Annotated in this window: 41 protein-coding genes and 1 pseudogene (2 of these 42 cut by a window edge); 30 read left to right on the top strand and 12 right to left on the bottom strand. The window is 47.2% G+C overall.

Annotated features, from left to right (window positions below):
- Both ABD014_RS08495 and ABD014_RS08500 read left to right on the top strand, forming a co-directional pair.
- A protein-coding gene (locus tag ABD014_RS08495) for a sensor histidine kinase (RefSeq protein ID WP_343859902.1) crosses the window boundary here: on the top strand, positions 1–1,089 show its 3' portion. It extends 249 nt beyond the left edge of the window; 1,089 of the gene's 1,338 nt are visible here — the last part of the coding sequence; its start codon lies beyond the left edge, outside the window; it ends in the stop codon at positions 1,087–1,089.
- Positions 1,090–1,288: 199 nt separating this feature from the next.
- Positions 1,289–2,026 carry an ATP-binding protein gene (locus ABD014_RS08500; protein ID WP_343859904.1) on the top strand — a complete coding sequence of 246 codons (738 nt, stop codon included), beginning with the start codon at positions 1,289–1,291 and terminating at the stop codon, positions 2,024–2,026.
- Positions 2,027–2,154: 128 nt separating this feature from the next.
- Here ABD014_RS08500 and ABD014_RS08505 read toward each other — a convergent pair whose 3' ends face one another.
- Positions 2,155–2,928 carry a GTP pyrophosphokinase gene (locus ABD014_RS08505; RefSeq protein ID WP_343859906.1) on the bottom strand — a complete coding sequence of 258 codons (774 nt, stop codon included), beginning with the start codon at positions 2,926–2,928 and terminating at the stop codon, positions 2,155–2,157.
- Positions 2,929–3,121: 193 nt separating this feature from the next.
- Here ABD014_RS08505 and ABD014_RS08510 point away from each other — a divergent pair, with 193 nt between their 5' ends.
- Together ABD014_RS08510 and ABD014_RS08515 are read left to right on the top strand one after the other, a co-directional pair.
- Positions 3,122–4,816: a M3 family oligoendopeptidase gene (locus ABD014_RS08510; RefSeq protein WP_343859907.1), complete on the top strand. Its 1,695-nt coding sequence runs from the start codon at positions 3,122–3,124 to the stop codon at positions 4,814–4,816.
- 174 nt (positions 4,817–4,990) lie between these two features.
- Positions 4,991–5,827, top strand: a pseudogene (locus tag ABD014_RS08515) (RNA-guided endonuclease TnpB family protein).
- 118 nt (positions 5,828–5,945) lie between these two features.
- On the opposite strand, the gene ABD014_RS08520 reads toward ABD014_RS08515, so the two are convergent.
- Positions 5,946–6,590 carry a DUF1232 domain-containing protein gene (locus ABD014_RS08520; protein ID WP_343859909.1) on the bottom strand — a complete coding sequence of 215 codons (645 nt, stop codon included), beginning with the start codon at positions 6,588–6,590 and terminating at the stop codon, positions 5,946–5,948.
- 461 nt (positions 6,591–7,051) lie between these two features.
- On the opposite strand from ABD014_RS08520, the gene ABD014_RS08525 reads away from it, so the two are divergent.
- The 6 genes from ABD014_RS08525 (at position 7,052) to ABD014_RS08550 (ending at position 15,630) form a co-directional block, all read left to right on the top strand.
- A complete protein-coding gene (locus ABD014_RS08525; RefSeq protein WP_343860662.1) occupies positions 7,052–7,717 on the top strand; it encodes a helix-turn-helix transcriptional regulator in 666 nt (221 codons plus the stop codon).
- An 815-nt stretch (positions 7,718–8,532) separates the two neighbouring features.
- Complete coding sequence (locus tag ABD014_RS08530; protein WP_343859911.1) at positions 8,533–9,543, top strand: LacI family DNA-binding transcriptional regulator; 1,011 nt, start codon at positions 8,533–8,535, stop codon at positions 9,541–9,543.
- 313 nt (positions 9,544–9,856) lie between these two features.
- Entirely contained in the window at positions 9,857–11,980 is a 2,124-nt protein-coding gene (locus ABD014_RS08535; protein ID WP_379337563.1) for a glycoside hydrolase family 3 N-terminal domain-containing protein, read from the top strand.
- Positions 11,981–12,131: 151 nt separating this feature from the next.
- On the top strand, positions 12,132–13,205 hold the full coding sequence (locus ABD014_RS08540) for a helix-turn-helix domain-containing protein (RefSeq protein ID WP_343859915.1): 1,074 nt from the start codon (positions 12,132–12,134) through the stop codon (positions 13,203–13,205).
- A 5-nt stretch (positions 13,206–13,210) separates the two neighbouring features.
- Positions 13,211–14,464: an FAD-dependent oxidoreductase gene (locus tag ABD014_RS08545; protein WP_343859917.1), complete on the top strand. Its 1,254-nt coding sequence runs from the start codon at positions 13,211–13,213 to the stop codon at positions 14,462–14,464.
- A gap of 251 nt (positions 14,465–14,715) precedes the next feature.
- Positions 14,716–15,630 carry a DUF5692 family protein gene (locus ABD014_RS08550; RefSeq protein ID WP_343859918.1) on the top strand — a complete coding sequence of 305 codons (915 nt, stop codon included), beginning with the start codon at positions 14,716–14,718 and terminating at the stop codon, positions 15,628–15,630.
- A gap of 79 nt (positions 15,631–15,709) precedes the next feature.
- On the opposite strand, the gene ABD014_RS08555 is transcribed toward ABD014_RS08550, so the two are convergent.
- From ABD014_RS08555 to ABD014_RS08570, 4 genes are all read right to left on the bottom strand, one after another.
- The gene (locus tag ABD014_RS08555; protein WP_343859919.1) at positions 15,710–16,849 is read right to left on the bottom strand and encodes a toxic anion resistance protein; all 1,140 of its coding nucleotides are present in this window, start codon (positions 16,847–16,849) and stop codon (positions 15,710–15,712) included.
- A gap of 24 nt (positions 16,850–16,873) precedes the next feature.
- Complete coding sequence (locus ABD014_RS08560) at positions 16,874–18,562, bottom strand: vWA domain-containing protein (protein WP_343859920.1); 1,689 nt, start codon at positions 18,560–18,562, stop codon at positions 16,874–16,876.
- 13 nt (positions 18,563–18,575) lie between these two features.
- Positions 18,576–19,319 carry a hypothetical protein gene (locus ABD014_RS08565; RefSeq protein WP_343859922.1) on the bottom strand — a complete coding sequence of 248 codons (744 nt, stop codon included), beginning with the start codon at positions 19,317–19,319 and terminating at the stop codon, positions 18,576–18,578.
- 301 nt (positions 19,320–19,620) lie between these two features.
- Complete coding sequence (locus ABD014_RS08570; RefSeq protein WP_343859924.1) at positions 19,621–20,877, bottom strand: chitinase; 1,257 nt, start codon at positions 20,875–20,877, stop codon at positions 19,621–19,623.
- A gap of 410 nt (positions 20,878–21,287) precedes the next feature.
- On the opposite strand from ABD014_RS08570, the gene deoR reads away from it, so the two are divergent.
- The 10 genes from deoR to ABD014_RS08620 all read left to right on the top strand — a co-directional run bounded on the left by deoR (position 21,288) and on the right by ABD014_RS08620 (position 31,563).
- Positions 21,288–22,223: a DNA-binding transcriptional repressor DeoR gene (gene deoR, locus ABD014_RS08575; protein WP_343859926.1), complete on the top strand. Its 936-nt coding sequence runs from the start codon at positions 21,288–21,290 to the stop codon at positions 22,221–22,223.
- A gap of 234 nt (positions 22,224–22,457) precedes the next feature.
- Positions 22,458–23,123, top strand: coding sequence for a deoxyribose-phosphate aldolase (gene deoC / locus ABD014_RS08580; RefSeq protein ID WP_343859928.1), 666 nt, complete (start codon positions 22,458–22,460; stop codon positions 23,121–23,123).
- 69 nt (positions 23,124–23,192) lie between these two features.
- Positions 23,193–23,594, top strand: coding sequence for a cytidine deaminase (locus ABD014_RS08585; RefSeq protein ID WP_343859930.1), 402 nt, complete (start codon positions 23,193–23,195; stop codon positions 23,592–23,594).
- An 85-nt stretch (positions 23,595–23,679) separates the two neighbouring features.
- A complete protein-coding gene (locus tag ABD014_RS08590; RefSeq protein ID WP_343859932.1) occupies positions 23,680–24,858 on the top strand; it encodes a NupC/NupG family nucleoside CNT transporter in 1,179 nt (392 codons plus the stop codon).
- Positions 24,859–25,104: 246 nt separating this feature from the next.
- On the top strand, positions 25,105–26,286 hold the full coding sequence (deoB, locus tag ABD014_RS08595; protein WP_343859934.1) for a phosphopentomutase: 1,182 nt from the start codon (positions 25,105–25,107) through the stop codon (positions 26,284–26,286).
- Positions 26,287–26,308: 22 nt separating this feature from the next.
- The gene (gene deoD, locus ABD014_RS08600; RefSeq protein WP_343859936.1) at positions 26,309–27,016 is read left to right on the top strand and encodes a purine-nucleoside phosphorylase; all 708 of its coding nucleotides are present in this window, start codon (positions 26,309–26,311) and stop codon (positions 27,014–27,016) included.
- Between the two features lie 155 nt (positions 27,017–27,171).
- Positions 27,172–28,473 carry a pyrimidine-nucleoside phosphorylase gene (locus ABD014_RS08605; protein ID WP_343859938.1) on the top strand — a complete coding sequence of 434 codons (1,302 nt, stop codon included), beginning with the start codon at positions 27,172–27,174 and terminating at the stop codon, positions 28,471–28,473.
- Between the two features lie 504 nt (positions 28,474–28,977).
- A complete protein-coding gene (locus tag ABD014_RS08610) occupies positions 28,978–29,289 on the top strand; it encodes a DUF1806 family protein (RefSeq protein WP_126996010.1) in 312 nt (103 codons plus the stop codon).
- Positions 29,286–30,002 (top strand): PIG-L family deacetylase, encoded by a 717-nt coding sequence (locus tag ABD014_RS08615; RefSeq protein WP_343859942.1) that lies wholly within the window; start codon positions 29,286–29,288, stop codon positions 30,000–30,002. The genes ABD014_RS08610 and ABD014_RS08615 overlap by 4 nt, the downstream gene beginning before the upstream one ends.
- A gap of 166 nt (positions 30,003–30,168) precedes the next feature.
- Positions 30,169–31,563 carry an MATE family efflux transporter gene (locus ABD014_RS08620; protein ID WP_343859944.1) on the top strand — a complete coding sequence of 465 codons (1,395 nt, stop codon included), beginning with the start codon at positions 30,169–30,171 and terminating at the stop codon, positions 31,561–31,563.
- A 25-nt stretch (positions 31,564–31,588) separates the two neighbouring features.
- On the opposite strand, the gene ABD014_RS08625 is transcribed toward ABD014_RS08620, so the two are convergent.
- Positions 31,589–32,152 (bottom strand): MerR family transcriptional regulator, encoded by a 564-nt coding sequence (locus ABD014_RS08625; protein WP_343859946.1) that lies wholly within the window; start codon positions 32,150–32,152, stop codon positions 31,589–31,591.
- A 194-nt stretch (positions 32,153–32,346) separates the two neighbouring features.
- Here ABD014_RS08625 and ABD014_RS08630 point away from each other — a divergent pair, with 194 nt between their 5' ends.
- Positions 32,347–33,801: an alpha/beta hydrolase family protein gene (locus ABD014_RS08630; RefSeq protein WP_343859948.1), complete on the top strand. Its 1,455-nt coding sequence runs from the start codon at positions 32,347–32,349 to the stop codon at positions 33,799–33,801.
- Positions 33,802–33,830: 29 nt separating this feature from the next.
- Here ABD014_RS08630 and ABD014_RS08635 read toward each other — a convergent pair whose 3' ends face one another.
- A complete protein-coding gene (locus tag ABD014_RS08635; RefSeq protein WP_379337452.1) occupies positions 33,831–34,775 on the bottom strand; it encodes a MerR family transcriptional regulator in 945 nt (314 codons plus the stop codon).
- Between the two features lie 126 nt (positions 34,776–34,901).
- On the opposite strand from ABD014_RS08635, the gene ABD014_RS08640 reads away from it, so the two are divergent.
- Genes ABD014_RS08640 through ABD014_RS08650 form a run of 3 tightly spaced genes read left to right on the top strand, consistent with a single transcriptional unit; the run spans position 34,902 to position 39,028 of the window.
- Positions 34,902–37,166 carry a hypothetical protein gene (locus ABD014_RS08640; RefSeq protein WP_343859952.1) on the top strand — a complete coding sequence of 755 codons (2,265 nt, stop codon included), beginning with the start codon at positions 34,902–34,904 and terminating at the stop codon, positions 37,164–37,166.
- A 28-nt stretch (positions 37,167–37,194) separates the two neighbouring features.
- Positions 37,195–38,202, top strand: coding sequence for an SMI1/KNR4 family protein (locus tag ABD014_RS08645; RefSeq protein WP_343859954.1), 1,008 nt, complete (start codon positions 37,195–37,197; stop codon positions 38,200–38,202).
- 19 nt (positions 38,203–38,221) lie between these two features.
- On the top strand, positions 38,222–39,028 hold the full coding sequence (locus ABD014_RS08650) for a nucleotidyltransferase domain-containing protein (RefSeq protein WP_343859956.1): 807 nt from the start codon (positions 38,222–38,224) through the stop codon (positions 39,026–39,028).
- 194 nt (positions 39,029–39,222) lie between these two features.
- Here ABD014_RS08650 and ABD014_RS08655 read toward each other — a convergent pair whose 3' ends face one another.
- Together ABD014_RS08655 and ABD014_RS08660 are read right to left on the bottom strand one after the other, a co-directional pair.
- Positions 39,223–39,930 carry a hypothetical protein gene (locus ABD014_RS08655; RefSeq protein WP_343859958.1) on the bottom strand — a complete coding sequence of 236 codons (708 nt, stop codon included), beginning with the start codon at positions 39,928–39,930 and terminating at the stop codon, positions 39,223–39,225.
- Between the two features lie 167 nt (positions 39,931–40,097).
- The gene (locus ABD014_RS08660; protein ID WP_343859960.1) at positions 40,098–41,039 is read right to left on the bottom strand and encodes a helix-turn-helix transcriptional regulator; all 942 of its coding nucleotides are present in this window, start codon (positions 41,037–41,039) and stop codon (positions 40,098–40,100) included.
- A 117-nt stretch (positions 41,040–41,156) separates the two neighbouring features.
- Here ABD014_RS08660 and ABD014_RS08665 point away from each other — a divergent pair, with 117 nt between their 5' ends.
- The 4 genes from ABD014_RS08665 (at position 41,157) to ABD014_RS08680 (ending at position 50,232) form a co-directional block, all read left to right on the top strand.
- Complete coding sequence (locus ABD014_RS08665) at positions 41,157–43,418, top strand: ATP-binding cassette domain-containing protein (protein WP_379337561.1); 2,262 nt, start codon at positions 41,157–41,159, stop codon at positions 43,416–43,418.
- An 83-nt stretch (positions 43,419–43,501) separates the two neighbouring features.
- On the top strand, positions 43,502–43,849 hold the full coding sequence (locus ABD014_RS08670) for a hypothetical protein (RefSeq protein WP_343859964.1): 348 nt from the start codon (positions 43,502–43,504) through the stop codon (positions 43,847–43,849).
- Between the two features lie 331 nt (positions 43,850–44,180).
- On the top strand, positions 44,181–45,080 hold the full coding sequence (locus ABD014_RS08675; RefSeq protein ID WP_343859965.1) for a stalk domain-containing protein: 900 nt from the start codon (positions 44,181–44,183) through the stop codon (positions 45,078–45,080).
- A 280-nt stretch (positions 45,081–45,360) separates the two neighbouring features.
- Positions 45,361–50,232: a S8 family serine peptidase gene (locus ABD014_RS08680; RefSeq protein WP_343859967.1), complete on the top strand. Its 4,872-nt coding sequence runs from the start codon at positions 45,361–45,363 to the stop codon at positions 50,230–50,232.
- Positions 50,233–50,292: 60 nt separating this feature from the next.
- Here ABD014_RS08680 and ABD014_RS08685 read toward each other — a convergent pair whose 3' ends face one another.
- Together ABD014_RS08685 and ABD014_RS08690 are read right to left on the bottom strand one after the other, a co-directional pair.
- Positions 50,293–51,507 (bottom strand): amidohydrolase, encoded by a 1,215-nt coding sequence (locus tag ABD014_RS08685; RefSeq protein ID WP_343859969.1) that lies wholly within the window; start codon positions 51,505–51,507, stop codon positions 50,293–50,295.
- Positions 51,508–51,559: 52 nt separating this feature from the next.
- Positions 51,560–52,783, bottom strand: a complete 1,224-nt coding sequence (locus ABD014_RS08690) for an amidohydrolase family protein (RefSeq protein ID WP_343859971.1) — start codon at positions 52,781–52,783, stop codon at positions 51,560–51,562.
- 132 nt (positions 52,784–52,915) lie between these two features.
- Between ABD014_RS08690 and ABD014_RS08695 the strand changes: the two genes are divergently transcribed.
- Together ABD014_RS08695 and ABD014_RS08700 are read left to right on the top strand one after the other, a co-directional pair.
- Positions 52,916–53,797, top strand: coding sequence for a LysR family transcriptional regulator (locus ABD014_RS08695; protein WP_343859973.1), 882 nt, complete (start codon positions 52,916–52,918; stop codon positions 53,795–53,797).
- Positions 53,798–54,042: 245 nt separating this feature from the next.
- Positions 54,043–57,671, top strand: partial view of a discoidin domain-containing protein gene (locus ABD014_RS08700; RefSeq protein ID WP_343859975.1) — the 5' portion only. The gene runs 352 nt beyond the window's last position; 3,629 of the gene's 3,981 nt are visible here — the first part of the coding sequence; it begins with the start codon at positions 54,043–54,045; its stop codon lies off the right edge, out of view.

The following is a 57,671-nucleotide window of genomic DNA, read 5'->3' on the forward strand; positions in this document are numbered from 1 at the left end:
TTCTTCATGGCCAGTCTATATTTGTTCTTGATGGATACCAGCAGAGGCATCCTTGTTTCCATCTACGTCATTTTATACGGAGACAGCATTTATAATATTATGCGGCCGGCTATTTCCTACCATACTCTATTAGGGTTGTCGGTACTTACTTCTGCACTTTTATATCTCCTGTTAGGAAGAAGGATTACCCCCGCTTCCAAAATGAAGCAACTGGTCAATAACCAGGAGCAGCTTAAATTTGTCGTGATTTATCTGTTTATACTTCTGACCTATATCAGATTCATTAATACCGGCCATTTTATGGAGATCAGGCTATCCTGGTTTTCCGTACTATATGGCTTATCCTGTATCATAGGCAAGCTTGGCCTCTATTTCGTTTTGCATCATACGATCAGAGTCTCATCCTTGCTCGAATATGAATGGTACTCAAGGCAACTACAGGAACAGCTTGAACGGCAAATCCAGCATTATCACGCATACCAGAATTTCATTGAGGGATTTCGCTCCTTCAAGCATGATTATAAAAGTCTTGTGGGATCGGTGAAGCTGCTGCTGCAAAATCAGGAAACGGAGAAGGCCATCAAACTAATTGATGAAATTCAGGATACAATGCAAAAGAATATTTTGGAATATAAAATGTATTCCGATCATGTGCTGCTTGACGCCATGCTGCAGGATGCGGCTAACTTCTGCGAGCAGAATCATATCAGCTTCTCCGCCCTGCTGCCGATGCCGGAACGTATTGGGCTTAAGGATATGGATGCTGTCCGAGTGTTCTCCAATCTGTTCAAGAATGCCATCGAAGCCTGCAGCAAGCTTCCAGACTGTTCAAAGCGGTTTGTCAAAATTACGGGTCATACTAGTCCAGATTGGGTCTATGTTGAGGTGATCAATTCATTTCATGGAGAAATTAAGACGATGCACGGTAAATTGCGTACGACTAAACCCGATAAAGACTCCCATGGCGTAGGCCTGAGAAATGTAACTGAAATTATAGAGGGGCTGGGCGGGATGGTACTCATCGATATTGACCAGAAAAAGAATATATTCACTGTTAGACTTCATATTCCACGAATGGCGGAAGATTAGTTCATCGAATTAGCGGTTTCCCCCAATTTTCCTTCCTATAGCCCTCCCTTAATTACCTGATCCAATTCGGAACAAATTTATACGTATTCAGGACAACTTATAATATGGAAGTAAAGGGAAGATGGTACATTTTTTTATATAGTTCAGGATAGCTCTAATTTTTGAAAACAGATTTTCTAAAGGGAGGGGACAGCTTCTGTTGAACGGACCTTTGGAGTATGTATCTGATTACCAAGAGTTGAAGTCTGCTTATCCAAAAGGCAAACCGGTCCTGCATAACAATCTTCCGGCAGTAATTATGCATGAGGTACGAAATTCCCTGACGGTTACTCGAGGTTTCATCCAGCTTCTTCAGCCTCAGTTCGTGAAGGTAGGCAAAGATGAATATGCTCGTGTCATTTTGATGGAGCTTGATAAGGCCTGTGAGATGCTGCAGGATTTCATGGCTTATTCCAAGCCGAGGTCACCGGAGAGAACAATCGTGGATGTGTCTGAATTATTTAAGGAACTGCAGCTTTTAGCCAAGAGTCAAGCGCTTGCAAAGGGCTGTAGGATAGAGTTTATGGAAGAAGTCGAAGACAGCATGGAGATTTCTATTGATCTGAAACAGATCAAGCAGGTACTGCTGAATATGATCAAAAACGCCACAGAAGCCATAGACGAGCTTCATCAGGAGCGCTCCGGACTCATTCGGATCAGCGCAGAGCGAAATGGACATTTTGTCAAGCTTATTATTTGTGATAATGGCAGTGGAATCTCGGCGGGAGCTCTTGCCCGGCTCTTCGAACCTTACTTCACGACAAAGGAGAGGGGGACAGGCCTCGGGTTAGCGGTCAGCCGACAGATCATCAATGATCATGGAGGGACCATCAAGGTTAGTAGTACTAAAGGGAAGGGAACGATTTTTGATATTAGTCTTCCTTTGGTAATAAACTGACAATAAAATACAGCGCGTGCTGGTATGTGCCAGTACGCGCTGTTTAAGTTTGAGCCAGAAAGCAACAAATAAAAGGTAAAAGAAGCGCAGAATATTTTCAAATCCCGCAGGCTGCTGCGGTATTATTGTTACAAGTTAGAAGGCGGCTCTGAATCCTCATCTTCCCGTCCTGCCTCCAGCGCCAGCTTCAGGAGATGATCAGGAATCTTGAACTTCTCGTTATTTATAAATAACTCATTAAGAACATTCGTCTCTGAATGATGGGATAGCTTGATTTCATTGATCTCACGGTGAAGCCGCTCCATTTTCTGATCAAGCTCAAAGGCGGTATCGGCGGCTAGCTTCAAGTCTTTCAACAGCTCTTCGGGTACTGTCTCATTGCATTTGTAGAAGATTTTATGCTCCAGGCTTGCCCAGAAATCCATGGCGATCGTGCGGATCTGGATCTCAACGCAGACCGGCTCTACGCGGTCGGACATAAATACAGGAACCTCTACAAGCAGATGCAGGCTCTTATAACCGTTCGGTTTCGGATTTTTAATGTAATCCTTGACGGATATGGTTGTCAGGTCTTGCTGGCTCTGCAGCATTTCGCTGATCCGGTAAATGTCAGATATGAAAGAACAGGTAATGCGAATACCGGCAATATCTTTAATGGTATGCTTGATATCCTCCAACGAGCCGATTCCACCCTTGCGGTACAGCTTCTTCATAATGCTCTCCGGGGACTTCAATCTGGATTTGGTGTGTTCGATTGGATTATAGTCATGTAGCAGCTGGAATTCTTCCTGCAAAATATCAATCTTCGTCTCCACTTCCTGCAGAGCAAACTTATACATCATAAGAAATCGAGTTATCTTCTGTTGCATAAACTTCATTTGTTCTATTGGATTATCTATCATGTCTGTCGTCCTTTTCGTATATAATGATAGCCTAGCTATATCACTCAGCTATATATATTATAACTTAGTCCCAAACCTAATTTCCAGAAACGTACCAGAACGGTTGGATCGCGTGAAGGAAATAATGGGATACCGTGGAATATAACTAGGGATATAGCATGATTCTTATAATGAAAGAAGGTAGAGTCGGATTATGAAATTCAGCGAATATACTTATCAGCGTCCAATCGTCAAAGAGTTCGAAGTGAAGTTCAAGGTGCTCCTGGATGGATTCACTTCTGCGGGAAGTTATGAGGAGCAGGATGCGGCGATGACGGCGATCAACAAGCTTCGCAGTGAGTATGATACGATGCATACTATCGCCAGTATTCGCCATTCGATTGATACGAATGATGAATTCTATAAGGCGGAGAATGATTATTATGACGAGGTTGATCCCATCGTCCTAGAATTTATTAACGACTATTACCGTGCGCTTGTGGGATCGAAATTCAGAGCTGAACTGGAGAAGAAATGGGGCAAGCAGCTATTCCAGCTAGCCGATCTGTCGCTTAAAACATTCAGCCCCGAGATTATTGAGGATCTGCAGCAAGAGAATAAGCTTCAGACGGAGTATACACAATTGATTGCTTCGGCGAAAATATCGTTCGAAGGTGAGGAACGTACCCTCGCCCAATTGATTCCCTTCATGCAGTCTACAGATCGCGATCTGCGCAAGCAAGCTGAGGAAGCGCGCGCTGGCTTTTTGGCCGAGAACGAGGATCAGCTCGATCGTATCTATGATGATATGGTGAAGGTGCGGACACGAATTGCTAAGAAGCTGGGCTATAACAATTTCGTTGAGCTGGCTTATGCAAGAATGAGCCGGACAGATTATAATGCCGAGATGGTCGCTAATTTCCGTGATCAAGTACAGAAATATATCGTACCTGTCGTTACGAAGCTGAAGGAGCGGCAGCGGAACCGTATTGAAGTGGATCATTTGCTCTATTACGACGAGAATATCAGCTTCAAGTCGGGAAATGCGACGCCGAAGGGCGATCCAGACTGGATCGTGAAGGGCGGCGAGAAGATGTATGCCGAGCTGTCTCCCGAGACGGACGAATTTTTCAGTTTCATGCAAAATAATGGACTGATGGATCTGGTCAGCAAGAAAGGCAAGCAAAGCGGCGGCTATTGTACGTATATTAGCGAGTACGGGGCACCGTTTATCTTCTCCAACTTCAACGGAACGTCGGGGGATATCGACGTATTGACCCATGAAGCGGGTCATGCCTTCCAGGTGTATAAGAGCAGACATCTGCAGGTACCGGAGTACAGCTTCCCGACATATGAGGCCTGTGAGATTCATTCTATGAGTATGGAATTCTTCACTTGGCCGTGGATGAACCTCTTCTTCGAGGAGGAAGCAGATAAGTACCGCTTCGATCATCTTGCCAGCGGGTTAATCTTCATTCCGTATGGTGTGTCGGTCGATGAATTCCAGCACTTTGTGTATGAGAATCCGGACGCTACGCCAGCGGAACGTAAGCAAGCATGGCGGAGTATCGAGCGCAAGTATTTGCCGCACCGTGATTATGCGGACAATGATTATTTCGAGCGCGGCGGCTTCTGGCAGAAGCAGGGTCATATATATACGACCCCATTCTACTATATTGACTATACCCTGGCGCAGATTTGCGCTTTTCAGTTCTGGAAGAAAATGCACGAGAACCGCGAGAAAGCATGGGAGGATTATTTGCGCCTCTGCCGTCAAGGCGGCAGCTTGTCCTTCACTGAATTGGTGAAGGTAGCCGATCTAATCTCTCCGTTCGAGGATGGTTGCGTGACTTCGGTCATTGGCAGCATCGAGAGCTGGCTGGATCAAGTGGACGATATGGTGTTGTAGGTTGGCTAGGTAGACATAAGCCCCTAGGATAAACAATGATCAGTCATTGCTTATCTTAGGGGCTATAGATTTAACTTCCCTCGGCGAAAGTTACAATATTTCCTTCGTCGAATGGAATCACGATATTAACCATGTGCATATAGAAAATCAAGGTGTAAAGTGAGGTGATTCGATATGGCAAACAAAGCATATAAGTTCCGTCTGTATCCCACGCAAGAACAAGAGCAACTCCTTGCCAAAACCTTCGGTTGTGTTCGTTTTGTCTACAACAAAATGTTAGCTGAACGAAAGGAAACGTATGAACAATTCAAGAGTGACAAAGAAGCGCTAAAGAAACAAAGGTTTCCTACTCCTGCTAAGTACAAGAAGGAGTTTGCATGGCTCAAAGAAATCGATAGTCTCGCATTGGCGAACGCCCAACTGAATTTGCAGAAGGCATATAAAAACTTCTTCTCGGGTCGTGCTGAATTTCCGAAGTCGATAGTGAAGAAGGTGAGACAGCCAATTACCCTCGATTCTATCGCCAAGCCTTGGAGAAATTAGCGAAGAAACAGCGTATTTTATCACGTAGAAAGAAAGGCTCTAGTCGTTGGCACAAACAACGTCTGAAAGTAGTCGAAGCTGCATGAAAAAATTGCGAACCAACGAAAGGACTTTCTACATAAGGAATCGCACAAATTAGTGAAACAGTATGACTGCGTGGTGATCGAAGACCTCAACATGAAAGGAATGTCACAAACATTCCATTTCGGGAAAAGCGTTGCTGATGATGCCTGGGGCATGTTCACGACATTTCTCCAATACAAGTCAGAAGAGCAAGGGAAAAAGCTTATCAAAATAGACAAATGGTTTCCATCATCCAAAACTTGCTCATGTTGTGGTCAAGTAAAAGAGTCTTTATCCCTTTCTGAGCGTAAATTCCACTGTGATTGTGGTTATGTGGCAGACAGAGATTGGAACGCTTCTATCAACATCAAACGTGAAGGATTACGCTTATTAGCGGTGGTATAGCCAAAAGAACTCTTGGAACGAGAGGGATAGCTCGGTCAGTTTTCGTTGGCTACTAAAAGCAACGATAAGTCGAGAAGCTCCTACTTCAAAAACCGTTAGGTTTTAAGTGGTGGGTAGTTCACGAAGCAGAATCATCAATTTGGGACAGCCGTTCCATCACGAGCTGAACTGCAATCGCATCATCAACGTAGCCAATCGGGAATAAATAATCGGGTATGATATCGACGGCAGAGATGAAATACAATAATCCGCTGCCGAGTACAGCCTGTTCCTCAGGATTTATATCCTCGTGACAATACTGCTCGAACATCCGATTCAGCTTCTCGATGAAGGGTCCGGTACCGTTCACCTGCTCTACCTTGGAATGAAAGTCATCGCGTATTAGTTGCTTGCCTTCAGCCGTCCGGGCATATTGCTCGTATTTCACTAATTCCTGCTGGACGCGTTCTGTTGTAAACTGTGGGTCGAAGTTTGAGGAGGAGGTAAGAACATCTTGAATCGTATTAATGGAGTGATGAAGATCGGTGAGTCGTTCCCTTTCCAATTCACTGCCATCTAGCATGGCTGCTTCGACGAGCATTGCCAGCGGCACATGCAGATGCTCAGCAAATAATTTCAGGTGGTTCGGCTTGGCGGACTGTTTGCCATTTACTATACGAGATATTGTCGCCGTATCAATCCCCGTCAATACACTCAGCTTCCGCATCGAAAGTGAGCGCTTTTGCAGCAACGATTTGAGTAGTGATCCAAAATTCGAATCCATAATGAACGCTCCTCCTCTCTGATCATCATCTACCTGCTTAGATCAATATATGAAGAAGGTATGACCTTGTTCATATTTGTACCTCTTAAATATGTAAACTGTTGCTGATTTCTCAACATTTTGTTAGGCTGCCATGCATCGAGCCTAACGCAGTTCATGTGTGTTATTGGCTGTCTTTATTTATTTATATTGCTGAGTTTCAACAATAGCACTAATTGCATGCTTCAGAAGGTTTGTACCTCTTGTCACAAAACAATTGCAGAGATAGTACAACAGGTAAAGGTACAACTCCCAATATGAAGCATGTCATGGGTATGGATGACGTGAAGCTCATAGCCCAATGCCCAATGCCCTGATATGCTTGTGGGATAAGGGATGCAACCACTGGTTGACATAATGTCAGCTTGACTTGGTAGTCGGCGTCCAGTTGATTTTATATGATGGCGTTGAGGTGATGGATGATGGATTTTGCAGATAAACTGCAAAGCTATAGGAAGCAGAGAGGAATGTCGCAGGAAAATTTAGCAGAGGCGATTGGGGTATCCAGACAGGCCGTGTCCAAATGGGAATCGGGTCAATCGTACCCAGAGATGGAGAAAATGATTGCTCTAAGCGAACTGTTTCAGGTAAGCATTGACCATCTGGTGAAGGGAGTGTCTGTAGATAGCGGTATTCAGGGAACTAGTGCTACCCCTCATCATAAATCTGTTCTGGAAGAGGATCCATCTTCTAGTATGCTCTTTGTAAGAAGATATTCGTATCATTATGAATACAAGAGCAAGACAACTCTGTTCGGGGTACCGCTAGTTCATATTAATTACGGCCGAGGAGAAATTCATGTCGCTAAAGGGATCATTGCCATAGGGAATATCGCCATTGGTGTCCTGTCGTTGGGACTTATCGCATTGGGTGGCATAAGTATCGGAGCATTGTCAGCGGGTCTCATTTCATTGGCGGTGCTGTCTTTCGGGTTGCTGCTGGCTATAGGGGGAGGGGCGATCGGGACAATTGCAATAGGCGGATTGGCTATCGGAATCTTTGCCATTGGGGGCGTGGCCTTGGGAATGTTCTCACTCGGTGGCGCTGCGATCGCTTCCCGGGTTGCCATTGGTGGATATGCTAGTTAGTTTGGATGTTCAGGTAGTGGGATCATAAATTGAAAATTGAAATGTCTCCCTTTGGTAAGCCATGCTCATTTTGTTGAACCTAGAGGCTGCGCAACAATCGAGGATTCGTGGATCAATCGGCAAAATGCTGGTCTAGGGTATGCTGAAGCTGCTGCCAACAATCTCTAACGAAACTGGGTATCGCTATTGATGCCAAATAGGAACGTATAACCACTATTTTTCTCAAATAACGATCCGTAGTTTCGTTAGAGATCGAAAGGGCCTTTACGGCGGTATAAAATATTTTAAATCAATCTGGGAATCGCCCTCCGCAAGCTGTCGGGACTAAGATGGAATTAGCTTGATACGGAGGGAGTGATCGGCATGAAACGCCGGGCTAATTTTTCTGTTGTATATGTTAAGGTGTACTTCTATTATTATTAAGCTAAATAAGCCATGGACAGCAAGTTGTCTATGGCTTTTTATGCGTGTGTGAGGGGCTATTATCTGTCTATTTTTACGTTATTTAAAAAGGAGCTAAAGCTTGAGACGCCGTGGGGAACATAATATGCCTCGGTATTCATACGGGTGCCCGGGACCCAGATCGGCAATACAGACTATAATGATTCGATAATTTACCGCTATGGGCAAGCGCTGGGCAGGTCCGGATGCCCGGCGCCTGCTTCGGAGGATTGCCGGTCATCCTTTTTTATTTTTGCTCTACAATTTATCATTGAAGGATATATGAACCTAGAGATGAAATAATTATAATGGAGTTTATAGAAAACCGAACTCTATGAACACGCATTTATAATGAAAGGGATGGATTGAATAGAATGGCTACAATTAAGGATGTGGCGAAATTAGCGGGGGTTGCATTGTCAACCGCTTCTTATGCGCTAAGTGGGGATCACAGAGTTAGCGCGAATACCCGGGAGAAAGTACTTGAAGCGGCAAGGCAGCTGAATTATCACAAGAATGGTTTTGCCATGGATTTAAAGCGTAGCCGCACGAATACAATTGCTCTGATTCTAGCAGACTTGTCGGGTCCTTTCTACTCGGAGCTGATCCGTAGTGTTCAGGAGGTAGCCTTATCCAACGGCTATGATCTGATCGCTTGCAGCTCAATGGGAGAAAGAGACTCAACGGCAGTTCGTTTTTTACGTGAGAAGAGGGTTGATGGAGCCGTCGTGCTGGCTTATAACATGACTGATGAAGTATTGCATGCTTCCGCTGGACCCAACTTCCCAATTATTGCAATGGACCGGGTTATTTCAGGTGAAGGTTTGGTCAGCATTATTGTGGATGGAGAGTCAGGTGGCTATGAGGCTACTCGCTACTTAATCAATAAGGGGCACCGCAAGGTTGCTTATATAAGCGGCCCGTCGAATTCCTTCGCGAATTCACTTCGGTACCAGGGGTTCCTGCGAGCTATGAAGGAGGCCGGGCTTGAGGAGCAGGCCAAGTGGCGGCTTAGCGGGGGATTCATTCGGGATGGCGGATATAAGGCAACGAAGATGATGTTGATGCAGGGTGAGCTGCCAACAGCCATATTCTATGGAAATGATGAGATGGCGATTGGCGGACTCAAGGCTTTCGAAGAAGGCGGAATAAGGGTACCGGAGGACATATCTATTATTGGATTTGACGATATCGAATTGACGGAATTTATTCAGCCGCCGCTTACAACAATACGTCAGCCAATGTATGAGTCCGGTTCATTAGCGGGACATTTGCTGTTCCAAATGTTGAACGGTGAGAGCGTTAATGAGTCCTATAAACTAAATGTTCAAATCATCGAACGTCAATCTGTCTCTGCACCAGCTAATAGTAATAGTTCCGTGTAATTAATGGCTAGCGAAATGGTCTTAAGATTTTCGTTGCCGGAATGACGATAAGGCTAAGGTAATGAGTCGGGCGCCGTGATTTGAAGGCGTACACTCGAATGGTAGTTAGCTCATGCGACATTTCGGCTCTAAGCAAGCTAAAAAAGATAATTTACGGGGAATTCAAATTTCTTCTCGAAACGTTTCGATTTTAGTGGTAACTTATTAATATAGATTATGAATTTATAAAGATATTAATAAATCAAAACGATTCGTAAATGAGTGGAGGAATTCATCCGTGACAAGTCAACGTATTAGTCAATTAGTGAAGGAGATGACGTTGAAGGAGAAGGCGGCCCAGTTATTGCAACTCGCTGCTACTTTCTATGAAGACGGAGATGGACAGATTACCGGGCCGATGGAATCGCTTGGCATTGGCGAGACGGAGGTCAATTATGCCGGATCGGTGCTGGGGATCTCAGAGCCCGAGAAGATTATTCAGATCCAGCAAGCTTATTTAGCCAAGAACAGACTCGGGATTCCGCTCCTGTTCATGGCGGATATTATCCATGGATTCAAGACGATCTTCCCGATTCCGCTAGCGATGGGCAGCTCCTGGGATTTGGAGCTGGCGGAGAGAAGCGCTGAGGTAGCGGCCAAGGAGGCGGCGGTGTCAGGCGTGCATGTGACGTTTGCCCCGATGGCGGATCTCGTCCGTGATCCAAGGTGGGGTCGGGTGATGGAATCGACAGGGGAAGACCCTTATTTGAATGCTCTCTTTGCAAGGGCGATGGTTCGTGGATTCCAAGGGGAGAATTTGACCTGTGATACTGATCGCGTCGCTGCTTGTGTGAAGCATTTCGCCGCTTACGGGTTGGCTGAGGGCGGCCGGGATTATAACACTGTTGATTTGTCTGAGCGTAGTCTGCGTGAGTATTATTTGCCAGCCTATAAGGCAGCACTAGAGGAAGGCTGTGAGATGGTGATGACGTCGTTCAACACGATCGATAGCATTCCAGCTAGCGGAAACCGCAAATTAATGCGCGATCTGCTGCGCGGCGAGTGGGGCTTCGACGGCGTGCTTATATCGGACTGGGCGGCAATTGGGGAGATGATTCCCCACGGCGTGGCGGAGGATGAACGCGAAGCGGCACTGAAGGCGATTATCGCAGGAGTCGATATTGAAATGATGACGCCGACCTACGTACATCACATTCCGCAGTTGGTGGCAGCAGGACTGGTTGATGAAGCTTTGATTGATGAAGCAGTTACTCGCATTCTGGAGCTAAAGGAGAAGCTTGGCCTGTTTGACAACCCGCTCCGCGGCGCAGATCCCGAGGCAACACGGGAAATTGTATATTGCGATGAGCACCGCCGGATTGCGCAGGAGTTGGCTACGAAGTCCTGTGTTCTGCTCAAGAATGAAGGGTTGCTGCCGCTTCGCCGTGAGCAGAAGGTCGCTGTTATCGGGCCATTCGCACAGAGCGGCGACATCCTGGGCTCCTGGTCCTGGGCGGGTTCGCAGGAAACGGCGGTACAACTGGGTACTGCCATGCAGAAGCTGGCCGGTTCGGACCAGATTACCCTCGCGGAGGGCAGTGATATCATATACGTCAGTGAGCAGCAGCTTCAGCAAGCTGAGGCCGCGGCGCAAGAGGCTGATGTGATCGTCCTGGCCCTGGGCGAAGCCTCTGCAATGAGTGGCGAGGCAAGCAGCCGTAGCGATATCCAGCTTCCGAAGGCCCAGCTTGAGCTTATTCAAGTGATGAAGCGTCTTGGGAAGCCGCTTGCTGTCGTGCTGTTTAATGGTCGTCCACTCGACCTGCACGGGGTTATAGATCAAGCGGATGCTGTGCTCGAAGCCTGGTTCCCTGGCAGTGAAGGGGGCGCAGCCATCGCCGATCTATTGTATGGGGTAGTCAACCCTTCCGGGAAGCTGACGATGTCATTCCCTTATGCGGTTGGACAAGTTCCGGTTTACTATAATCACTATAATACTGGTCGTCCAAAGCCTGCGGAGGATACGGATGAGCAGTATGTCTCCAAATATTTAGATATTCCTAATGCTCCATTGCTGCCTTTTGGCTACGGATTAAGCTATACGACATTTGAGTATGGTTCGCTGGAATTGTCTTCTGAAAAGATGACGTCGGAGGAGGCTATCAAAGTGTCCGTAGAAGTTCGCAATACCGGCGAGGTGAAAGGGATCGAGACGGTTCAGCTCTATATCCGTGATATTTCCGGTGAAGTAGTGCGGCCCATGAAAGAGCTAAAGGATTTCCGCAAGGTTGAACTGGCTCCAGGGGAGGCGGCACAGGTTGTGTTCGAGCTTGGCGAGGAGCAGCTTCGCTATTATCATAGCGACCTGTCCTTCACCAGTGATGCTGGAAAGTTCGAAGTATTCGTTGGGCCAAACAGTCGTGATACTTTGCAAGCCGGATTTCATCTCGATAAATAAAGTGAAATAAGCGATAGCAGATTTATAATACAGCCGCTCCGTGCAGTTCTCGCATGGAGCGGCTGTAATTCATTTCACGGTATGTAAGCCCTTTATTTCATATACTCAAGAAGAGAGGAAGAAGGAATTGGAACGGCAAGGAGGGATGGAAATGAATGAGCAGCAGAAGTACCGGATTATTATGCAGGGAATGCGCAGTGGTAATGTAGCGGGGACCTGCAAGGAATTTGGTATTTCCCGGACGCTATATTATCGCTGGTACAATGCTTATATCCGCCAGGGTATGGCCGGTCTAAGTGAGAAGCCGCGCCAGCCGATGATGCCGAATCAGGTTGACCGCAGGACGGAGCGGATGATTCTGCAATATGTGGTGCGCTGCCCGGAGGATGGGCCAAGACGGATTTATTATGAACTGCAGGAGGAAGGCATCCGTACGGGAGAATCGGGAATATATAATGTGCTGCGTAGACATGGGCTAAGCCGCAGGGAAGAACGGGAGAAATTTGCAGAAGAGATAAGGAGCCGGAAGGGAAGTCGTGGCCGCCCATCTATTTCCGCACAAAGCGCGGACAACCGGCAGCTTCATTCGATACGGACCAAGGGAGATAGGCATCCTCAGCTTGATTACCGAATGGAGGATCCGGATCACGCTTATCCCGGATATATCTGCTTGCAGACCATTCAATACTTGGGCAAGTTCCCGGAAGTGGGGAGAGTATATCAATATATTATTCTTGATTCTTATTCCAGACTGGCTCTCGTTAAGCTGTACAATCAGAGGTCGTCGATTCATCTGATCGATTTCATGCGCTTCAAGATCATGCCGCTGCTTCGGACCTTTCATCTGAAGATAGACCATCTGGTAACGAATAAGAGTCAGGAATTTTCAACCGCCTGGGAGCGGGGGACTCATAAATATACGGATTATTTACATAAGCAAGACATTAATTTCATAGCATACAGCGCCGATCATCCCGAAGTATTCCTGCCCTTGCATGAGTTCACAGGCGTATTGATGAACCAGTTCTACCAGCCTATCTGGCATGAAGGAAGCACATCTTCCTTCGAAGATCTTGAGCAGCGTCTTGATCAGTATATGAAGCACTATAATTACGTGCGCCCTCTAGAGGAGGGAGGCAACAGGGGCAGAATTCCTTCGGATATCGTGCTGGATTACAGGGGAATACAGGAACCGCTGCCATTATGGTTGTACACGAGGAGATGAGTATCTTGGCAGGAAGAGAAGAGCATATTGGAATTGTTGGGGCAGGAATCTCCGGGTTATCACTAGCCCATGAGCTAGAATTAAGGGGTTATCGCTCCGTCACTGTTATGGAGCAGGCTGACCGAGTAGGTGGCAAATGCTGCTCGATTGAATATAAAGGGCGCACCTATGAGATGGGCGCATTGATTGGCCTACCATCGTACAGGATGACGATGGAGTATATGGAGAGATTTGATCTGCTGGAGAAGGGGCCTCTGTTGGACAGAGACTTCTTCCATCCACATGGGGGCAGAATCTCGCAGATTCCGCTAGAGCAGATGCCTGATTTCGCTCGCGAGTTCAAGCGCCTGCCATCGCTGATGAGCCGCTATGAAGCAGTCCGGGAGCCTGGATTCGAGCAGGTGCCGCTGGAACTGTGCAAGCCATTCTCTGCCTGGTGTGACGAGAATGGTCTGAATGTGCTGAGGCAAGTATTTATGCATTATTTCTGCGCCTTTGGCTTCGGCAACATGGATGATGTGCCAGCTGTATATGTCATGAAGCTGCTGAATTACGATAATCTGGTATCATTTATTGAGATTACACATATGATCTCCTGGCCGAACGGTGTTACCGAGCTGGCGCGAAGAATGGCAGACCGGGTCTCTGATCTGAGATTGACCTGCGAAGTACAGCGAATCTGCAAGGAAGATACGGGCAGGGTCAGAGTGGAGACGAATCAAGGGCCGCTATCTTTTGATAAAGTGATCTATACCGCGCCGATGCAGGATTTTGCACACAAGACAGAGCTTACTCAGGAGGAAGGGGAACTGTTCAAAAGTATCATGGATGAGAAGTTTCGCGTCTATGCCTACAGGGTCGACAATATGCCCAAGCTTTCCGGATACATCCCAGGCAATATGGGGATCGGTTCAAGAGGGCAAATGATGGCGTGGTATTACAGATGGGCGGACCTGGCGGAGAACGATCTGATCACGGTTTATGTAGCTGAGAATGAGCTCATGAGTGACGCGGAAATGCGTGAGAATATTGAGTCCACACTGGCCGCGCTGGGCGGTAAGAATATCCGGCTATATATGATGAAACGGTGGAATCACTTCCCGCATGTGGATACAGCGGCGTTAGAGAGCGGATTTTATGAGCGGCTTGAAAGTATGCAGGGGAAGTATGGCATTTATTTTGCAGGCGAAATTATGAACTTTCCGACGCTTGAGAATTGTATTCGTTATGCTAAAGCACTAGTGAACCGTTATTTTTGAACTAGTCGTTAATTGTCGAAATATGCGAATATTTTACTTTCAAGTCGTGTTTACAGATAAATGTTGAATTTCCCGCGTTATATATGGATTTTAAAATGGAAAAGCAAAGATAAGTATAGTGTAAATCTATCTTGAAAGTAATGTCTACGAAGCCTATAAGGACGGGCCTTCTCGGGATTTGATAGCTTGGTCATGAATCGATATATTCAAAGCAAGAAGCGAATACATCGATGAAAGAGGAGGCTATTACAATGTTCCTATTCGAGGCAATGCCTTGGTATTCTATCGTGATGTGGTTTGTTGTGCTTGCCGGCTTAATGCTGGTGAATGAACTGGCGCGAATGAGTAAATGGGTGTCTCTGGCCCTCTTCCTGGTACTGCCAATCGTGCTGACGATTGCGGTATGGCCAAACACGGCGGGAGAAGGTTCAAGCGTAGGTACCTGGTTCCACTGGGTTAAGGTCTATTCTGCGCTTGCTGGTTGTCTAGGTTTCATGGCTCTAAGGTTCATTAAGGGGATGGACAAGAATAAATTCATGCTGATGTTCCCGGCGATTATTCTAGCGATTAACATTCTTGAAGCCGTCATTCGGGATTTTCAGGTATATAGCCTGAACGGAATGGTAGACGGCGTTATGATGATCGGTGGTCCTTGGAACATCATGAATGGTATCGCAGGCTTGCTGAACATTATTACGATTTCCGGATGGATGGGAATTGTGGTCAGCAAAGGCCGCTCCCGTGACATGGTCTGGCCGGATCAGCTCTGGTTCTGGATTATCGCTTATGATATCTGGAATTTCGCTTATGTCTACAATTGCGTGTCCGACCATTCTTTCTATGCTGGAGCTGCCCTGCTCATCTCTTGTACGATTCCGGCATTCTTCTTCAAGAAGGGAGCCTGGCTGCAGCATCGTGCGCAGACACTGGCGATTTGGATGATGTTCACGATGTCCTTCCCGGCATTCGTAGGTGAATCCAAGTTCGCGGTACAATCTTCGCATAGCGAGACAGCATTATGGGTAGTTAGCGCTTTGTCCTTGGCAGCTAATATTGCCGTATTTATCTATCATATTTATAAAATTACGAAGCATAAGCGTAACCCACTCAAAGTGGAAGTGTATAGCGACTTGAAGGCATATAAGGCTGTCGCTGAGCAGAACTAATGATCCGATGATTAAAAAGAAGAAGCTGCACCCATATGGTGCAGCTTCTTTCCATGAATTGACATTTTGACCATGTTTCCTATAGTCCCAGTGCTTTACCTTTCTCGAGGCGCTGGATCTGCTGCTCACCGGTCTCTGCCAACTCTCTGAATTGGATAATAGTATCTCGCATTTTAGGAAGCGCCTCCTGCTTGTAGGAACTGATGGAATCGAAGGCTTCGATCACATCCGTGAAGGCTTGCTTGAGTGTATCCACGGAAATCGTCGATTCCAGCGCCTGCTTCTGGATGGCTGCTCCTTGATCCTTTAGCATTCGGGATGTACCGCTAATCAAATTATTAGTCGTCTCATTGAGCAGTTCGATCTTCTTCAATACGATCCGCTGGTTATAGAGGGCGCTTGCAACTGTAACGGATATTTTCAGGGCCGATACCGTCACATTACGCGCTCTGTCTACGCCGCGGATCAATTCCTTGTTATTCCTGATGACGACCTCGATCGCCATAATCCCCTGCTGATTGACGACCAGCATCTGCTGCAGATCCATTAAGCGCTGACGGAGCGGGAATAAGACTTCCTCGGTAATGAAGCGAATTTTCTCTTCCGATTCCATGCGTGCTTTCGCCGCTTCGAGCTGGGTTTCGATCTCCTGATCCATGTAGGAGCCGAGCTGAATTTCTTTTTGCAGCTTCTTGGTCAGTTCTCTCAATGCCTGTTGTTCGAATTCAAGCGTCGTATTGTCGTTCTTCAGAATGGTCTTGCCCTTTTCCAAGGAGACAATAATATCGGAGATGACGGAGTCAGCTCTTTGAAATTTGGCAAAATAGGCTCGCAGCGGGTTAAAGAACATGCCGAGAATACCACTCTTGGCAAAATCGATGGCACTTGGGTCCAAGTCTTTAAGCTGCAGTTGCAGTTCGGTTAATCCCTTCGCTACCTGGCCACCCTCATCACCGGTCTTGGACAGGTTCCCTACGGATACGTGCAGCAGCGTGTTCTTCTCCGAAGAGGTTCTCATCGTATTCATACCGAAGGTATCGATGGACTGCAGAATCTCCTTCCGCTTCTCTAAGGAATCCAAATCAAGGTCGAGAATCGCCGACACGTTATTCGATGCCAGCACTTTAAGCTCTGTTACTTCCTCCGGCTCCGGTTTGACCTGTTCTTCGATCGCGTTCTTCAATTCCTCCGGGCTGGTTACTTCCATAGAAAATGACATTTCAACCTCTCCCTATATCAAAATTTACATTTGCACATTTAGTAAGTTGCCTATTTTATACACAACGTCGTCTGTATCTGCATTGATGCTAGCTGCTTCGTTGATGCTGGAAATAGTCTGAAGTGCCTGGATATTTGCAGTATATCCAATAGTGTATATAGGGATTTTGTAGGTCTCGATGAGTCCACGGATATCTTTGAGAGAATGGCCTTCATTTGTCTCTCCGTCACTAAGCACGAAGATTAGCGGTTTCACGTCAGGGTTAGCAGATACTTGATCCTGCAGCATCTTCATCGCGACCACAATCGCGTCGAAGGTAGCTGTTCCACCGCCAGCCTGCAGGCTGTTAATCGCACCGACGAACATGGATTGCTGATTCGTATCATAGACGCCAATTGGTAGATTGATCGTTACATTGTCAGAGTAAGAGACGAGACCAATGCCGTTATCCCTGCCTAGGAATTTCTGACCTTGCAGCAGCGATTCTTTCAGTCTTCTTAGCGGTTCTCCGTCCATACTGCCCGATACATCGGCTACGAAGACTGCGGCGATCGGCTTATTGCCGTTCTTCTTCTCCTTCCACAGCTTCTGGGCTGCGGACAGGGTGTTGCCGTCGACCGGTTTCAGCTCTGAACGATAATCTTCTAAAATGTTGAAGCCTTTGTCCTTGCCCAGGCTCTGATACTTATCCTGCTTGGCAAATTTGGCGAATTCCTTAATGATGTCCAGCTTCTCCTTGGGCAAATCGCCAAGCGCGTACAACGGGCTGTCATGTCGCACGCCAAAGGGGGTAAATTCATAGCCGCCTTTCAGATCGGCCGCATTCGCATAGAGCTGATACTCAAGCACAAATGAATCCAGTGCGCCAGTCTTAGCCGCATCGCGCATTTGCAGAGTCGTGGAAGCGATAAACGGCACGTTGGCCTGGAATTTCTCGAAACCCTGAACTGCCGTGTCTCCAAGCAGGTTCGAGCTGTCAAAGGTGGAGAGTGCAGTGACCAGGAAATTGAGTCCGGTGGAGCTGGCAAAAGGGTCTGTATAACCCATGGACAGCTCATTATCGGCTATCGCATCCGTAATTGTCTTCACATTGACGGCGCCGTACTTCTCTACAAGCTCGCTGTACTTGGCCTTACTAGTCACAATTCCGGCGACATTGCCGACCAGTCTCTCCGTAACCATCTCGGCCTTGATCCCTTGTGCTTTAACCATCTCACCCCACAGCTCATTGGAAGGGGTGAAGGCATCGGGGATGTATTTCCCGGATCGAATGTAATCAGTAGCGGTACCTGAAGCGATATTGCGGATTTTGACCGACGCGGTCTGACCGTTGACTGAGATTTGAGCTTTGTTAAATTCCTCGGCAACCTCATTCAGCCAATCGTCGGATCCTGTCCCTGATTTCTCAGGGGAGGAGAAGATCTCAACGAAGCTATCTGTTGTATTGTCCACCGTAATCGGGAACTTGGATATATCGGGCAATGAATCAGCGATATTGACCGGATCAAGATCTATCTGCCCCTTTACCGGTTCCGCGTTCGTTACGCGAATTTTGCTATAGAGCTTCTCCAGCCGCTTCGAGGCATCCTCCGTATTGATCTGCGTTTCGGACTTCCCGATATTGGAGGTCAAATTGATTCCGAAATAGACCAGGGCAAATACGACCACTGCTATAATCGCAAGTACTATAAATGATTTTCCTCTTCTCGCCATTCTCATCTCCCCTTCATTGCTTATAAAATTTGGTCTGATTAATCAGTGCGTCGATCTCCTTCATACAAGGCATCTCCTCGACATCCTTATAATCCGTGCTGCCTAGCTGCGTGATCTCCAGTAGGAGTTTATCAAGCTTCAGCAGGATTTCTTCATTCGCACCAATGTAGCCTCTGATCGATGCTATATATTCATCGTATAAGAGCCTCTTCTCCTGAATCAGCTTGCCCGAGAAACGTCCGGAGGCTTGCTGATTGGCCAGTGCAGAGAATTCCGAAGCATCGAATACGCTCAGCTTATTAAGGAGACCTCTTACATTAAGATAGAATAGCTTCTCAACCTCGTTGATCACGGAATTAAATTTCTTATAACTCAGCTCGGCCGAATCAAATCGCTGTCCAAGTACCTCCATCAAGGTTCCTTTCTTCTTATCGATGCGCTCGAGCTGATTTAGGGACAGAACAATATCGCTCTTAAGTGGAGTTATGCCTCTGTAATGATTCAGCGCCTCTATGTAATCCTCATGTATAATTATGTCTTTAACGGGTGTCGGGGCAGGAGGTTTAAAGAGCAGGCTATAGCTCCCATTGAGCAGGACAAGAAAACTAATGACCAGCAGCGTTACGCCGAGGGCAGTCTGGAGAACGCTGTCTCCGCCTATGCGCAGCCCGATGAGTCCCGGGGACAGGATAACAACATTCAGGAGTACGATTCCGACGATAAGCCCTAACAATTTGGGGAGCTTCGAGTTGTTCAAATGCCACACCTCCTTTACTAATACATAGATTATTGCGGCCCGTAAAGGGCTATGTCGCAGAGCTTTTTTTAATTTTAGCAGATATTAACTCCAATGGCTCCTAAATATTTGTAATCGAGGTGCATCCAGGGGCCTGTGTTAGTTATTACGTGATTAAGGAATCATTGTTTCAAAAATTTGAACTATTTAAATTGAATTAATGATTGTGTGGTAGTTCAAAAAGAACAAGCGATTCCGCGGGATGAATCCCATAGAATCGCTTGCTTCTTTAAGCTGGCTACTCCTTAAATATACATATGAATCAACTTTCAAAAGGTTTCATATTGAGCGTGTCGACCTTCTCGCTGGAAATATCGATGCCCATTCGCTTCGTAATATCACGATAGTGGCCGGCACGGCGCTGCACAGGACTTCCCTCGGTCTCCCCGAGATTGGTCTCCAGCCCGTTCAGCACCATGATCGTAATGCCGAATCCTGGACTGTTCAGGCCGAGTTGCTTCTCCTGAGCATTCGGCTTCCATCTGCCGACCATGACGTCATGCGCGGATGGCTTCGGCGCTTGAGGTGTCATCCAGAATAGGATCGCAGTCATGTAGCCGATTTTACCGTCGGCGGCCACAATCTCTGGATTATTGAGCAGGACGCTCTTATCTCCGTAAATAATTGAGCTGAACAGCCCGTAGTTGAAGTTCCAGCTTAGCATAATCGGGCCACGGCCGTAATAACGTTTGCCTGCTGTTCCCGGGAACAGCTTGGCACTAGCCGGATTAACGAAGGCATCCATATTGACGCCGGTTCTTCCCGCGATATTCTCATTCCAGAACAGTCCCCATTTGAGCGGACCGCCAGGTGCGGTCGCCCACCCACCGCCGGTCTCATGTGATAGATTTGCCAGAAATGCAGCCAGTTCACGCTTGCGGTCTTTCTTGAATCCTTCCTTCAGGAAGGTCCCGCAGTCGACGATGATCGTATCGATTGGCTTGATCTTATTCGCAGGTGAATTGAAGTCGTCCGAGCGCAGTACAAGTGTCTCGACCTTGGCTTCTTTATCCAGTCTGTAAATTTCTTGAGCGGGGGTCCCTACACGGGTGCTGATTTTTATCTTAATATTTGATACTTCCGCAACGGCATTTAATAGATTATCATAGGAGAAATAGTCGCTCTGGTCGGCTTTGAAGTATTCTTTGCCTTCGGCTACTTTGAACCATTCCTTGGAGCCGAGGCGATAGGGGAACAGATCTTCGAAATCTTGCTTAGTAAGGAGGGTTTTAACAGCTTCAATCGCTTTGTCCGGTAAATAATCTGGATCGAGGTCATCCCATTCCTGAGCGATATCTTTGCGGCTTAACAGACGATTCTCGCCGACCGCAAGGGAACTTCCCTCATATTGCACCGGATGAATGACGGGTGAGGAGGCAGTCTGGCTGCCTGCTGCCGTCTTGTTGGTCAGTTCTGAGGCGTGCGCCGAGAGAGGGACAGCCAGTAGTGAAATACATAGAGCTAGAGTCATTGTAGTACGCAATGCAGTGTGAATCAAAGGATACTTCCGAACGGACATGCGCATTCTCCTTTTTCACTTTTTTGGATAACGCTTACATGGTAGCAATGCGCATTTTTTTTGTATATAGGCGAACCTGCCCATGGAGACTAGCGAGTGTATCGTTCGGCATTTACGATCAGGCGAGGAGAAATGACTATCAGCAGGGGAGTTGTTGTAGAATAGAATCGCCCTTCATGTCGAAGTAATGCTTGATCAATCTGGAGGCCTAAGACTTCGATATTACCCTAATGACGGCGTTTATAGGCTAATTGAACGTGGGATAAAATCCTATTCTAATAGGGGGAATATCTTCTAATCCTCGTGTTGGGTACCCTATTTCACAATTAATTGTTAGAATGTATGGGAGAGCAGTGCGCAACATATACAGATAATACAGAAATTATTTCTAATAAAAGTAGGTCATTCACATGGATCAAGATAAACAAAGATTGAGTATTGAGGCAGCAAGATTATACTATTTATCGGATTATAGTCAGATCGATATAGCCGCTAAGCTGGGGGTCTCCCGTCCGACGGTATCCCGGTTGCTGCAATATGCGAAGGAGCAAGGCTATGTACGGATCGATATCTCTGACCCGTTGGAGGATTTGAATGAGCTTGGCTCTCGTCTTAAGCAGAAGTATGACCTGGAAACGGCGCTAGTGTGCTATTCGCCAGTTAATGAGTATAAGGAGATCCAGAAATATATCAGCAAGGCTGCGGCCGATTATTTGCACGAGACGGTTCAGGATACGGATATTATCGGGGTTTCCTGGGGCAGAACGATGCATGTTGTCGCGCTTCAACTCCAGCAGAAGCAGGTCCGTGGCGTCGAAGTTGTCCAGCTTAAGGGAGGCATCAGTCATTCCCACGTCAATACGTATGCAGCGGAGACGATGAACCTGTTTGCTGCGGCTTACCATACAATTGCGCGGTATTTGCCGCTTCCGGTTATCTTCGATAGTGTGGCGTTGAAGGAGATGGTGGAGAAGGATCGCCATATCCACCGCATTATCGAGCTTGGCAAGCAGGCGAATATTGCCGTATTTACAGTCGGGACCGTGAATGATGATGCGCTCTTGTTCCAGCTGGGGTATTTCAGCGAGGAAGAGAAGCAGCTATTGCAGACAAAGGGAATTGGCGATATTTGCTCGCGCTTCTTTGATTCCGAGGGCAATCTGTGCAGCGAAGAGATTAACAATAGAACCGTAGGCATTGATTTGTCGGACCTGCAAAATAAAGAGAAATCGATCCTCGTTGCCGGGGGACAGCGCAAGATTGACGCGATCCGCGGCGCGCTTATTGGCAAATACGCCAATATTCTGGTGACGGATCAATTTACTGCTCAAGCCTTATTACAGTAGAACTATCCTCGTTAGATCAAGGAGATGAGCTTTTGCTCCAACCTAGTCTAACGGGGATTTTTTGTATGGGTTTTGTACAAAATACTGGGGCAGGGCCGTGTTCACAATATTGAAATGAACATAATTTCAATAGCTTATTTACATTTGTTCAAAATGCATGTTATGATACCCATGTAGTGAATAAGGCAATTCAGTGGTGAATACATGAATTAAGAATAGAAGGGGTGTTACAGCATGAACATAGCACGTATGATTGACCATACGCTATTGCGTGCAGATGCGACACAAGCAGAGATTTCTAAATTGGTGGATGAGGCGAAGCAATATCAGTTTGCGTCTGTATGTGTGAATCCGACATGGGTATCTTATTCTGCTGAGCATCTTGCCGGCACAGAAGTGAAGGTATGTACAGTTATCGGTTTCCCGCTTGGCGCTACAACCTCCGAAGTGAAGGCATTCGAGGCGAAGAATGCGATCGACAATGGTGCGAACGAAATTGACATGGTGATTAACATCGGCCAACTGAAGGATGGCAACGATGCTTTTGTACAGCAAGATATTGAGGCGGTAGTGAAAGCGGCTTCGGGCAAAGCGCTAGTGAAGGTCATCATTGAGACTTGCTTGTTGACGGACGAAGAGAAGGTACGGGCCTGTGAATTGTCCGTGAAGGCAGGCGCTGATTTCGTGAAGACTTCGACTGGCTTCTCTACAGGCGGGGCGACACCTGAGGATGTTGCGTTGATGCGGAGAACAGTAGGTCAAGAAGTCGGAGTGAAGGCCTCTGGCGGTGTTCGCAGCCTCGAAGACGTGAATAAGATGATCGAAGCGGGTGCATCTCGTATCGGTGCCAGCTCAGGCGTAAGTATCATGAATGGATTAACTTCATCATCTTCTTATTAAAATAGCGGCGTGCTTCATCGGATGCCAGAGGTATTCCGATGAAACACCCTCAATGAGGAGGATTGGCCCATGAAAGATAAATTGATTCAAGAGGCATTGGAAGCGCGTAAAACGGCATATACACCGTACTCTCATTTTCAAGTCGGGGCAGCGGTATTAGCAGATGGCGCTATCTATCGTGGCTGTAATATCGAGAATGCGTCCTATGGTTTGACCAACTGTGCTGAACGAACTGCCATATTCAAGGCTGTATCGGAAGGCAAGAAGAAGATTGAGGCTGTAGCGGTTGTTGCCGATACGGAAGGTCCGGTATCTCCATGTGGAGCCTGCCGTCAAGTACTTGCTGAGTTTTGTGATAGCGATACCAAGATATATTTGACAAATCTGAAGGGTCATACGGAGGAATGGTCGATGTCCCGCTTGCTGCCTGGAGCTTTCTCGGCTGCGGATATGGATAAGGAGAATGATTAATTCATCTCCTATATGCATTTTGTAAGCGGTAACAGATAAATACTAATTTACAATTCAATACATGCTCAAGCGTAGGGGGAACATCATGAAATATGTTATCGCGATAATCGGTCTGCTTGCAGTCTTTGGCCTCACTTACATCACGAGTAAAGATCGGCGTAACATTCGCTATCGACCGCTTGTGCAAATGATCGTTTTACAGGTCATTCTTGCATTTCTATTGCTTAATACCAGTGTCGGCGAGTTTCTGATCAGAGGCTTTGCCTCGATCTTTGAATCCTTGCTGGCCTATGCTGCGGAAGGAATCAACTTTGTATTCGGCGGTATTGCTAATGAAGGACAAGCACCATTTTTCCTGACTGTATTGCTGCCAATCGTAGTCATTTCCGCTTTAATCGGTATTTTGCAATATACGAAGATACTGCCTTTCATTATTAAGTATATTGGTCTAGTGTTAAGTAAAGTTAACGGTATGGGTAAATTGGAGTCCTACAACGCGGTTGCCTCCGCGATTCTGGGTCAATCCGAGGTATTTATATCGGTGAAGAAGCAAATCGGCTTGCTGCCGGAACGGCGCTTGTATACGTTGTGCGCCTCAGCGATGTCAACGGTATCCATGTCCATTGTCGGCGCATATATGACGATGATTGAGCCAAGATATGTCGTTACGGCGCTCGTATTGAACCTCTTTGGCGGATTTATTATTGCTTCGATTCTGAATCCGTACAGAGTGTCCAAGGAAGAGGATATTCTCGAGGTGCAGGAAGAAGGCAAGCAATCGTTCTTTGAAATGCTCGGCGAGTATATTATGGATGGATTCAAAGTGGCGATTGTCGTTGCTGCCATGCTGATCGGCTTCGTTGCGCTGATTGCCCTCGTTAACGGCATTTTCGGCAGTGTGTTTGGAATTACGTTCCAGGAGCTGCTCGGATACGTGTTCGCACCGTTTGCCTTCCTGATGGGTGTGCCTTGGAAGGAAGCAGTTGATGCAGGAAGCATTATGGCTACGAAGATGGTAGCTAACGAATTCGTAGCTATGCTGGATCTAAGCAATATGACGACGCTGTCTCCGAAGACGGTCGGGATCGTCTCGATCTTCCTTGTCTCCTTTGCGAACTTCTCATCGATTGGTATCATTGCCGGAGCTGTCAAAGGCTTGCATGAGAAGCAAGGTAATGTTGTTGCCCGGTTCGGCCTGCGTCTGCTATATGGCGCGACGATGGTAAGCGTATTGTCTGCGATCGTGGCTGGTATCTTCCTGTAAGCGATAGTCCAGGATGTTTGTATTAACGAGCGAATTAGTTTACCTTTTAATAGTTAAGAGAGATTCCAGCGTCCGTACCTAACTGTTGTGGACGTCTGTGAATTGCTCATATTTAAGCGAGTTCAAGAAGATCGGTGTTTAGCACCGGAAGATCCGCCGAAGAACAATATAGAGATGTTTCCTGATATTGTGATCAGAGGCTGAGTTCTTGAACGACCTCTTTAAAAAAGGGAAGGGGAATACCACATGAAATCATTCAAAAGAATTCACCTGATAGTGATGGACTCGGTAGGTATAGGAGAAGCGCCGGACGCTGCGCAATTTGATGATGTAGGCGCGGATACATTCGGACACATCGCTGAGCAATGCGGTGGACTGAACATGCCTAATATGGCGAAGCTGGGATTGTCTAATATTCGCCAGATACCAGGGGTAGAAGCTGCAGACAAGCCTATGGCTTATTACTGTAAAATGCAGGAGACTTCCCGCGGTAAGGACACGATGACAGGCCACTGGGAGATCATGGGTCTTTATATCGATACTCCGTTCCGTGTGTTTCCGGATGGATTTCCTAATGAACTGATCCAGCGGATTGAAGAGAAGACGGGCCGCAAGGTGATTGGTAACAAGCCAGCCAGCGGTACAGAGATTATTAAGGAGCTCGGGGAAGAGCATGTGAAGACCGGGGCGTTGATTGTGTACACATCGGCTGACTCTGTATTGCAAATTGCTGCGCATGAAGAGGTCGTTCCACTCAAGGAATTGTATGAGATTTGCGAATTCTGTCGGGAAATTACAAGAGATGACCCTTATATGCTGGGAAGAATTATCGCTCGTCCGTTCGTGGGTGAGCCTGGCAACTTCACGCGTACGGCAAACCGCCATGATTATGCGCTCAAGCCTTTTGGCCGTACAACCATGAACGAGTTGAAGGATCAAGGTTATGATGTTATTGCTCTGGGCAAAATTTCCGACATTTATGACGGTGAAGGCATTACAAAGGCGATCAGAACCAAGTCCAATATGGACGGTATGGATAAATTGGTGGCTACACTGGATGAGCCATTCACAGGACTTAGCTTCATTAATCTGGTTGACTTCGATGCCTTGTTCGGACATCGCCGCGATCCGCAAGGCTACGGCCAAGCGTTGGAGGAATACGATGCTCGTCTGCCTGAAGTATTCGCCAAGCTAGGCGAGGACGACTTGCTCCTGATCACAGCTGACCACGGTAACGATCCAACTTACAAAGGAACAGACCATACACGGGAATATGTGCCGCTGCTGGCTTACTCGCCACGCTTCACTGACGGCGGACGCGAGCTTCCGCTGCGTCGTACATTCGCCGACATTGGCGCTACCGTTGCCGATAATTTCGGCGTGACGCTTCCTGAGTATGGCGAGAGCTTCTTGGCTGATTTGAAATAACTGATCATTGGAGGAACGAGAAATGAGTGTACACATTGGTGCGAAGCAAGGCGAGATAGCAGAGACGATATTGCTGCCGGGGGACCCACTCCGGGCGAAATTTATCGCTGAGACCTATTTCGAGGACATTTCCTGTTATAACGAAGTACGTGGGATGTTGGGATTTACCGGAACCTATAAAGGCAAACGCATCTCGGTGCAAGGTACAGGCATGGGGATTCCGACTACGAGCATTTATGTCAATGAGCTTATCAGCGAATATGGCGTGAAAAATTTGTTCCGGGTAGGTACCTGCGGCGCAATGCAGGAGCATGTGCATGTACGTGATGTTGTGCTTGCACAGGCATCCTGTACGGACTCCAGCATGAACCGTCACGTATTTGGTGGATATGACTTCTCCCCAATCGCCAGCTTCCCACTGCTGAAGGCAGCCTATGACAATGGTATTGCTAAAGGCTTGAACCTGCATGTCGGCAACATCTTCAGCTCGGATATGTTCTATCGCGATGATAAATCCATTGTGCAGAAGCTGATGGATTATGGCGTACTTGCGGTGGAGATGGAGACAACCGCTCTGTATTCTCTGGCTGCTAAATTCGGCGTTAACGCATTAACGATTCTGACCGTCAGCGATCATCTGTTGACAGGGGAAGAGACAACATCTCAAGAGCGTCAGACGACTTTCCACGAGATGATGGAAGTTGCCCTAGAGACAGCTATTTCTCTGTAAGAGGTTATTCAAAGAATACCCTAGCTTCATCCAATCTTCTCGGTGCTAAAAACCGCACTTTGAATACGCACTGTAAGATCGTCTATACAACAGTAAGAGCTTGGGACATACATCAGGACCTACAACAATACTCTTGGAGAGCGAGGAAATCGATAATGAGAATGGTTGATTTGATTGCGAAGAAACGGGACGGCAAAGAGCTAACGACAGAGGAGATCAACTTTGTTATTGAAGGTTATACGAACGGGGACATTCCGGACTATCAAATGAGTGCCTTCGCTATGGCGACATATTTCCGCGACATGACAGAGCGGGAGCGGGCCGATCTGACCATGGCGATGGTGAATTCCGGAGATACCATCGATCTGTCGGCGATTGAAGGCATTAAGGTAGATAAGCACTCCACCGGCGGCGTGGGTGATACGACAACCCTAGTTCTGGCACCTCTTGTTGCTGCGCTGGACATTCCGGTTGCTAAGATGTCTGGTCGTGGACTTGGACATACAGGTGGCACAATCGACAAGCTGGAATCGATCGAAGGATTCCATGTTGAGATCAGCAAGGACGAATTCGTAAGTTTGGTTAACAATCACAAGATCGCGGTCATCGGTCAGACCGGTAACCTTACCCCGGCAGACAAGAAGTTATATGCGCTGCGCGACGTTACGGCAACCGTTAACTCCATTCCGTTGATCGCCAGCTCGATTATGAGTAAGAAGATCGCTGCCGGATCAGATGCTATTGTCCTTGATGTGAAGACCGGCGCAGGCGCCTTCATGAAGACGCCGGAGGATGCGAAAGAATTGGCTCATGCAATGGTTAGCATCGGCAACAATGTTGGACGAAAGACGATGGCTGTAATCTCCGATATGAGCCAGCCGCTCGGTCGTGCAATTGGCAACTCGTTGGAAGTACAGGAAGCGATTGATACGCTTCGCGGTCATGGACCGGAGGATCTCGAGGAATTATGCCTTGCCCTGGGTAGACAAATGGTATATCTCGCAGGAAAAGCTTCTTCGTTAGAGGATGCAGAGGAGCAACTGAAGGAAGTCATCCGCAATGGCAAGGCGTTGGATAAATTCAAGGAATTTATCGCGAACCAAGGCGGTAATCCAGAGGTTGTAGATCATCCGGAGAAATTGCCACAGGCTGCGTACCGGATCGAAGTTCCCGCCCGTGAAGACGGCGTCGTAGCGGAGATCGTTGCCGATGAGATTGGAACGGCAGCTATGCTGCTCGGCGCAGGCCGCGCAACCAAGGAATCCGAGATCGACCTTGCCGTTGGCCTCATGCTGAACAAGAAAATCGGTGACGCCGTGAAGGCGGGCGAATCCCTCGTAACAATCCATGCGAACCGCGAGAAAGTAGACGATGTAATCGAGAAAATCTACGCCAATATCCGCATCGCTAATCATGCCGAAGCCCCAGTGCTGGTGCATGAGATTGTGACGGAGTAAGTGCGGGGAACCGCTTAATAGTAACCTCTATGCTCCCAACGATGGGAACCCAATAAAGCGAGAGCGCGAAAAGCGAGCAGAATACGGGCTGTTAGCCTGACATTTTGCTCGCTTTTTTGCGCGCAGCTTCCAGCGCGCGGTGTTTCACTGCATGATGTCAGCCTGTCGCTGGCTGGCTCATCGCTAACGAAACTGTGACACGCTATTTCTGCAAAATCGAAGCAATTCTAAGTCTAACGAAACTACATATCGCTATTCAGCTCCAAAACAGGCCCAAACCCTTCAAATTTGCAAAATAACGATACCCTGTTTCGTTAGAATTTTTAAGCGCCCATTTTCGCCTGAATAGCGATTGCCAGTTTCGTTAGAATGCAGGGTTCTACTGAGTACATTGCTCAACCATTCTTCAATAAGGAATTGTCACATCCCCCAGTAGATGCACCCATTAAAACCCTGCTATAATATATAAAGTTACTAGTAAATATACAAAGAAGGTCGTTCAGCATGAAGAAAATGGAGAGATCAGAGGTTGAGAAGGAGCTTCGCAGGTTTGTTGGGGCCAACGTTTATGTGCATAGTGAGGCGACGTCGTATGTGTTCGTCCGTAATTTTACGGTGCAGTTGACGGAGGCTCATATTGCCGGGGAGGGGCCGTATCGTGTGGCGCTGCGGTTCAACGGTGATGGTTGGCTTCGGATGGAGGCGCTGACGGATTATGAGGTAGATGATCAAGGGCGTCTGTTATTGGCTGGGTTTGATGACAAGGGGAGAATGGATGTCGCTCTCCATTTGGGAAAGGAGGCTTTCCCGGAATGAACAATCTAAATGAAGAAATTTCCCGTAAGCTGCTGCTTGTACTTGCGCACCCGGATGATGAAAGCTTCATCTGCGGAGGTACTCTTGCTAAATACGCTAGTGAGGGAGTTCAGATCACACTCGTCAGTGCCACGAGGGGCGAGATGGGACGTCGCATGGGGAATCCCCCATATCTGAATCGGGAGACGATTGCTGCGGCCCGAGAGCGGGAACTGCGTCATGCCTGCGACTGTCTGGGTATTCAGCAGCTGCAATTTTTGGACATCCGCGACAAAACAGTGGAATTCATGGATGAGGAGCCATTGATAACCCGAATTGAAGGGATTATACACGAGACAGCTCCTGACGTGGTGCTTACCTTTCATGAGACGCTCGGAGGTCATCCCGACCATTGCGCTATTGGCAAAGTGACCACAGCGGCATGCCGCCGGTCCGGCAAGCAGGATTCCTTATACTATATTTCGTTCGGCAACATGATGGAGCAGCCCGAGCGCTACGGTTATACCCGAGGCGATATTGTAAAAATCGATGTCTCCGCTCATTTGGAAGCGAAGTTGACTGCGTTCCGTGCGCATCGCTGTCAATCGGAGATTGACGAATGGGTATGGCGTCCCGACCATGAAGCATTGGCTCGATTTGGAGCGTACGAGTACTTTATCCACGCGGAGCCGACATCCCCGGATCGTCATAATCACTATGATTTATTTCACTAAAGCGAGGCCTTTTTGGCCTCCTTTTTGCGTGGAAGTGTTCATTTTTTGCTAGTTATTGCATATCACTTCATTCTTTCAACAAGAGTGGTATAATGGGACGGCATAGCCTTTTTTTAAAAGAAATGAAGCCATAAGACAGAAATAATGCCAAAGAAGTGATGATGCGATGAGTACTGCCATGTCTAGCTTCAAGCAGAAGTCGGTATTTCTGCTCAATAAGTATTTTACGGGGGAAGTCCTCGATTATAAACAAATTATAGCAATCATTATTCCAATCCTGGTTGACCAGGCTTTTATTATTTTAATGAGCTTATTGAATACGGCGATGATCAGTTCCTCTGGAGTCGCTGCGGTTAGTGCCGTAAGCATGGTCGATTCGTTGAATATTTTTCTTATTAACGTATTCGTAGCTGTAGCTACCGGTGGTACTGTAATCGTGGCGCAATATAAGGGCAGAGGGGACAATGAGATGGTCTCTAGATCTGCCGCTCAAGCTATATCTGCGGTAGCGATTATATCTGTATTCATCAGTGCATTTGTCGTTATTTTTCATGTACCGACTATAAATTTGCTGTTTGGTCGAGCGGATGCCGACGTTCTCCAGAGCGCGAAGCTATACTTGATCGGCAGTTGTATCTCTTATCCGTTTATTGCTATATTTCAAGCGGTCAACGGAGCGCTTCGCGGTGTGGCCGAGACTAAGGCTTGTCTGGGACTATCACTGATCATGAACATTACTTTCCTGGCTCTGAACGTGTTGTTTATCACGGTTCTAGACATGGGGGTCATGGGGCTGATTATTTCAATGCTAACGGCCCGGATTCTCGGGATGGTTACTTCGCTGATCTATTTGCTGAAATACAACCAGACACTGCGTTTCCGTATCCAGAATGCTCTTCGGTTGAATTGGTCCATTTTGAAGAAAATTATGATCATTGGGGTTCCGTTCGCAGCGGAGCAGATGTTCTTTAACGGGGGTAAGCTGCTAACTCAGACCTTTATCGTACAGCTAGGAACGTTGGCGATTACTGTGAATGCGATAAGCGGCTCCATTTCGCTACTCTTCCAGATTGGGGCTAACGCTTTGAGTATCGCTGTTGTTACGGTAGTTGGTCAATGCATTGGACGAAGGAATATCGCTGACGCCAGGAAGTACGTTAAGTCATTTCTAGGATTGTCTACTGTTTTCTTCATAATTGCAGATATCATTCTATTGCCGTTGTTCCCGTTAATCGTCAGACTGTTCTCGCCACCTGCGGAGATCATACCAACGATCTTCCAGTTAACCGTTCTGATTGCTATCGCACAGCCATTGTTCTGGTCGTTTAGTTTCATTACGCCATCGGCGCTGCGGGCAGCGGGAGATTCCAATTTCACCTCGATCTCCTCGCTGCTCTCAATGTGGCTGCTTCGTGTCATACTAGGGTATGTGCTTGGAATTACTTTTGGCTTCGGTATTATGGGCGTATGGATTGCCATGGTTACGGAATGGGTCGTTCGGGGCTCGATGTTCATGTGGCGGTTCAAAGGCGAGAAGTGGTACAGCCGTAAATTGATTTGAACGGAACACTTGGTAAGGATCGAGGTTATCCGGAATATAAAATTTGATTATTGTTAGTGAAGTCGCTGATGCTGGAATTAAGAGCATCGGCGATTTTTTTTGCTTTCTGGGGGTTGAAGCTCCAGCCGCTGGAGGTCCACTCGCTGGGGATGCCCTCGAATAAATTCGCCTCCTCCACTTTATCCGCGATAAACTGTTTGCGATTCTCGATATTGATGGTCCGAGCGTTCACCAAATCGTGAATGTAATGGAGTGAATCGCCCCCACGTGCCTCTGCTTGACGCAAGATGGATATCATGTTCGCAAGCGTGTTAGCCTGCGTTTCCAGGGACTCGATCTGCCACGCCAGCGCTTTCTCCATGGTTAGTTCTCCCGCAATCAACTGATGAATCTCATCGATACCAAAATCTAAGTAACGCAATGTGTTAATGAGTTCTAACCGCCATATATCATCTGCCGAATACAGTCGATGCCCGCCTTCCGTATATTCGGTAGGTTTGAGCAGATCGATTTCGTCGTAGTAACGGATCGTTTTGACGCTAGACCCCGTCATTTTTGCAACTTCGCCGATAAGATACTTCTTGTCCACACGATACCCCCTGTTTAAATCAGATTATGTACGCCGATTCAATGGCCTCCAATCTTCTACGGTATTATCCTTGATTCGTTCCAGTATACACCTGTCCTTGCGGTTTGAAAAATGAGTGTTGAATGTCCCCTTAGGGGAGGTTTTATGCTTGGATTCAGCAAGCAGATGGAACAGAAAAGAGGAGGTTTTATGTTATGAGGACTTTTGAATTGTTGTCCGCAATCTTTAATATTTTATTGCTGGGTTGGTTGATATTCGCTAGGAACAGAACACAGCGAGGATTAATCCTAAGCGCCGGCATTTCAGCGCTATTCGTGCTGCTGCATGGGCTTATTGAAGGGATGCGGTGGCAAATGATTCCGGTCTATCTGATCACGCTTATCCCGATCGTGCTCCTAACTGTAAGGTATTTTTACAAATCGAAAAAAGCAGAAAAGAAAACATCCCGGATCCGGTTAACTCTGATAACGGCGTTAGCTGTACTTTATTCTTGCATCGCCGTGGCTATACCACTCTTGCTTCCGGTATTTTCCTTCGAGAAACCGACAGGTCCATACAAAATAGGAACCGTATCCTATGCTTGGAAAGATGATGGGCGGGAGGAACTCCATACAGCCGAACCAGGCGATAAACGAGAGTTGATGATACAGATTTGGTATCCAGCGAGTGAAGCCGCGAAGGGAAAGAAGGCAGCTTACGTTTCTCACCCGGATATTTTTGCAGAGGGATACAGCACAGCCTTGCATATGCCAAAATTATTGTTTACGAGTATTGGTTATGCCAAAACGCATGCGATCGAAGCGGCAGAATTATCTGATCAGGAACCGGCCTATCCTGTGCTCATTTTTTCGCATTCGTTAAACGGGACGAAGAATCAAAACACATTCGAGATTGAACAATTAGTTAGCCATGGTTATATCGTGGTGGGCATTGATCATACGTACCGGAGTACGATATCCGTGTTCCCTGATGGCCGTGTTGTGCCATTTGTTCCTCAAGAGAGTAATACAATTGACTATCTCGATAAAATCAACGAGGAATGGGTGGAGGATGCGAAGTTTGTGCTCGATCAAGTCGAGAAACTCGCCAAGAGTGATCCAGACCATCGATTTACGGATCGGATGGACTTGGAGCACATCGGCATGTTTGGTCATTCCTTCGGCGGGGCAACCACCACGCAAATGCTTATGACGGATTCACGAATCAAAGCAGCGATCAATATGGACGGCGGACTTTACGGCAAGCTTCGGATTCCGGCAGACGGGTTGAAGAAGCCTTTCCTGATGATGAGTGCGGACGGTACTCTGGCTGGCACTACGCATATGAGCGACGAGGAATTAGCTTCTCAAGGCACAACACGGAAGGAACTGGACAAGTTTTTTGCGGATACATTTGCTCGGCAAGCGTCCGTAACCAAAGGCGGCAACTATTGGATGACCATCAAAAACATGAAGCATATGGGTTTCTCAGATATGTATTTGATTTCACCATTATTTGAGAAGATGGAGGGCGTCGATGTAACAAGCGTACATCAGTTGATTAATGATTACACGCTGGATTTCTTTGACCACTATTTGAAGCAACAGCCGCTTAAATTACTGGATCAGAATATCGGTGACCATCCGGAGTTTACATTGCAGAAAGGCTGAGGGCTATTTGCCCTCGGCTTTTTTGTTGATTACAATTGCTTGAGTTTCCATTGTATGCCTTGCAGCAATAACTCGTTTCCTTTAGCGAACAAGCGGTATTTGGGGCTCAAGGTGGAACATAGCGTGTTGAACCGTTCGATTCGTTCTGTTCTAGGATGCTGTGAATATTCGGCAAAGTAGCGGAAAAAATCCTCCTGGCTGACGGATTGTCCAGAGCTCGCATACAGCATGGCCGTATCCTCGACAATCTTTTGAACGTAAGGACTATCGGCAGATCGCTTTTGCTTCAACGCCGTATTTAAACGATTGTGAATTTCCTCAAGCTTCTTGACCCATCTTGCTGCATCATAATGAGGACGATGGACCATGTTGAAGAATAGAAATTCATCGTTTTTAAGGTCGGCTATAAACTGAGGATCGTTCAGGAGCTCCTGCAATTCATGCCAGGCAATCGTTTGTTTGGCCGATATTTTCGTTTGATGGATAATGTGTTTGTTAAAGTTGTACAGAAATGAGTTTCTCCATTCCGCCGGAATGCCCTCCAGAAATCGGGACTCTTCTACTTTTTCAAGGATGAATTGCTGGCGTTTCTCTGTGTTGACGGCTCGTGTGGTCACCAGATCATAAATATATTGCAAGGAAGCCTCTTCTTGCTCCTTCGCTTGCCGCAGAATGGATAGCATATTCGAGAGTGTGCTCATTTGTGTCTCTATAGATTCAATCTGCCAGTCGAGTGCCTTGTCCAGCGGTATTTCGCCAGAGAGCATCTGTTTAATCTCATCGATCCCGAAATCCAGATATCTCAGGGTTGTAATTAGCTCTAAGCGCCATAGATCGGAAGACGTGTACAACCGATGTCCGCCCTCCGTATATTCTGTGGGTCGAAGCAGTCCGATCGTGTCATAGTAACGGACGGTCTTGATGGTAGTTCCGGTCATTTTTGCGGCTTCCCCGATGGAATATGTCTTGTCCAATGATGACACCCCTTGTTTGCATTATACGACCTGCGCCCCATAACAGGGGTGAGGCTGTTCTGCTATGATATAATAAATATGCCTATAAAAGGAAGGTTTCTATATAGAGAGATAGGGAGGGATCGGATGAAGAGAAGAATTCCGCTGCTGTTTAATCTGGTGTTTTTTATTCCGGCCATTATTTTAAGTATTATGGTCTGGAGGGATTACACGGATCAACTTGATGCTAACTTGAATAGGGAGCTTACATCCGAACGGGAGCTGTTCTTTCTGGACCGTGGCAATAAAGTTCTGGGGATTGCGCGAGATGATGACAGCGGACTGAAGGGTGAGCTTTACGATGTTAAGACAGAGAAGCTTATTAAGGAGATGCCCCTCTATTCTAATATACATAGCCAGATCGTATCAGCATATCAAAATGGCCGCTTGATTCTGGTGACGAATAATGCCGAAGATCGGCTTCAGATGAATATGATCGATTCTGAAGGCGGCGTGCAAGAACTGGCGCAAGGGAAGCTGGAGTTCTCTGGATTTGTAGATAATAATGTGTTCTCCTGGCGGGGGAAAGTCATAGTCATGGGGACAGAGGGGGATAAAACTCCCTATATTGCTGAGATTAATCAGGGGAAATTGCAGAAGGTTGAACTGAACAATAACCAGTTACTGCCCTCCAGACCAACCTATATGCGGCTGGTTCAGGGGAGCTTCGAGAGCAGTGCGGCTATACCGATGTTCGAAGTAGATCTTCATGATGACCGGACAGCATATGTAAGTGGGGTGCTGAACGATCAGGGGCTTCCGCTAACCTATATCAAAAAGGATGAAGAGAGCTCATTCGATGCAGAAGACCGTGCTGCTTACCAATTCGCAAAACAGTATAACCGGGACCAGACTAGCCTGCTTAAAGTGAACTCCGAATATCCCGAGCAGGTCCGATATTATGATGCGTCAGCAAAGAAATGGGGCGCTGTACTGCCAACTCCGATGCCAGTGTACCAGGCGAAGCTGTATCTGCTGAACGATGAGGAGACTCTGATTGCTGGCTCCAACACGAAGGATGAGGCAGAAGGGCATGTTCTCGGATATCTGTACAATGAGAAGACGAAAGAGTTTACAGATGTATCGGCGATCGTGTCCATGCTTACTTATGACAATCTGAACGATAGGAAGCTGCATTTTTATAAAGATGTTGGGGATGACCTGCTGTATTATTCCAATTCGACGGCTTCTGCCGGATGGATGAATGTGCGTGAGGGAGCGTTCGGACTTCTCAATCCAGAGAAAGTCCAACAGTGGCAGATTAATAGGGAAGAATATCAAAAGTCCCTCCAGACCTTTATGGATTATTTCAAGCAGGGAGATGGCCTAATTATCAACTGGGTGATCTGGATCATCATTCCACTCATTCTGTTCGGTGCATTGGCTATTTTACCGCCGATATTGCAGGCGAAGCATAGACGAGGAATAGAACAGGGGATCACCCTTACAGGAACGATTACGCAAATGTCCGAGACAGGCACGTATATCAACAACCAGCCGCAGATTCGTTTCATGGTACGTTTCCAGGATGAAGGTCAGTCGAAGGAAATTGCGATCAAGAAGGTCATTTCACATATAGACCGTATACAGGTTGGAGACCAGATCCTTATTAGTTATAACCGCAGCAAGAACAAGGCGATGATTCTTAATGCAGCTGATGCGGCGGAAGGTGTGAAGCCGAAGACTATTGAAGAAGCAGTGCTGACGAAGATCGATTTTATTGGAAAAGCGCAGCGGGGAAGTGCGTTAATGCTTCATTTTGAAGCTGCGGGCCATGTATATTCCATTCCTGTTGTGCAGGCGGTAGGGTTCGAATACCGGATTGGGGAGAGAGCAACGCTCATCCAGATTGGAGAGCATATCCGTCTGCTCGAATATGGAAGCTTATTGACACGGGCTCGGAGTACGGCGGAGAGACTTACACTCCAGGGGGAGATTACGAGAGTTCAGCCATTCGGGGTTACGGTCCAGGATCGGCAGTTAATGGTGCTTGAGGTGCTGATTAGTCATGGACAGGAGCGGATCCGCAAGGTGAACAGCGAGTTCGTACCTCGGGGGCTTAAGGTGCAGGCCGGCTCTATTATCCAGGTATCTAGGAGAAAAGAGGAGCTTGATAGAGAAGTGCGTCTGCTTCAAGGCAGACAAGGAGGCGGGAAGGTGACATCCGTCAAGTTTGCCGGTACCACTGGAGATCGTCCAATAGCCCGCATTACAGTACAACGAGGAGACGATGAATATTTGATCGAACAATCGATCGAACCGGTATATGGGGTTGAAGTTGGGGATGAGCTATGGATCGCCTATGACGAGCATACACGTGAAGCAGTTATTGTGAATTATGCTGTGAATTAGGGTCATGTTGCGTGAGATTGGGGAGGGGATGAACATAGATATTTCAAATGCCATTCAGTTGTTGAAATGTCACGCTTATGCGCATGATGATGAGCAATTGTCAAAAGCAGAAAACGGGTTCCTTGGCAGTCTTCGGCCGTTCCAGGGTGAACTAAAGGAAGCAAATTTACATGAAATGATGGTTGTTATTCGTGCACTTGCCGCCAAGCTTGGGGAACCTGCACTGGATCGTGAGATCATAGCGTGCTTGTGGACCATTTGTAAGCTCGGACGTGCCTGGGCGGTGGAACCGGAAGGGATGCTGCGTTCGAACGGTTTGATTACTGATGAACAAGTAGAACGTATGGAGCAGTGGCTTGATCTGATCTCCTATGCCGTGATGATTTTGTTGGATAACGGGGGCGAGGAAGAAGCATTTTGGGGCTATCGCGAATATGTCTCGGAGCAGCTTGAACCACTGATCGCAGAGCTTGATCATTTACTTCAGGAGAAAGTGGTAGAGGATGAAATTCAGGAGCTGCATGACGAGTACAAAGAGCGGGCAGGAGCGAACGAAGAGAGACTGGCCGCGTTTGAGAGGAAATTCGATGTGCTTCTGCCTGAGGATTTCCGCAGCTTCTATCGCCGCAAGGACGGCAGTGGATATGCGTTTCACATATTATATCCAGGGGATGCCGAAACGGAAGAGTGTGTTCCTTATTATTTAATGTCCCTGGATGAAATGGAAAAGACCAAGGGCTATTTCTGCGAACGGGATGAGCTGTTGGCGCAGTATTATTCTGAAGAAGAGGTTCGGGAACTGGCCCCAGAGATTAAGCCATACTTATTTTATAGAAAATGGTTTCCGTTTGCGACGATGGCTGGCGGCTCTCTATATTTAATGCTCGACCTTGATCCTTCCGACCAAGGCACATATGGGCAGATTATCAGTTATGTGCATGACCCGGATTTTGTCTATTACGTTGCCGGTTCCTTTACAGATTTGCTGCGCGAGTCGAACCTGAATTTGAGCTTGATGGATGAAATCGAGTATTAAGAGCGGAGGAGGCGATTTATTGAAGCAGATTATTGTGGATGAAATTTTAAAAATCGAGCGTGAGCACCAAGTCAAGATTTTGTTTGCCGTGGAATCGGGCAGCAGGGCCTGGGGATTTCCATCGCAGGATAGTGACTATGATGTGCGATTCGTCTATATTCATCGGCCGGAGTGGTATTTGTCCATCGATGAGAAACGGGATGTTATCGAGCTTCCGATTAATGAGCAGCTAGACATCAATGGCTGGGACATCAGAAAAGCGCTGAAGCTGTTCCGTAAATCGAACCCGGCTCTGATGGAATGGCTTGTGTCCGATATCCAGTACTATCGGGCCTATGGATTTAGAGAAGAGTTGCTTGCCCTAAGAGATCGTGTCTTCTCTCCTCAAGCTTCGGTCTATCACTATCTGCATATGGCGAAAGGGAACTTCCGGGAATATTTGCAGGGAGAACAGGTGAAGATCAAAAAATATTTCTACGTACTTAGACCCATTCTTGCCTGTAAATGGATTGAAAAATACAATACAAGTCCGCCGATTCTGTTCCAGGAGCTGGTTCATGACTCGGTGACAGAACCGGAGCTCCGGGCAGCTATCGAGGATTTACTGAGCAGGAAATTAGCCGGAGAAGAACTAAACCTTGAGCAGCGGGTTGATGTCATCAACGAATTTGTTGAACGGGAGATTGAGGATATATCCGAGTATGCCAAATCGGTGCAAGCTGATCTTGAAGATCCAACAGAGCTTCTGGACGGGCTGTTTCGGAAGTATTTGCAGATCGTTTATCAAGCCGAAGATTTTCGATATGTTAAAGATTCTGATCATTAAGTTGTAAAAGCCCACTAACCAGTTGGTCGTGGGCTCCATTTTCATCTGATATATTAAATATTATTACTATTTCTGAATCAAAGCACTGACATCATCGTTGAAGACTTCGCTGTACTGCTTGAATAGTCCTGTATCTTTGTTTGTCAAATTTTAAATTACTATGTTCTTCAAAGACATTGAAACTATGGTTTAAGCTACTCCTTTTCAATCGTAGATACCGTAAAGAAAACCGCGTTGGTTACGCCTCCGCTAATATTATCAAAGGAATATATTTCAGTTGGAACGCCAGTCATAGTAACATAATCATCCTCTAGAATATCTCCTGTTGAACTCAAGTAAATTCCAACTACGGAGTTACCGTATTCATCCATGATATGTATATCAGCAATTGTTCCATAATCCGCTTCTTCCTCTTCAATATCTATAACATATCCACTAATGGTTACCATTTTATCTAAATATGGATTAATATTTTTGAATAAATGCTTTGTTGTAATACTTGCATCTGCTTCGGATTCAGCAGTCTTTTTCGTTTTAGCGGTCACAGCTGGGAAGAGTTCGCTATGATCGACTAAATAGTTATAAGTTTTTTCGTTGAGCTGACCTCCTTCGATCAATTCAGGAACAATTAGTTTCATAATGTCAGCGATTTCGGTCTTTTTGGAATTCGCTTTCGAAGTGTTTGAGCTTTCTATCTCCTCGGCTTCTTTTCCCTTTTCAGCTAGCTCTTTCTTTAGCTTTTCAGTCTCCGCCTTTAACTTTTCGTTCTCCTCTTCAATCTGTTTTTGATTATTTGTATTACTAGAATTACTATGGCTAGCCTCTTTACCGACGCTATTTCCACAAGCTGAAACAATAACTGCAAGAATCAGGGCTAACAATGATACTGACAATCTCTTCATTCGTTACTTCTTCCTTTGTTTTCCCCATCGGCTGAGGGATTTGCTAGGTTCTATGTAACATTATTCTACATCAAAAGACATATGTTGGCGATATGTGGAATTTATTCATGCTATCTCCAATCGAAAGGACTACTTAGACACGGGGGGTTCATGATACTCCGCGAAGTTCATTGATAATGCCCCAACAGTTCCTCCGCATGACAACGAATATGATCGATGATTTCCTGAGGCTCGATGACCCGTGCTTCCTTCCCTAACTGGGCAAAAAATTCAGCGGTGAACGGAATTTCATTACGGTCGATCACCGTGTCGATCAGGCCGATGATTCCATCCTCGCGCTCCTTCTCAAGCAAGATAGGCTGGTACCAAGGTTTGCTCCGACTCTTCCTTATTCCCTCCCGGGTTAATTCCACTACCAGACGGACCGGCGAGGAGATGGTATAACTCTGCAGCCATTCCATTAGTTCCGTCCCCACCTTGTACGTGTCCTCCGTGACCGTTAATGACAGAATACGGTCTACTCGAAACAGTTGAATTCTACCGGTGTCCATATCATAAGCAGGCATATACCATAATCCGTCATTCGTATAAACGCCGATAGGCGCCACATTTCTCTCTTTATCGCTGCTCTTGGACTGATACCCCATAGTGATGATCCGGTTCTCGGCAGCGGCTTCGATCAGCTCTTTTAAATAAGGGGCGAGTAGGCCTCGCTTCGGATTCCAGAAGGATAGCACAGTCTCCAGTTGGCTGATCTTCCCCCTGGTATCCCCCGGCATCGCTGCAAGAAGCTTTCTTGAAGCCGATTCGATATCAGCGTTAAAGGGCAGCGATTCGTAGAACGCGAGCGACCGGAAGGCGAAGAAGATGGATAGGACTTCGTTCTCATCGAATAAAACCGGCGGAAGCACTCTGGTTTTAAGTGTACGGTACCCTCCGTTGCGGCCTTGTTCTGTGTATATGGGCACGCCCATTTCGCTGATCTCCATTAAGTAGCGATGCGCGGTACGGACGGAAACCCCAAACTCATCGGCGACCTCCTGGGCCGTAAAACTTCGTCTGGAATTCACGTACATAATCAGGTCAAACAGTAGCTTAGTCTTAGACATGGTCTCCTCCAGATTAGAAATTTGCCTAAACAAGACAAGAATTGTCATGTTAAAAGTATATGCTATTCCTTACAAACGTTCAAAAGACGAAGAAGGAGTCATTAACAAATGCCTAGCATGAGTACTAATAACATGATCAAAGTGATTGGAGCACGTGAAAAAAATCTGAAGCATATCAGCGTAGACATCCCCAAAAAGCAGATCACCGTATTTGCCGGCGTCTCCGGCTCAGGGAAGTCAGCGCTGGTGTTCGATACCATTGCTGCGGAATCGCAGCGCCAATTAAATGAAACCTATTCGAGCTTCATCCGCCATCGTCTTCCTCATTACGGGCAACCGAATGCAGATGCGATTGAGAACCTCCCGGTTGCCATTATCATCAACCAGAAGCGCATTGGTGGAAATTCAAGATCCACGGTTGGTACTATCACGGACATTTACTCCTTGCTCCGCCTACTATTCTCCCGGATTGGCCAGCCTTATGTCGGTGAAGCAGAAGTCTTCTCCTTCAACAACCCGCAGGGGATGTGCCCGAGATGCGAGGGACTTGGTATCGCAAAGGAAATTGATACGCAGCAATTGATTGACAGGGAGAAGTCGTTAAACGAGGGAGCGATCCGTTTTCCGACCTTCCGGCCAGGCGATTTCCGCTGGAAGCGGTACGTCTGTACAGGATTGTTCGACAATGATAAGAAGCTGAAGGATTATACGGAAGAGGAATGGGATACGCTCCTGTACAAATCAGGCTTTAAACCTCCTCATCCGACAGAAGGATGGCCAACTACCTCGCTGTATGAGGGAGTGATCCCCCGCATCACTCGCAGCTTCTTGAGCAAGGAATCCAGGGACTCCAAGTTATATAAGGAGGAGATCGAGCGTGTAGTGAGGCAAGGTATATGCTCGGAATGCCAAGGCACAAGGCTAAATGGTGAGGTACGGGCAAGCCGGATCAACGGAAAGAATATCGCTGAGTGCACCGGAATGCAGGTGAGTGAGTTGATTGATTTCATGCATACAATTCAAGCCCCGGCAGCGGCGACCATGGTAGAAGCCATCACACTTCGTCTCCAGCAGATGCTGTCTATCGGTCTTGGATATTTGACCTTGAACCGGGAGACCGCGACCTTATCAGGCGGCGAATCGCAGCGGATTAAAATGGTGCGGCAGCTAGGGAGCAGCTTAAGCGATCTGGTGTATATTTTCGATGAACCGAGCATCGGCCTGCATCCGCATGATATCGATCGGATCAATATGCTTCTTAAGCGATTAAGAGATAAGGGCAATACCATTGTCATCGTTGAGCATGATCCAGATGTAATTGCGATCGCTGACCATCTGATAGAGATGGGACCGAAAGCAGGAGCTCAGGGCGGGAAGGTAGTATATGAAGGTGATCTTCCAGGTTTGCTGAGGTCGGGCACGTTAACAGGAACATTTCTAAATCATAGGCCTGCCTTTAAACAGATCTTAAGAAATCCTGCCGGTTGGTTACCCATCCGTAATGCTAACTTGCACAACTTGAAGAATGTGTCTGTTGATATTCCCATCGGAGTGATGACAGTGATCACCGGAGTAGCGGGATCGGGTAAAAGCACGCTAGTGAACCAGGTGCTCAGAAGTATTGCCCCGGATGCGGTTTACATCGACCAGGAGCCCGTTCACACTTCGAATCGTTCCAATATCGCCACCTTTACCGGCATGTTCGATCTGATCCGGAATCTGTTCGCGGCTAATAGTCAAGCAGACCCCTCCATGTTCAGCTTCAATTCGCGCGGGGCATGCCCGGAATGTAAAGGAACGGGGAGGATAAGCACCGATTTGGCCTTTATGGACTCCATTGAAACGGTATGTGAAGCCTGTAAGGGACGTAGATTTAACAAGGAGGTTCTATCGTTTCTTTGGCGTGATAAAAATATTAGCGATGTGCTAGAGCTGACGGTAGATGAAGCTAGCCAATTTTTTACGGAGAAGAATATCCTGCAGATTCTAGCGCGCCTGCAATCCTCCGGCGTTGGTTATATGTCGTTGGGTCAGTCCCTAAGTACATTGTCTGGGGGAGAACTGCAACGGGTTAAGCTGGCCAAGGAAATGGAGCGTCGCAGTGAGGTCTATGTGCTTGACGAACCGACGACAGGGCTTCATATGTCGGATATCCGACATCTGCTAGCAACGATAGAGGGGCTGGTAGATCAAGGCAGCACCGTTATAGTGATTGAGCATAACCTTGACTGGATGACGCAGGCGGATTGGATCATTGATCTGGGCCCGGGGGCTGGACAAGAGGGCGGAGAACTCGTCTATACCGGAGAGCCGCCGCAGATCATTCATTGCGAAGCATCGCGGACGGGTGAATACCTGAAGCGATATTTACAGGGGTGAAGCGGGGGGCGTTTGAGTAGTATTCACGTTTGTCCTAAATTCACTGCCTCTACATATATATGTGTGGAGGAGAGTGAGACGAAATGGATAAAATAGTAAAGCAATATTACCAGCTTAAGCAGCAGCAGAAGGAAATCGAGCAGCAATTGTCGGAATTGCGGGGGGAAATTATTAACCACTGTAATGAGCAAGGTGCATCTACGCTGGAGATCGGGAATTACAAAGTGAAGCTGGTGCAGCAAGAACGTAAAGAGTTCGACGATCAGAAGCTGTATGAGGCGCTGCCGGACCCGGAAGTATGGCGTATGCTATCTAAAGCAGACCCTTCCAAGGTAACCAGCTTGATCAAGCTGAAGGTGATCTCCGAAGAGAGCATAAGAAATACTTTTTCACTGAAAAATATTACGTTGTTGCAAGTAGACAAGAAATAAAATAGATTCACGGCAAGAGGGGCTTAGGCTCCTTTTTTGTCATTGATATTATTGCCTTAGTCCAAGTAAGAAAGGGTTTAAATCCCTTAATCTTGCTTGGGCTTTTTGCATATATAATGTCAAAGTCATGGGAATTGAGTAATGAAATGATAAAACAAATCATCAAGTTTGATAGGTTTTTTGATCTATGATGAGTGCTCGATTCCGATATCGCACTCTAGTGACCATGTCGAAAATAGGATAAAAGTAGCAAAAAATGGCTTGGGAAATAGAAGGTTTCGTGGTATATTTTTGTATGTGTGTTTACAATATTATCAAATGGAGGAGAATTATGAAGATTAAAAAGAAAGTTTTTGTCGCATCATTGGTAGCATGTGGTTTATTATCTTCAGCTATTACAGTAGGAGCGGCAACGGGAATTCAGAAGATCCAGGCTGCTCTGAACCATAATATTACGTTTGAACTGGACGGTTCCTCCTGGACACCGCGAGATCCAGATGGCAAGAAACTGTCGGCCCTTGTGTATGATGGCTCTACATATGTTCCTCTACGTGCTGTCTCTGAAGCACTTGGGGCAGAAGTGAACTGGAATGGCGGCGCTCAGAAGATTATCATTAATAGTAATGGTGGAAATGAGGGCATCCCATATAAGGATGGACAAAATAACGGAAGCAGCAGTTCGGGTTCGAGTACGAGCAGTAATTCAGGATCTGCCAGCACGGGTTCCAACAGTAGTTCCAGTTCGAGTAGTACCTCTTCTAGCAGTATGGGCTCTGGAGTATTTACATACAAGAAAGATTTTAATGAGAATACAGCAAAGGATGAGCTGGCGAAGGAATCTATTAAGGTGATTAAATTATATGCAGATGCATTGAAGTCGGGGAATATGAGTGAATTGAATGCTTATGTTGACGCGCATGTGGCGGAGAAGGATTATGCCAAGAGCTATGCTCTAGGGAAACAATATTCAAAGGACAATCTAAAACAAAAAGTTGATGGAACTCGTGATGCTAATGACAAGTCAACACTTAATGATTATAGTAGTGCTTTAAAGAACCTGACTGTGTCTAGCATTAAGAATCCAGACATAAATAAGTACTCCAATTCTGCTACCTTTAGCTATTATTTTTCTCCTGAAGGCTTTAATTATTCAGGTATGGTTTCTATTTCTTTCGTCTTCGCTACACTAGATGATGGAACTTATATTCTTAGCGCTGTCAGTGTTAATTAATAATTGACATCATTATCTATGACCCAAGTAAGATAGGGATTAACCTATCTTACTTGGGCTTTTTTTGTCTGAATATGTCCAGTAAAGCCCTAATTATCATATTTAGACAAGAAACAAGATCATTTAATAGCTAGATAAGAAGATAACTGTCGGATTTTAGTATATTATCCCGATAAATTTAGTTGTAATAATAGAAGGAAAATTGTAGGAAATATAGAATTTACTATAAAACACTGCTTTGTGAGCGCATACAAAATATTTTTGAAGGAGATGAGAGTGCTTGAAGAGGAGAGTTATCGGTAGTTTACTGAGCTTCTTATTAGCCTTCACGCTAATATTGCCAGCAGTAGGAGCGCAGGAAGGCATTTCGCCGGATACGGACGGAGCTCGCAAGATCATTTCGAAGTTAGATCCGAAGGCCATATCGCTTGATGTGAGCAGCTTGGATCAGAATGTAACGCTGGAGAAGCCGTCTAAGACGGATACGTTGAAATCAGCGAAGCGGCAGACCAATGGACTGCAAATTGAGAAGATAGACAGTCTTGACAAGGCAGCGATTCAACCACAGAACTATGTTCCCCTCTCAGATAGTACAGAACACATTTCCGTTATCGTAGAACTGCAATCCGAGCCGGTGAAGGTTTTTGAAGCGAGTCATAAGAACCTGCGGATCGGTACGGCTGCCATTTCACATCAACTGCAAGTGAAGACAGAGCAGGACACTTTCAAGAAATCAGCGATTAAACGACTGAATGTGGATATTGATCGTGAGTATTCCCAAGTATTCAATGGATTCTCGCTGGAGATTGCTGCGGATCAAGTCGAAGATTTGCTGAATATGCCTGGTGTTAAAGCGATTTATCCAAACAACACAGTGTATGCTTTGGAGGAGCCTAGCGGGGGTTCAACTGCTGCACCGGAAGGAAGCGTACCGTTTATCGGCAGTGAAGCTTTCTGGAGCCAAGGTGTTAAAGGAGCCGGAATCAAAGTAGGAGTAATTGACACTGGTATTGCCCATGATCATCCTGATCTTGTCGGTACAGTGGACCCTAACAATCTGGGTTATGACTTCGTTAATAATGATAACGATCCTTATGAGACCACGAGACAGAATTATGATGATGCACATGCGTTAGATCCAAGTTTACCTGAATATCATCCAGTAACGGGTAGACCATACTGGACTTCACACGGCAGTCATGTCTCTGGAGTTATTGCGGGTCGTGGTGTGGGCCATGAAGGACAACCAGGGATTACAGGCGTAGCCCCAGAAGCGGAAGTCCACGCTTACAAGGTGCTTGGACCTTATGGCAGCGGTTCAACAGCAAATGTAATCGCGGGTATTGAGCGAGCTGTTCAGGAAAAAATGGACGTCATCAACCTGTCGCTCGGTTCGGAGACGAATAATGAGAGATCCGCTGATGCGGTAGCTGTGAACAATGCGATGGCTGCAGGTACGATTACGGTTGTATCAAACGGCAACAGCGGTCCGGCCGACGCCACAGTAACCGACCCGGGTACGGCCGAACTAGTGATTTCCGTAGGCGCATCGAAGCCTCCGTTAGTGACTCCGATCTTGAAGATCGTTGGCTCAGATGGAGAATTCAAAGTGGATTCCTTTGATAAATCGGCAGGTATCGAGAATCTTACAGGTTCATATCAGCTTGTTGATGTGGGCTTGGGCAAGCCTGAGGACTATACTGGAAAAGACTTAAGCGGAAAAATTGCATTTATCAAACGTGGTGAATTGTCCTTCACCGATAAAGCACTGAATGCAATTAATGCAGGGGCCACCGCCGCAATTGTATATAATAATGCGCCAGAAGCATTGGAAAGCGGTACATTAGGCAATGCCGATATTACAATTCCGGTGTACGCACTTTCGGGCACATACGGTAATCAAATAAAGGCTAAACTCGATGCTGAACCAAGCTTACAAGTTAATTTCACGACAACCATTGAAAAGGATATTATCGCAGGCTTTAGTTCTCGTGGTCCATCCAAACCTTCCTATGCGGTTAAGCCGGACATCTCTGCACCAGGCATTGGCATTCGCTCCAGTGTGACCGAATATGAAGGATGGTATGAAGCACAGAATGGTACAAGCATGGCAGCTCCACATATTGCCGGGGCAGCAGTGTTATTGAAAGCGAAATACCCTAATTTGGATCCGTATGATATTAAGTCACTGCTCATGAACAATGCTGTTAAACTCTCCGACCGCAACAATGAACGATACTCTCATATGGATCAAGGTGCTGGAAGAGTTGATTTGAATAACGTGTTGAATGCGAAAGCAGTTGCTGGGGTAGAGGCGAAGACAACTGCCGTTAAGGATGGGGTTGAAGTTCTCTATCATACAGGCAGCCTTTCTTACGGTTACATTAATGATGGCGAGAGTGCCAATCGTAAGGTGGTAGTCAAGGATATTGCCAATGCGGCTTCGTCCTACTCGATTAGCACGAAGTGGTATGGATCTTCTCCTATTACATTAACAACATCGAAAGCTGTAGTTGATGTATCTGCAGGTGGCGAAGAGTCCTTTACAGTTACAGCTACCGTTCCGGCTAATGCAGCGGATCAGCGTTATGAAGGTGAACTGATCCTGACAGAAGCAGGCGGCCATGTTATTCAATTGCCGATTGCTGTATATGTCGGTGAAGCCCCAGTAGCTGAGGTTGTTACTAACTTGGAGCTGAATCCGAATATATTCTCGCCAAATGGCGATGCGTTTTACGACACAAGCAATATAAGATTTACGATTACCGAGTTTACTGAATATTTCTCGTTAGATGTATTTTCGGTAGATGGAACATGGTTGGGGACTATCATTGAAACTGACGAGGATGGAATCGATCCTGGAACTTATAATGTTAAAAATTGGGATGGATCTTTCGATGCGCCATCGGGTCAATTAGTGAATCCTTCGGATGATTTGTATCTATTAGTACCATTCGCGGGCAGCTTATTGGATGATCCTGCTCCTGTCGAGTCTCAGGTTACTCCTTTTATCATCGATACGGAAGCTCCTGTCTCTAAGCTGGATGATCCGGGTATTATCGTTGATAAAGGCAATCTGACTGCAACGATTTCCGGCCAAGTTACGGATGACTTGTTAATCCAACTTAAGGACATCATTGGTCTAGAAATAAATGATGTGGTTGGGGTTGCTGCCTGGTACGATGATGGCGATAAAGGGCAAGTGGTTGATGGGGAAATCGACGATACGGGGCACTATACGATTCAAGTACCGATTTCTGTAGGGGACAACTCTTTTGAGGTTTATGTATACGATATTGCAGGCAACGGGTTGATTGATCCGGCCCATATCGTGGATTATAAACTGACCAACATGGTAGCTCCGGCAATTAGTCCGGCTCAGGTTCAGCCGAATGAACCATTCTCATTAGATGTTGCATTTGACGTAACCGATGCCGTCTATTCGGCTCAATTTGATCTGTTATACAGCAATACATTTACAGATGTGGAAGTCACACCAAGTAATGAGCTGGCAGAGCATCAGGCTCAGTACAATCCAGATGCTCAGCTGACTGTTACAAATGCAGTGTATGAATATGATCCTGATGTAAGCAGACACGAGTTTTCGATCAGTTTGAATGATGTTGATGGATATAGAGGAACAGGTTCGTTAGCCTCATTCAGTTTTGCCGGAGCGCCTCCAGGACAGTATTCGTTCAAAATAGCGAACCTGGAACTGCTGGATCGGGACGGCAATGAAATTCCGGTTGAGGTGCGCGATACAATTGAACTGACAGTTAAGCCCGTTCAACAGGCGGAATTGTCTGTAACACCGCAATCTCTATCCATCAAGGCAGGTACTACTGGCAAATTAACAGTTACTTATAAAGCGCCGGACGGTTCGGTTACCGACGTAACTGAGAAGGCGGCATACACAGTAAGCAACGCTGAGATCGCGACTGTGCAGAAAGGTATTGTGTCAGGCAATAAGAAAGGCAGCACAGACATTGAAGTTACGTATGAAGGTCTGAAGACGACTGTTGCTGTTACCGTGACAGAGTCGAGCTCGGGTGGTGATGGAAGCCCTGGCGGTGGAGGTGGCAGTGGTGGCGGTAGCGGCAACGGAGGAACACCAACTGCTCCAACAACGCCAACCACCCCTCCAGCAAAAGGTACTGTCAAAGAAGCAATCAAGGCTGGCGAGCCGACGATTCTGAAGCTTGAAGGCGGTTTGACAGTGACGATTCCGGCGGGTGCGATTACCTCGCCAGAGGCCGCATTTGTGCAAGGAAGTGTTGCTTCCAAGGAAGATACAGAGGCTTTATTAAAGGGTCTGCAATTAGGCTCAACAATTAAAGCATTTGGTGTATATTATGACTTCGCAGTTCTTGATAAAGATGGGAAAATAATCGAAAATATCTCTTTCAGCAAGCCGGCAAAAGTTTCAATACCGCTGGAGACACTCCAGATCGGCGACTTCAACGGTGAGAAGATCAATCTATTCAAGATTAGGGATAAAGGAGAACTGAACGGACGTACCGCCCGCCTGATTGACGGCAAAGTGGTCGCCAGTCTGAACAGCTTCGGCCGCTATATGTTCATGGCCAAGAATATCTCCTTTACAGACGTTTCGAAGACGAATTATCCATGGGCAGTTAATGAAATTGAAGTGCTCGCTTCCAAGGATATCGTTACGGGAACGAGTGTGGATCAGTACACGCCTGACAAGCAGGTGACGCGCGCTGAATTCGTCTCCTTATTAGTAAGAACGCTGGAACTTGGCAAGGGTACGATCAGCGGGACTAAGTTCAGCGATGTTCAGTCCGGAAGCTGGTACTATGACGCGGTTCAGGCCGCAGTATCTGCCGGATGGATCAATGGCTACGCGAACCATACCTTTGCTCCAGATCAGAGCATTACCCGTACCGAAATGGCAGTTATTCTGTCCAGAGTGCTGAAGCACTTGGAAGTAACTGAGGGAGCGGGAGCATCCCTTCCAGCCTATGTTGACCAAGCAGAGATCCAGGATTGGGCCAGGGCTGCAGTTGCCCAAGTAGCTGCACTCGGTATTATGCAAGGTCGAGGCGAGACTCGCTTCGCTGGGCTTGAGAATACGACCCGTGCCGAAGCAGCTGTAGTGGTCTATCGTATTTTCAAAGCGTACACGAACTAAATCGTGTAACAACAAAGGAACTGCCAGGGGTTAGCGCCCTTGGCAGTTCCTTATTTGTATTTACAGCTCCCCAGATACAACTTCTCCCTGATACATCGTAGCGATCCGCTTCGATCTTCTCGCCACCGCTTCGGCGGAGCAGGAAGCGGCGACGACGACGAGGCTCGCCTCATCCCCAACTCGTGGCCAGACCTGTTCCCCTTGATAGTTAAGCGGGGTCTTCCCGCCGGTAATATACGAGAGAGTCTTAGCCAATGCGCGCTCATCCACCCAGCCGGACACCTCAGCCAAGCGGCCGGCCCGTTCCAAGATGTCCCCATTGCCGAAAGGCGACCAGACATCAAAGATATTATCGCAGCCGACAGCGACCGATACGCCCTTCTGATCCAATAGGCCGACAGGCGGGAATTTCCGGTCGATAGGTACGCTTGTTATAATCGTAATTCCTGCGTCGGCAAGAATTTCAGCCATCGCTTCGGCTTGAGCAAGGGTAATATCTCCGAGCGCATAGGCATGGCTAACGGAAACTTTGCCCTGCAGGCCTGCTTCTTTCGTTAACTGTGCGAGTCTCTTCATCGTGAATACGCCCAAGTGATCAGGATCATGAAGATGAAGATCAATTCCGGCACTGCCCTCAACGGCCAGCTCAACCATAAGCTGCAGTGAGGCTTCGATATCTCCGTCCACCGTTGCCGGGTCTACCCCGCCGATGAAGCTCGCCCCTTGGCGAAGCGCCTCTCTGAGCAAATCTTTGGATGCAAATAATCCATGCTGCGGGAAGGCGACGATCTCATGCGATAGCTTGCCTTCAAAGGTATGCAGAGCTTCCTTCACCGTCTCCAGATTCTTAAGACCCATTTCCGGATAAATATCGACATGGGTGCGCACATGAGTAACGCCGGATCTCTGATAAATATCAAGCAGCTTCTCTGCGCGTTGTAGTGTAGGCGTCTCCACTGCAGGGAGGGTTTTCTTTTCGATTTCAAGTCGTTCGAATATACTTCTTACCGGAGTAACAGCTCTCCACCGGTCACCCAGCAGTGTCTTGTCCAAATGGCAGTGCTTCTCAATGAAGGAGGGCAGAATCAGCATTTGCTTGGCATCCTTTTGCGGCAGCCCATCATGGATGATCTCGCTGGAAGGTATAATCTTCGCGATGGTCCCGTCTTGAATCAGTAAGTGGACTAGCTCTGTTCGTGTACCCGTGACAACGCCCTGTTCCGTCTCATAGCCACTCTCCAACCGGGCATTCGTCAGCCAAAATGTTGAACTCATCTTTGTTCATCCTCTCTTAGTCATTCAAATTTATCTGAATATATGGGATTGATTATATTGAACCGGTTACCGGATTTCCTTGATGGATTACAGCTACTCTTCTCGCTCGTCGTGCGACTGCTTCTGCGGAACAGCTAGCATCTACGAGAACGAGATTGGCAGCATCGCCGACTTGCGGCCATACTTGCTGTCCTGTCTCATTAAGTGGGGTAATGCCCCCGGTAACGAACTTCAGAGTTTGTCCCAGTGACTGTTCATCGCTCAGATTGAAGCGTTCCGCCAATATTCCGGCTTTCTCCAGCACATCGCCCTTCCCGAACGGGGACCAGTGATCCGTTATGCTGTCATCGCCGAGTGAGACATTTACGCCCTTTTCATGTAGCAGGGGAATCGGGATCGTCCTTCCTAATGGAACTGAAGAAGTGATGGATATTCCTTGATGAGCAAGCAGTTCCGCAACCTCTGCGGCTTCTCCATTCGAGATGTGAGCCAGTGCCAGAGCATGGCTAATCGTCACTCTTCCCTGCCAACCAGCCTCTTCCGTCAGCGCGGCCAAGCGTTTATAGGTGAAAATACCGAGATGCCCTGGGTCATGCAGATGCAGATCGATATCCGCATCCGCTTCAACGGCCAGTTCTATGACCGCCTGCAGTGATTTCTCTATATTCTTATCAAGAGTTGCGGGATCCACGCCGCCTACGAAGGAGGCCCCATTGCGAAGTGCTTCCCTTACAAGCGGTACTGAGCCGCTCCGTAGCAATCCATGCTGTGGGAATGCGACGAATTCGATGGAAGCTTTATCCTTATAAGCCTCTGCTACTCTGAGCATTGCCTCCAGATTTTTTAGGCCGATGACAGGATCTACATTGCAATGTGAACGAATATGCGTCGTACCCGCTTGAAGCAGCAAGTCAAGTAGCTTGCCCGCCCGCTCCTCTGTCACTGGCAGCAAACGCGGGAGCAGTTCCTGCTCTTCCTCCAATCTAGTCAGTATACCCTTCGCAGGAATCATTGGTGCTTTCCAGGGTCCGCCATAGTACGTCTTATCCAGATGAATATGCATATCCCTAAATGCCGGGAGCAACAGATACTGATGCGCCTCCCGCTCAGGCAAGTGAGTTTCCAGCGGAGTATCGGCTGGAACAATTGCCGATATGAATCCATCGCGAATTTGAATATGAAAAATATCGGTCTCTGTACCTGCAACAGTGCCGCCTTCGTAGCGATAGCCAGTTTCCAGGCGCACGTTCGTCAGCCAATAGCCTTGATCGGTCACTCGTATCAGCCTCCTCTGGTTTTTGTATACCCATATGCTAACATAGAGATAGCTATATGGATAATATTAATAAAGTTAGTTTTCTGAAGGTTTTTCATATACCCAAATTCTACTGAAGGGAGATATAGAGGAATGGATATTAGACAACTGCGTTATTTTATCGCGATCGTAGAAGAGGGGAAAATCTCTGCAGCAGCGAATCGGCTTCATATGTCTCAACCGCCGTTAAGTCAACAGTTGAGAGCGATGGAGGAGGAGCTTGGTTCGCGGTTAGTGGAGAGAGGTGGGAAGTTTCTGGAGATGACGGAAGCGGGCAAGGCACTGTATAAATATGCTCTGCAAATGACGCAGCTGATGGAAGAGGCCAAGCTGGAAGTGAGGGAGGTAGGCAATGGCGTGAACGGAAGGCTGACAATCGGCATCAATACCTTCTCCGTCGATAGCTTACCGGATATTTTGCACCGTTTTAAAGAGCTGTACCCCAAGGTCACCTATAAAATTCAACAAAATGAGTCATCTCATCTATGCAAATTAGTGGAGGAGCGAATCGTTGAACTGGCGATTATCCGCTTGCCGTTGGAGCTGGAGCATTTCTCCGTTCTGCATCTTCATACTGAGCCGTTCTATTTCATTACCTCTGCGCAGCGGCCACCGTATGAACAGGAAGTGGTCTCACTTGCTGATATTCAAGCTTGTCCGCTTATTCTCCCCAGCACCGAAGGGCTGGGAGTGCATTATTCCATTCTGGAAGCCTTCTCCCGGCATCAGCTGCAGCCGAATCTCATTGGGGAATGCTCGGATATCCCCTTGCTGCTCGATCTGGTGACTTCCGAGTTCGCAGCTTCGATCGTTCCCGAGACTGTACTTCGGCGCCATCCCGGATATCCAATACATGCCTATGAGATCACTGGCAATGGCCTGTCCACTTCTGTCGGGTTGATCTGGAACAAGCATCATTATTTGTCCAAGGCGGCACAGAACTTCGTTGATATGTTAAGAGACGAAATCTCGTAAGTCAGATTAGGTTAATATTACGATTGGGCAAATCCATAGAATTAGACATAACAAGTGTTGAATCGGACCTTAAATTTTCCAAAATGTAGAATTAAAATAAAATTGCGCCAATTATTATTACAGAATCTGGAGGAGGGATACAATAATAAACGATGGTTTCGGAAGCGCTATCATTTTTGTCGGATTTATCGTAATGTCCGGAGTAAGTGATTTGCATTATGACTCGGTTAGGAGGAAGGAACAAGATGCGAAATAGGTTTGTCGCTTGGTTGTTGATGGCGTCTATTATTTTCTCGGCCTTCTTTTCCAGTATCGGACTTCATATCGAAGCTTCTGCTGCAACAGGTCCGAACCTTGCGGCGGGCAAGAGCGTAACCTCTAGTGGTTATGCGGATGTATACGTAGCCAGCAATGCTGTGGATGAGAATCAAGGAACCTATTGGGAGAGTGCGAACAATGCATTTCCGCAATGGATCCAGATTCCTCTTGGCAGCTCAGTGAATGTTGAACAAGTCGTGCTTAAGCTTCCGGCTAGCTGGGAGACAAGAACACAAACCTTGTCCATTCAAGGCAGCATGAACGGCACGGATTTCTTCAATATCGTCAATTCAGCAGATTACACATTTAATCCCGCTACAAGCAATTCGGTCGCGATTGATTTTCCTTCAACGAATACGCAATATGTGAGAGTTCATTTTACAGCAAATACAGGCTGGCCAGCGGCTCAATTGTCAGAGGTCGAGGTGTATGGTGCTTCTGCACCATCGGCCAAACCAATCCCCGGCAAGATTGAAGCAGAAGCTTGGGACGCCATGTCTGGAGTGCAAACGGAGCCCACCTCCGATACTGGCGGCGGCTTGAATGTCGGCTGGATCAATACCGGGGATTGGATGGATTACTTCGTTAGTGTGGCGGAGTCGGGAACCTATACGGTTGAATATCGTATCGCCAGCAACACGAACGCAGGAGAAATCCAGCTACGTTCTGGGCAGACGACATTGGCTACGACCTCAGTTCCTAACACGGGAGGGTGGCAAAGTTGGCAGACCGTCACGGCGACGGTGACGCTAACCCAAGGCTTGCAGACGCTGCGTGTGTATGCCGGTGGGCCTGATTTCAATATTAACTGGATTAATTTCAAGCTGGGCAATACGGGTACGGAACCGCTAACGGCACCTGGCAATTTAGCATATTCACAACCTGCGCCCGGAACGATATTGTTAACCTGGAATGCCTCTACAGGAAGTACAGGTGTCCAGAGCTATGAGATTTACGCAAACGATCAGCTTAGAGGCACAGTGAACGGTTCAACCCTTAATTTTACTGACAACCAGCCTTCCAGTGCTACTGTCACATATTATGTTATCGCTAAGGATGCTGCGGGCAATTCTTCACCGCGGAGCAATACCGTTACACGTGTCGGTGAAGGGGTCTCCGGCAGCAATCTGGCGCTGAATAAACCGATCACCGCCTCTTCAACAGTTCATACATTTATCGCGGCGAATGCGAATGATGGGGACACGAATACCTATTGGGAAGGAGCGCCGAACTCCTATCCGAACCAATTAACCGCCAGTCTGGGGGCGAATGCCAATATTACCTCGATTGTACTGAAGCTGAATCCATCTTCGGCCTGGGGAACCCGGACACAGACGATTCAAGTGCTCGGGCGGGAGCAAAATGCTTCCGGCTTCGTCAATCTGGTCTCCGCAGCGCCGTACACATTTAACCCGGCTACAGGTAATACGGTGACGATTCCGGTCACAGCAACCGCCGCAGATGTACGTCTCGTCTTCACAAGCAATACGGGCTCTTCAGCCGGGCAGGTAGCAGAATTTCAGATCTTGGGTACACCAGCCCCAAGTCCGGATCTTACGGTTTCCGGTATATCGTGGAGTCCAACTACGCCAAATGAGACAGCACCGATTACTTTAACGGCGCTCGTCAAGAATATCGGAACGGCATCTTCTCCGGCTACATCGGTTAACTTCTATTTAAATAACACTTTGGTGGGGACCGCCACCGTAGGCGCGTTAGCTCAAGGTGCCTCCCAGAATGTATCGGTGAACGTTGGCGCTAAGACGGCCGCTTCCTATATAGTTAAGGCTGTCGTTGATGAGAGCAACACGGTTGTAGAGTGGGATAAGACGAACAACAGCTTTACAAATCCAGCTCCACTAGTTGTGAGCGAGGTTCCAAGCTCCGATCTAATCGCAGCAGCCCTCTGGTCACCGGGTAATCCTAGTGCCGGAGATACGGTAACCTTCTCTGTGAATCTGAAGAATCAGGGCAATATCGCCAGCTCTAGTGGTGCACATGCCGTTACACTTGTGCTGAAGGATAGCTCGGGGAATACCGTACGCTCCTTAAATGGGACATATAATGGCAGCATAGCAGCAGGAGGATCGGCTAATGTATCGCTGGGCACGTGGACCGCTGCAAACGGCAATTATTCTGTAACAGCTACGGTTGCCGCAGATGCCAATGAGATTCCGGCGAAGCAGGATAATAATGCCAGCACCAGCGGGATGTACATCGGACGCGGCGCGAATATGCCGTTTACGATCATCGAGGCGGAATCGCCTGCGAACAAGACGAACGGAACGATTCTTGCTCCGAATTTCAAGCCTGGCGACTATGCAGGCGAAGCTTCAGGCCGCTCGGCTGTTTACCTGGATAGTACGGGAAAATATGTAGAGTTCACATTAACCTCCCCGGCTAACGCATTTGTGCTCCGTAGTTCCGTGGCCGAGAATACAACAGGAACCGTTAGCATTTATGCGAACGACGTGAAGAAAGGCACCTTTACGGTAACTTCCAAGTACTCGCATGTATACGCGACCCCAAGCACACTGGGGCAATTGGGATATGACAATCAACCAGGGTCAGGTCTGACCGCCTACTGGCTCTATGAGGATTCACAGTTGCTGCTGAATGAAGTGTTCCCGGCTGGAACGAAGATCAAGATCCAGAAGGATAACGGAGACGTACCATGGATCTATGTCGATCTATTGGAGACGGAGAACGTCGCACCGCCAGCTTCCAATCCTGATCCTGGCAAATATGTCGAGGTGTCTGCCAGCAAGTCCATTGAGCAGGCTCTGAATGAATTCAGACAGGATCAGACGAAGAAGGGAATCTTCATCCCCGCAGGCGAGTGGACGATCAATAGCAAGATATTCCTGTATGGAAGAGCGACGGAGATTATTGGCGCAGGCCCTTGGCATACGAAGCTGGTAGCTCCGAAGAATCAGACCAATACCGATGTCGGCTTTAATATTAGCTCTACGGCGGACGGATCTACGATTCGAGATTTATCCGCATGGGGGAACTACGTCTACAGAGTGGACGGACCCGGCAAATTTATCGACGGCAACGGAATGAAGAATGTGACCCTTCAGAATCTTTGGGTCGAGCACTTTATCTGCTTGTATTGGGGAGTTAACTCTTCCAACAACACCTTCAAGGACAATCGGATCAAAAATATGTTCGCAGACGGGATCAACATGACGAATGGGTCCTCCTATAATTTGATCGACAACAACTATGCCCGGGGAACTGGAGACGACTCTTTTGCCTTGTTCAGTGCGATTGATGCCGGAGGCTCCTATAATATCGGCAACAAGTACACTAACTTGACGGCAACCTGTGTTAGACGCGCAGCGGCATTCGCGGTATACGGCGGTTCCGACAATCTGTTCCAGAACCTCTATGGCGCGGATACGCTGACTTACCCGGGAATTACGATCAGCAGTTTGAGCTTCGGGTACAACACCTTAGGATTCGGGGACAAGGATACAGTGATTGACGGCGTGACCTTGGACAGAACAGGTGGAGATTTCTGGACCAGTGTTGGCGCAGACGACAAAATTAA

This window comes from Paenibacillus motobuensis (genome assembly GCF_039521865.1).
Taxonomy (GTDB): domain Bacteria; phylum Bacillota; class Bacilli; order Paenibacillales; family Paenibacillaceae; genus Fontibacillus; species Fontibacillus motobuensis.

Coding starts and splice junctions, on each gene's coding strand:
- deoD (WP_343859936.1), top strand. CDS start 26,309: ATGAGTGTACACATTGGTGCGAAGCAAGGCGAGATAGCAGAGACGATA.
- ABD014_RS08550 (WP_343859918.1), top strand. CDS start 14,716: ATGTTCCTATTCGAGGCAATGCCTTGGTATTCTATCGTGATGTGGTTT.
- ABD014_RS08670 (WP_343859964.1), top strand. CDS start 43,502: ATGGATAAAATAGTAAAGCAATATTACCAGCTTAAGCAGCAGCAGAAG.
- ABD014_RS08590 (WP_343859932.1), top strand. CDS start 23,680: ATGAAATATGTTATCGCGATAATCGGTCTGCTTGCAGTCTTTGGCCTC.
- ABD014_RS08540 (WP_343859915.1), top strand. CDS start 12,132: ATGAATGAGCAGCAGAAGTACCGGATTATTATGCAGGGAATGCGCAGT.
- ABD014_RS08645 (WP_343859954.1), top strand. CDS start 37,195: ATGAACATAGATATTTCAAATGCCATTCAGTTGTTGAAATGTCACGCT.
- ABD014_RS08555 (WP_343859919.1), bottom strand. CDS start 16,849: ATGTCATTTTCTATGGAAGTAACCAGCCCGGAGGAATTGAAGAACGCG.
- ABD014_RS08665 (WP_379337561.1), top strand. CDS start 41,157: ATGAGTACTAATAACATGATCAAAGTGATTGGAGCACGTGAAAAAAAT.
- ABD014_RS08615 (WP_343859942.1), top strand. CDS start 29,286: ATGAACAATCTAAATGAAGAAATTTCCCGTAAGCTGCTGCTTGTACTT.
- ABD014_RS08695 (WP_343859973.1), top strand. CDS start 52,916: ATGGATATTAGACAACTGCGTTATTTTATCGCGATCGTAGAAGAGGGG.
- ABD014_RS08675 (WP_343859965.1), top strand. CDS start 44,181: ATGAAGATTAAAAAGAAAGTTTTTGTCGCATCATTGGTAGCATGTGGT.
- ABD014_RS08660 (WP_343859960.1), bottom strand. CDS start 41,039: ATGTCTAAGACTAAGCTACTGTTTGACCTGATTATGTACGTGAATTCC.
- ABD014_RS08510 (WP_343859907.1), top strand. CDS start 3,122: ATGAAATTCAGCGAATATACTTATCAGCGTCCAATCGTCAAAGAGTTC.
- ABD014_RS08530 (WP_343859911.1), top strand. CDS start 8,533: ATGGCTACAATTAAGGATGTGGCGAAATTAGCGGGGGTTGCATTGTCA.
- deoC (WP_343859928.1), top strand. CDS start 22,458: ATGAACATAGCACGTATGATTGACCATACGCTATTGCGTGCAGATGCG.
- ABD014_RS08605 (WP_343859938.1), top strand. CDS start 27,172: ATGAGAATGGTTGATTTGATTGCGAAGAAACGGGACGGCAAAGAGCTA.
- ABD014_RS08610 (WP_126996010.1), top strand. CDS start 28,978: ATGAAGAAAATGGAGAGATCAGAGGTTGAGAAGGAGCTTCGCAGGTTT.
- ABD014_RS08620 (WP_343859944.1), top strand. CDS start 30,169: ATGAGTACTGCCATGTCTAGCTTCAAGCAGAAGTCGGTATTTCTGCTC.
- ABD014_RS08505 (WP_343859906.1), bottom strand. CDS start 2,928: ATGATAGATAATCCAATAGAACAAATGAAGTTTATGCAACAGAAGATA.
- deoR (WP_343859926.1), top strand. CDS start 21,288: ATGGATCAAGATAAACAAAGATTGAGTATTGAGGCAGCAAGATTATAC.
- ABD014_RS08535 (WP_379337563.1), top strand. CDS start 9,857: ATGACGTTGAAGGAGAAGGCGGCCCAGTTATTGCAACTCGCTGCTACT.
- ABD014_RS08630 (WP_343859948.1), top strand. CDS start 32,347: ATGAGGACTTTTGAATTGTTGTCCGCAATCTTTAATATTTTATTGCTG.
- ABD014_RS08655 (WP_343859958.1), bottom strand. CDS start 39,930: ATGAAGAGATTGTCAGTATCATTGTTAGCCCTGATTCTTGCAGTTATT.
- ABD014_RS08585 (WP_343859930.1), top strand. CDS start 23,193: ATGAAAGATAAATTGATTCAAGAGGCATTGGAAGCGCGTAAAACGGCA.
- ABD014_RS08560 (WP_343859920.1), bottom strand. CDS start 18,562: ATGGCGAGAAGAGGAAAATCATTTATAGTACTTGCGATTATAGCAGTG.
- ABD014_RS08520 (WP_343859909.1), bottom strand. CDS start 6,590: ATGGATTCGAATTTTGGATCACTACTCAAATCGTTGCTGCAAAAGCGC.
- ABD014_RS08525 (WP_343860662.1), top strand. CDS start 7,052: ATGGATTTTGCAGATAAACTGCAAAGCTATAGGAAGCAGAGAGGAATG.
- ABD014_RS08640 (WP_343859952.1), top strand. CDS start 34,902: ATGAAGAGAAGAATTCCGCTGCTGTTTAATCTGGTGTTTTTTATTCCG.
- deoB (WP_343859934.1), top strand. CDS start 25,105: ATGAAATCATTCAAAAGAATTCACCTGATAGTGATGGACTCGGTAGGT.
- ABD014_RS08685 (WP_343859969.1), bottom strand. CDS start 51,507: ATGAGTTCAACATTTTGGCTGACGAATGCCCGGTTGGAGAGTGGCTAT.
- ABD014_RS08570 (WP_343859924.1), bottom strand. CDS start 20,877: ATGTCCGTTCGGAAGTATCCTTTGATTCACACTGCATTGCGTACTACA.